We start from the raw sequence: 57,671 nt of genomic DNA on the forward strand, positions 1-57,671 counted from the left end.
GCCAATGGTACAGCACCTTATACCTTTACCTATAATATTAATGGCGGAACCAGCCAAACCATTACAACAGCTGCAGCAAGTAATATTGCAACGGTTACCGTACCGGCAAATGTTGTAGGTAGCTTTGCCTATAATCTGGTAAGCGTAAGTGATGCCAATTGCGGATTGAACCAAAGTGGAACCGCTACCATTACCGTAGCACCACTGGCCACGGCAGCCATTAGCGGTACTACAACCGTAATTGTAAATACAACTGCGCCCAACATTACTTTTACCGGTGCTAATGGTACTGCGCCATACACCTTCAGTTACAACATTAACGGCGGTACAGTGCAAACCGTAACTTCAGTTGGAAATACAGCAACAGTTGCTGTACCAACAAACGCAGCTGGCACATTCATATATAACCTGGTTAATGTTGCAGATGCAAATTGCGGTCAGGCACAAACCGGATCGGCAACCGTAATTATCCGTCCATTACCGGTAGCAACCATTGCAGGTGCAACAACAACATGTGCAACACCAGGTTCAACGGTTATCACTTTTACAGGTTCAGCCGGTACTGCACCTTACACCTTTACGTACAACATTAATGGCGGCACAAGCCAAACCATTACAACTACGGGTGCAAATACAACAGCCACTGTAAACGCACCAACCAATGTTGCAGGTACTTTTAACTATAATTTAGTAAGTGTAGCCGATGCATATGCGAATCAAAACCAAACAGGATCGGCCATTGTATTGGTTAGGGCATTAGCTACCGCAGCCATTAGTGGTACAACCGCTACGCCACAAAATGCAACAGCACCTGTAATTACCTTTACCGCAGCAAATGGTACTGCGCCTTATACCTTTACCTACAACATTAACGGAGGCGCAAACCGTACAGTTAGCTCAAACACAAATACGGCTACCATTAATGCACCTACCAATACAGTAGGCACATTTGTTTACAATTTGGTTAACATTGCAGATGTAAATTGCGGTCAGGCACAAACAGGTTCAGCAACCGTAATCATCCGTCCGTTACCTGTTGCAACTATTGCAGGTACAGCAGCAGCGTGTTTTGGCTCAGGCAATCCGGTAATCACCTTTACAGGCTCGGTAGGTACGGCACCTTATACTTTTACGTATAACATTAATGGAGGCAGCAACCGTACAGTTAGCACCAATACAACCACGGCAACCCTTAATATACCCACCAATACAGTTGGTACATTTGTTTATAATCTGGTTAGCGTAGCCGATGTTTATGCCAATCAGTTACAAAGTGGTAACGCAACAGTAACCATTAATCCTTTACCGGTTGTTTCAATTACAAGCAATAAGGGTTTTTCAATCTCTAAAGGCGATGCCATAATTTTAACGGCTACGGGCGGTATTCAATACAGCTGGACGGGTTCTGATATTTTAAGCGGCCAAAATGCGGCGGCAGTAACCATCAGGCCAAAACAAAGTGGTAATTACCGTGTAGTGGTTACAAACGCAAATGGTTGTACAAGCCAGCAAACCATCAACATTCAAATTACGGAGGACTATAAGTTAGAAGCCGGAACTGTTTTAACACCAAACGGCGATGGTATTAACGATAAATTTATCATTAAAAATATCGACTACTACCCTAACAATACCTTAAAAATATTTGATAAAGCCGGTCGTGTTTTATACACCAAACAAGGTTATAATAACGATTGGGATGGCACGCTAAATGGCAGTCCGCTTTCTGAAGGAACTTACTATTACATCCTGGATATGGGTTCGGGGCTTGGAAATTTCAAAGGGTTTATCAACATTATAAGAGACTAATTACAGAGACATGAAAGCAATTACAAAAAACATAAAGCAAGCGACTCGTGTAACAGTCTTATTTGCAACAACGATATTTTTATTTAATACAGCAAAAGCGCAAATCCTTCCATTAAATGGGCAATACTTCCAAAACAGGTACCTGGTTAATCCATCTATGGCCGGTATAAGCGAAGGTTTTAACATCAACGGAAGTTTTCGCAAACAATGGTCTAACATTCCGGGTGCTCCAATTACACAGAGCATAACTTTAGATCAGCAATTAAACAAGGTGGGCTGGGGAGTAAACATCTACAACGAAAAAGCGGGTGGAATACAGCGCACTAAAGCCGTTGGAACATTTGCCTATCACCTGCCTTTAAATAACGAAGACCAACAATTAAATTTTGGTGTTTCTTTTGGTGCAAGTCAGGATAAACTCGATTTAAGCAGCATTAGAAACAGTGATTTAAACGATCCATCAATTGCCCGTTTTAACGATCGTGGTTATTACCTGGATGGCGATTTCGGGATTTCTTATACTTCAAACGGATTAAGCATTGAAGGAGCAGTTCCAAATATGAGATCTGTTTTTAGAAAAGATGATTTGAATTACGCCGATAAACCTGTATTTTATTCGGCAGTAAGCTATAAGTTTAATTTTGGCAATGGAATAAATGGTATAAGTTTAGAGCCCAAAGGTGTGTTTAGAGGGATTAAAAATTACGATAATTTATGGGATGCAGGAGTAAATGCCACTTTTGCTAACGATAAATTATACCTAATGGCCATGTACCACAGTACAGAAAATGCAACAGTAGGTTTTGGAATGAATTACAAATCTACTTTATATTTTATGGCCTACTACAACACGGCAACCTCTGCCATAAGTGGCTATACCGATGGAGATTTCGAAATCAGCGTTAGGTTAAACCTCCGGAAGAAACCATAATTTTTTTAAAAATAAAGCGGGTTATTTGAAAGATTAACCCGCTTTTTTATTGCCTACCCACTCCTTTTTGTTATTTTTACAATTATGGCAAAACTGATCAATTTAGAGGTATTTCAAAGATTTTTTCGTTCAGGGCAAATTGGTGGTTTCCTCCTGTTAATTTGTGTTGCCATGTCTCTCTTAATTGCCAATACAGCATCTAAAGATAGTTTTGAAGCCTTTTTACAAACTAAATTAGGTTTTGGTGCCGTTAACTATTCCATTTTAGCGTGGATTAATGACGCATTAATGGCTATCTTTTTTCTTTTAGTAGGCCTGGAAATTAAACGTGAATTATTAGAAGGAGAATTATCCTCTTTAAAGAAAGCATCTTTACCTGTTATTGCCGCATTGGGCGGAATGCTTGTACCTGCCTCTATCTATTTTTTATTTAATAAAGGTACACAAAGCGCTTCGGGCTGGGGCATTCCAATGGCTACCGATATTGCCTTTGCCTTAGCCATTATAGCCATGCTGGGCAAAAGTGTACCCACAAGCTTAAAAATATTTTTGGCTGCCCTTGCTATTGTCGATGATTTGGGCGCCATTTTAGTGATCGCCATTTTTTATACCAACCAAATCCATTACGATTATTTATTAATGGCGGCAGGCATAATGCTTATCCTTGGACTGATGAATTATTTTGGGGTAAAAAACCTATTTTTCTACATCATTCCCGGTATTTTACTTTGGTATTTCATCCATCATTCGGGTATCCATGCCACTATTGCCGGCGTGTTATTGGCTTTTACCATTCCAACCAACGAAACCGATGTAGAATCGCCATTAGAGAAACTCGAACATTTTTTAACCGTTCCGGTTAACTACCTCATTATGCCCATTTTTGCGCTGGCAAATACCAATATCACCTTCCAAAAAGAAATGATTTCAGGCTTATTTTCCCCACTGGGGTTAGGAATAGTTGTGGGCCTTTTTGCAGGCAAAACCATTGGTGTAACCTTTTTTAGCTGGCTGGCCGTAAAATTTAAATTTGCCAATTTACCATCTGGTGCCGGCTGGAAACATATATTAGGCTTAGGCATGCTGGCCGGTATTGGCTTTACCATGTCTATTTTTATAGCCCTTTTATCCTATAGCGACGAATTGCACATTTTGGAAGCTAAATTTGCCATTTTAACGGCCTCAATCTTATCAGGTGTGGTTGGCTTTTTATTTTTAAAATCGGTTAAAGCTTCTCCGGTAACCGCAGTACAAACAGAGGAATAAGCCCTGCGCGTTGCTCACCAACTTAAGCATTTAAGGAAACAAAGCACGGAGTTTATGCGCAATCGCCATGGCGAGGCTGGGCAATAGCGAGCCGAAGCAATCTATTACGTTTTCACCAAATAAAAACAATAATAATTCTACTTGCAAATAAGATTGCTTCACGCCTCATCACAAACCACGCTTCTGTTCGCAATGACGAACGTTTTATAACACCAAAGTACTAAACAATCGTCTTTGCGAGGCTGGGCAAAAGCGAGCCGAAGCAATCTATTATGCCCTCAGCGCCATGCTATCCGGCATAGGATGTGATGGAAGGAGAAAACGTTAAAGCTTTAGCATCTTCCATTCAAATCACCACTGCACAAGGCAGCATCAAGCGGGTGCGTTGGAACAAAGCAAAGGCAAGAGCCTCGATGCTGCTGCAATTAAAGCTTTAACGAATTTATCCGACATCAAATCCAAGCCTTTCAGTTATGCCTTCTTTGTTGTTGTTTTTTATGGCAGGCATGCTTTCGCTACGCTCAGGTTTGTTACTTTTTCATCAAGGAAAAAGTAAGAGCCCCTCGGCGGCGATGAGCCGAGGCAAGCCTAAGCGTATGGAAAATTTATTAGGGATTAAGCAAAACAAACATTAGTACGAGAAGCATTAAGAGATCCTTCGTACCTAAACTATCAGCCGACCTTTAATATCATTGAAAAAATTGTAGAATTATACGAACGATTATTGGCGAGTGAAAGAGAAAAAGTGGAGACATTGAAAAATAAATAACTATAAAAATATAAAGCCCAATTAGTGGTGATTGGGCTTTATATTTCTATGAACTTTCATTAACCATTCATTTAGTAAAAATAGTAAACCTCGTTACCTAAATTATTACCCTAGAGTGCAAGACCTTATTCGGTACGCATTCCTCTTATACACCAACCATTCTTTTCATTGTATCAAAAAATGCTTGATAAAATGCTTCATCTTTAGCGTATAGCCGATACAAGTCGAGTTCATTTTTTCTTTGTTTAGACATCACCTCATCCAATATCTTTTTAAAGGCTAAATTAGTAGTATGGATATCTGCATTATCCACAACTTTAGACTGAAAATCGGGATGAGCCTGAATATACTTTCCTAAAGCAATAAACTTTACCCGCTGATCTTCCGGAGTAGCTTCCCAGCCTTGAAAAAAACGCTCGTTAAAACTATTGATAATTAAATCCAAAGGATCAATTTCTTCTCCACCACCCGGAACACCTCTTGGATTGGCATTTTGTGGATCAAGAATTGTTTCACTATCATCTAAACCAATCGAGGCATTTAATTTAACGCGTTCCAACCCATAGGTTGATAAATCTACTGAGTTAAGCAATTCATCTATTTGATTACTCGGATCAAGAACAATCAATTTTGGGATTAAGAACTTCAAAAACCAAAACAATTTCTCCCATTTAGCCATTTCATAATCTAAAATAGAAGCCATTTGCCCATAAATTTTAACAAACTGCTTCGCTTTAATTTTAAAATCAGCTTTTTCAGTATCCTCAAGCTCCAGAGATATATTAAACCTTTGGGCAGCAAAATCAACAATCGGGCTTAGTAATTGTGCATTTACACCATTAAAATACTTTTCTACAAAACCCTCAACCTCTACCCACTCATACACACCAACATCATCTAGCATTGCTTTAAGCTCATGCAAAACATTTACATCCGTGGCTTCACTTAATGTGGTAGAAGTATAGAAAGGATCGAATGCCTCTTTAATTTCATCTATTGAATTGAAAAAATCAAGAATAAATAAGTCTTCTGTTTTCTTGCCTAATTTATTAGCTGATCTATTTAACCTCGATAATGCCTGAACCGCCAACACCCCGGTTAATTTCTTATCCACATACATAGCGCTAAGCTTCGGCTGATCGAAACCTGTAAGGTATTTATTGGCCACAACCAAAATACGGTAATCATCTTCGTTAAATTTGTCTCTGGTATCTTTCTCCGGGAATCCGTTCAAACCATCTTCCGAATACTCTACTCCATCCATCATTTTCTTTCCAGAAAAAGCAATAGTCACTTTAAAAGGCTTTCCTTTATCAGCAAGTATCTTATTAATAGCCTGGTAATATCGAATAGCCGATTCAATGCTTTGCGTAACCACCATTGCCTTTGCTTTACCTTTCAGCTTTTTAGTATTTACAATCTTGGTTACAAAGTGATCAACCATGATTTCTGCTTTGGTAGCAATCGTCTCCGGATGTCGCTCTACAAAAGCCCGTAACTTCTTTTGTGCCTTAGTGGAGTCGAAAAGCGGATTATCCTCTATCGATTTTTCAATCTCGTAATAACTTCTGTAAGTGGTATAGTTGGCTAAAACATCTAAAATAAATTCTTCTTCAATAGCCTGTTTCATCGAATAGAGATGAAAAGGCTCAAATGATCCATCAGTTTTTTCTACACCAAATTTTTCTAAAGTATTGTTTTTAGGGGTAGCAGTAAAAGCCAAATAAGAAGCATTATCTCTCATTTTACGCCCTCGCATGGCCTCTAATATTTTATCTTGGGCATCTTCTACTTCTTCTATGGCCGAGGCGCCCATTGCCCTATTTAAGTTATCGGCTGCAGAACCACCCTGGCTGCTATGTGCTTCATCAATAATTACTGCAAAACGCTTGTCGCTTAAATCGGCTATACCATTAACAATAAACGGGAATTTTTGAATCGTGGTAATGATGATTTTCTTGCCGCTTTCTAAACTGCTTTTTAACTCTGCAGAAGTATAAGCCGGTGCAATAATATTTTTAACCTCTGAGAATTCCTTAATATTTTCTCGCAATTGTTTATCCAGCAAACGCCTATCGGTTACCACAATTACCGAATCGAAAAGCGGATTACCTTTGCCTTTGCTACCCGGTAAATCATCACTTTCCGGATAAACTTCTATCAATTGATAAGCCGCCCAGGTGATGGAGTTTGATTTACCTGAACCAGCAGAATGTTGTATTAAATAAGTTTGACCTATACCTTTTTCACTGGCATCCTTAACCAAACGCCGCACTACATCCATTTGGTGGTAGCGTGGAAAGTATAATGTTTTACTATTTAATGGATCGGTATCTTTTCCATCGAACCTAACAAAGTGCTGCAGAATATTGGCAACACTTTCTTTAGTTAATACCTCATCCCATAAATAAGTGGTTTTATGCCCGAAAGCATTTGGTGGATTACCCTTTCCATGATTGTTACCCAAGTTAAAGGGCAAAAAGAAAGTATTCGCTCCATCTAACTTAGTGGTCATGTAAACTTCATCAGTATCTACAGCAAAGTGTACCACACACCGGCCAAAGTTCAATAAGGGCTGCGTAATATCTCGCTTAAACTTATATTGACTTTGCCCATGTACTTTAGCATTCTGCCCTGTCCAATGGTTCTTTAACTCCATAGTAGAAAATGGAATACCATTAATAAACAGTACCATATCTATTTCATCTAATGGATTTGCTTGCGAATAGCGCAATTGCCTCGTTACACTAAACTCATTAGCTTTAAAATTTTGTTTTACCTTTTCGCCACTGCTGGTTAAAGGCAAAACATAAAACAGATCGAAATGGGCATCATCTACATCTAAACCTTTTCTAAAGATTCTCAAAATGCCATACTTCTTCACTAAACGATCAAAACGCTCCAGAATCTTTAACTTCCAATCACCCTGTTTTTGTAGTTTGGCTAATTCCTCGGCTTGTGTAGCTTCCAAAAAATGCCAGAAACGTACCTCATCAATAGCAAATTTTGCGTTAAAATCTTTCGTATTGCCAATGTAATAATGCTTAGCCGATCTATATAGACTGTTGGGTTCATTAACCTGTGCAAAATTCTGACCATTTTCTCTTAGTTCTTCTAAGTTAATACCAGCAAGATGTTTTTCAATAGCAGATTCTAAGGCTTGTTCGTTAGTTTGTGAAGGCATTCGTTATATTATTTGTGTAATAATGACAAAATTTTAATTCAACTTATTTAAATTCTTTCCATTCAAAGTCCAACTTTCAAAGATCAGCTCCAGTAATAATGACTGCCTTTTTTCAATCGCCTTTTTATCCCAAACATCAAATTTAAATTCGTAATCTGATTTAAATTTATTAAGTGCGGTGTGAGCGCCAATTTGAAAGTCTTTGTCAATTAATTTAGTAGAAATAATATCCGAGTTAGCATACTCAGATTGCTTTTTATCAAACCAGCCATTTATCATATCGTTAAAATTATTAACTGCTTGGTTAATCATTCCTTCAAGTAAGGTTGTGTTACCAAACCTGTAAACATAATTTTGATACTCGGATCTATCAACAAATTCAACTGGAATAATATCATTTTTAGGTGTCTGTGGCAATATATGTTCTATTTGCAAACCACCAATAAAATCATTCCCTTGCAGTGGCAAATTACATTTAGAACGAATTGTATTTTCTATTTTCCCAAGAATATATCTCTCTCTATAAGTGGGACTATAATGTCCATGGGTTATTGTTGAAAATCTATTCTTAAAATCAGCTAACCTTTCGGTTACATAGGGTATAAGTTCCTCCTCAACTACTAGTTTTATCTCATCAATAGTTTTTCTTCCTCTTAATTTCCCTGCCCATTTAGTAAAGTTATTCTCATTATACTTTGCTTGTATACTTAATGTAATCGAATAAAAAAAGAAGCTCTCTAATTGCTTGGCTAAAAACTCAATCACATCTATTGGTGCATACTCATCTAGAGCTAAAAGTAAAATCAAATGCTGGCGAGAACGATACTTATTTACAAAACCAATATTGGTTACACAAGGGTATTGACCACCATCTTTTACCAATTCTGTTGCTATCACTAAATCAGAATAGCGTTTTGCCATTTTATTTAATTCACTGGCTACTCTAACCGGATTTTTTTCATATTGCAAGGCAGATTTTCCTTCTGGAGAAATAAACCATTTATATATTTCATCTTCTCGAATGATCTGATTGTGGTAACGGGCAATCACAAAATATCTTAAGAAGCGTAGTGGGTTTCCATCTTCTCTACAATTCTGCAAATGAATAATAATTTCTTTCCAAATATTTTTAATCTTCTGAAAATCATCTTCATTAGCTTGACTGAACAGCAGGTTTTTCACCAAATCCATGGCATTTAATCCTGAACCTCTCTGGTTAATAGTTTCGAATATTTTTAAAGCACTACTTAGATTTTCTGATTTAATAACTACTAATTCTATTTGTGTTAAAAAATAACTTACATAATGTAATAATGTATCTATGCTTCCGATCAACAAGTTTTGAGCATATTGTTTTACTTTTTGATGTGCTGACTCCATTTTTAATATAGATGGCGTTTTCATCTCTTCAAAAGATTCATTTTCAATAAGCTTTATTAAATACCCCCTACTTTCCTCATATTGTAAATCAAGTCTTATTGTTTTTTTCTTTGACTTTAAATCGAACGAAAACAATAATGCCTCGATAGATTTTAAATATTCTTCTCCTACGTAATCCAATTCATCTTTAACAGACTTTAATAAATCTCTAAAAGCAATAAGCGACAAAATAATTGTGGTTAATCGTTGTTGTCCATCTATTACATCAAACTTATTTTCATTTTCTACAATGATGATGGAACCGATAAAATAACTTGCTTGCTTATCACTTACTGGATTATACTCATTTTCTATATCTATTAAAAACTGTTCCACCTGATCATCCGCTTTCCAAACATATTCACGTTGATAATCCGGAACTACAAAATAATAGTCTTTTAACTCTACAATGCTTTTAACGTCAGCTTTAACTTGCATAATTATTTTCTAATTTAATTGTTGTTTTGATTTAAAATAAAATTCCTCATCAAATCAACAGACTCTGTCAATTGTTCGAAAGAGTATCGTGTATTATTGGTGTTCTCTGGATGATGAATTTGGTGGCGAATATATTCAGTTAATATAATCTGTTCAGGAGCTACAACTCCGCCCCGTCTAATCTTATTATAGGCAATCAAGTCCTTTCCATTTCTGTAATCTATTAATAAACCTTCGGCTTCAATAAAACCATATAATTCATTATGATATTCTTCCGTTAAATCTTTAAAGGCGATATAGTTAATTTCATTTAACGAGGGATAAGGAAGTTGATTAGGTTCAATGCTATCAATACATTTATTTCCGGCAGCATTAATTGCTACAAGTCTAATATGCTCAAAACTTAATCCCTTTACAACAGTTGAACTGTGGGTAGTCATTAATACTTGAGTATTTGGAGCTGCAGCCAACTCTCTAAATGCCTTAATTAATATTTTTTGATGATCGGTATGCTGTGAGGTTTCCGGTTCTTCAATCGCATAAATAATTGAATTTGTATCACTATTTGTTAATCTTCGTTCTGCTTCTGCTCTAAAAAAATTGAGTAATATCAATCTTTTAACACCACTGCCTCGTTTATTAATTGGAATATTTTCATCCCCACTTATGGATACCGATTTGAATACGTCATTCCATTTTAGAGCGCTTGACGCTGGAATTACTGGGTTTAATGAGGAAGCTAACTCTGGATGCATCTCTTGCAGTTTCAGCAATGTACTATCTGACACTTCTTTTAATCTTATGGACACTCTTTGAGCCACCTCGTCAAGCATAGTAGAGATTTCTGTGTCAGCTAAAATTTGTGCAACTGCTTTTTTAAGAGGATCTTGCACTTCGCTGTCATTATCGCTATTTTTTCTATCAGATTGAAATAGTATGTAAAAAGGCAAATAGGATTGTAACTTTTCCCAGATATCTTTGGTTTCACCTTTAGTTACATCTAACTCTACTTCAGCTAATGCTAATTCGTCAGCAAATTTTTCCCAAATCGCTTTACGTATTATAGCATTCGCTGTTTGGTTTTCGCACTCAATCTCAAAGTTTTTTAATGTTTTTTTCAGCTCAGCATTTTTTGCTAACAGTAAATCAGAACATTCTGCATGGGTAGGATGATTTGCCTTTATAAAAACTTTTGCTGTGCCTGCGTTAGGATATCTCTTAATGATTTCCAGATCACCATCATTATTTAGTAGATATTCTCCTGCAAGGGTAGTTTCATTACTTGTATCTATTACCACAGTTAATGGTAGATTTTGAAATGTAACAGCTATTGTGATCACATTATCCCCGCTATTTATTGCAGCTTTGTTAATATCATCTTTATCTAATTTGACGACACCTTTACCATCATTAAAAAAAACATCAAGCGCTTCCAGCACAGTCGATTTGCCCACATCATTCTTACCAACAAGTACAGTCAAATCATCGAATTGAATAAAAGTTTCATCTTTGTAGCCTCTAAAATTCTGTATTCTTAAAGATTTAATTTTCATTATGAGTTTACGTTAATTTAATTTTTGTTATTCTTTTACCCAACCCTCACCTTACCCGTTACCACACTATTAATTAAACTTGCCTTATATTCCTTTAACTTCTCTATCTCTTTTTCTTTGAGGGAAATAGCAGCATAAATTTTGTGCTCTAAATTTTCAATATTTTTAACAATAGATCTTTGTTCATTGAGTGGTGGCACTGCTATTGCTAATTGCTTTACAATATTTGTATTAAGATTTGGTTGAGTTGCACCTTGATTCATTTCATCTCTTAATCGCTCTGTTTGCGTTACAAAATAAAAATACAAAAAAAGCTTATCTATGATATCCTCTTTCAAATCTAGAAATGCTAAAACACCATCATTAATACAACCAGAAATTCCCATTATCTTTGGAACTCCTAATGTTGCACCACTATTAGTCAAAACAAAAGTGCCAGCTTCTATATATCTACTTTGTTTCTTTCCTGCTATAGTGAGATAATTTATAGGATATTTTAAATAAACTTCATTGTCCCTTGTTATATCTCCGACAGCAATCCAAGGAACATCATTTCCATTGAAATACATTGGGTGTCCTGCTGGTCTAGGTGAAGCCCCTCTGATAATTCTACTTAGCATTCCATTTTTCTTCATCTCCCAATGCTCCGGTATTTCACCAATCCATTCTACACCACTATCATTTAGCCCTACGCTTTTATCTAAACCTCGTGTTACCGCTTGGTGTATTAAAACTTGTCTACGTTCTTTTAACAAAACAATTTGTTCTTGTTTTACCCTTATGGCCTGGTCTATTTTTTCGGTTTTATCATCAAGAAACTTGGCAATAGCGCTTTGTTCTTGTTGTGGAGGTAAGATTGAAACTATTCTAAAAAAATCATCTGTATATAATCGCAATCTACTTTCTACTACACCAGAAGAATTTCGTTTGTATTCTGACTTGTACAATTCTGTTCTAAGCAAATAGTGAAAATATCTATTTGCGTCATTAGTTTTCAATCGATAAATAGAGTATGCAGGGCTTGTTATTCCATCAAAAGGAGAAAAACCTAAACTTCCATTCCATGCCAACATGATATTGCTAACCAAATCATCTTTTGATACTTTCTTGTAACCCTCAAGTGAAGAAGCGTTAGTTAACATTCCACCTTCTTCTAGCTTTTCACTTTTATTAGAAACACCAGTATATTGCGAAACTGAAAGTAAATCCTCTGAACCATCAAAACTTCGTTCATTAATTTCATTAAAAAGATATTTTAATTTCTTCACCACCCAATGCTCAGGTATATCACCCAACCATTCCACTCCTGAGTCTTTATAGGCCTTATAGGTATTTTTAATTTCAATCATCACTTAAAAATTTAAAATCTCATGTATCAAACCATCACTTTCTCTCTCTAAAGCTAATATATCAGCTGTTACTTCTGCTAAACTGCGTAATGGCTTGTGCTGGTAGAAATATTTATTAAAGCTGATTTCATAACCAATCTTAGTGGCATCTAAATTAATCCAGGCCTCGGCAACATGAGGCTGTACTTCGCGTAAAAAATAGGTATGAATGTTTTCCTTCAAAGGCACATTTTCGGTATCGCGTAAATCGCTTTCTGTTTCGTAAACTAAATATTCGTTATTTTTACCAGTAGCATAATAACCATAATCTGCTAGTTCTGCGGCTTTGCAGCCCAGTGTTAGGCAAAGTTGCGAAAGCTTTTCGCCTGTAAGCTTTTCTGTTTTCTTAATTACCTTTTCGGCATCAGCATCGTACCAGCTAACTGCATTTAGAATGGCATTCTTTTCAGACGCAGAAAGTTTTAGTTTTTTAGCCTTAACCGCTTCGTCTACTTTTTCTCGAAAAACATTAAAGTCTTGGTATTCATCTGTACCAACAGTTTTCATTAAACCTTTTGCGAGGTTTAATAAGTCAAGCTGTTTCTGCCAAACTTTGCTATCTGTAAGGCTGGCTAACTGTTTGGTGTTTAAATTCAGGTCTTCTGCATCGGCCCATTTGGCAATTTCTTTTGCAAACGGCTTTAAATCTTCATAAACCTTCTCACCATATTGCTCAAATAAACTAATCATTACATCTTTTAAATTCTTATCGAAACGTAAATCGGCTATCCGTTCTGCTGTAAATTGCGCTTTAAGGCGTTTTGGCATTTCGATGGTTACTTTATAATAACCGAAATCGTTATTGTCAAAAACTTTGCTGTTTAGACTTTCTTCACCTTTAACTTCCATTTGGTTATACACCTTAACAATATCGTTAATGTGCTGTGGTGAAAATTCGCAATTTTTATTGCCCAGGTTTTTGCGCAACTTACGGAAAGCTTGGCCAGCATCAATTAATTGCACTTTGCCTTTTCTTTTTGCGGCTTTATTGTTACTTAAAATCCAGATGTAAGTGGTAATCCCCGTATTGTAAAAAAGGTTATTGGGCAGCTGCACAATGGCATCTAACCAGTCGTTTTCTATAATATATCGGCGGATATTGCTTTCGCCACCACCTGCATCGCCAGTAAACAAACTCGAGCCATTGTGTACCGAAGCAATACGCGTACCTGCAGCGCTTTGTGTTAATGGTTTCATCTTGTTTACCATTTCCATTAAAAACAGCAATTGCCCATCGCTCGAGCGCGGTGTAGCGTCCGCGTCCTCCTCCACGCCCCAATAGTTTTTCAGTTTAATTTGAAAACGGCTATCGATAATGTCTTTACCATCTTTAATATATTTCTGCTCGCTGGCCCACGATTTACCATAAGGCGGGTTAGACAGCATAAAATCGAATGAAGTTCCTGCAAACTCATCTGTAGAAAGTGTAGAACCCACACGGATATTTTCAGGGTCGTTGCCCTTAATCATCATATCCGATTTACAAATGGCATAGGTTTCGTCGTTTATTTCCTTGCCATATAAGTAAATATCGCCTTTAGCCTTAATTTCACCTTCCTCATCTTTAATAAAATTCTGCGATTCGGTAAGCATTCCCCCACTACCACAAGCCGGATCGTAAATGGTCATTACCGGTGGCAGGGTGTTTTTTACAGGATCAAAAATTAGGTGTGTCATCAAATCAATTACCTCGCGTGGAGTAAAGTGTTCTCCTGCTTCTTCATTGTTCTCTTCGTTAAATTTACGGATCAACTCTTCAAAAACATAGCCCATACCCAGGTTAGAAAGTGCTGGCAATTTACGCCCGTTGCCATCAGTCTTTTCAAACGGCGTCAAGTTAATATTTGGTGAAGTAAACTTTTCGAGTACATCTAAAAGCACATCTTTAGCAGCCATATGGCGTATCTGGCTGGCGAGCTTAAATTTTTCGATAATCTCTTTTACATTGGGACTAAAACCGTTCAGGTATTCTTCAAAATTGCTTAGTAAAAGTTGTTGGTTGTTCGTTGCTGTATTGTACAAACGCTGCAATGTCCATTGGCTGGTGTTAAAAAAAACATAGCCAGTTACTAAAGTCAAACCTTTTTCGTCCCATTCAGTAAAGCCAGCTTCCTCGTGTTGAAAGGAAACTTCTTCCATTACAGCATCCTTAGTTGGCTCTAACAAAGTATCTAACCTGCGTAGCACAACCATGGGTAAAATTACATCACGGTATTTCCCTCTAACGTAAACATCTCTTAAACAATCATCTGCAATAGACCAGATAAAGGAAACTAATTTATTATGTACGGCTTGATTCATTTGTATTTTTGGAATATTTAAGTCCTTTAGAAAAGTTTCTAAATTAGTAAAATTAGGTGGCTCAGACTAGGCATTTTTACTAAAAAACAATTTGTAAAAATTAACAGCTAAGAAAAGAAATATTGAGCCAAACATAAATAAGTGATACTTAAATTGAACACGCCAATAGTATTCAATTCTAATGAACCACTTTTTCCAAATTGAAAGTTTAAAGTAATCTGATTTGGTTAATTGCAACATTGAATAATCGATTGGTGCGTGGTTTTCGCATCGTTTTAAAATCTTATCATAGTCGTTGCTAATTTGCAAAAGCGTATCTTTTTTATTTGGATCGTCATTATCATAAGTTTTAGCGTATCGAAGTTTGTTATACAATTCTGCAATAGCTAACGCGCAATTGTGATAACGATCAGATTTGAGCACAAAGCTCTCTGAGTTTTCCAACTGAACTGACTAAACAATAATATTAAAACGGAAAAAGCTACAGAAGCAAAACTCACTTCACTATCACTAAGCCAAATCATCCAAAATCGAAGTCCAAAAACATTTACTAAACCAACAATAATAAGGTAAGCTGATAAATAGCCCACACATTGACTGGATAACCTTTGTAAGGTTTCAGTTCTATGACTGGCAGCAAAACGGGCGCCCTTGGTGGTCCATAATTTATAATTGAGTTCAACCTCAAAATCCTTTTGTAAATAAGGTGGTATTCTGTTTTTCAGTTTGGCAATACGTTTCGCCCAGTTGCATTTTTTCCAGCTTGTAATGATTGATTTTATCACAGTAGGGATGAATTGAATGAATGAATTTCACTAAGTTAAACACCATGATTTCCATTACCATACGGGAAACCGTATTGTAAAAAACAACTCAAACTACATCCCTCTCACAAGACTTTTTAATAATACAATAAAACAAAACTAATCAAACAACTAATAAAATAGTAATAAGTCATTAATCTTTACGTTATCAAGCCAATCAACAGATTACTAACTAATTAAAACTTAAAAGCAATGAAGACACCAGACAGTGGGTTTGCCAAAAATTTAGCAAACTTCGAAAACATCATTTCCCGGGTTCAGGCATTGGGCCCGATTTACAACCCCTCACGCGAGGCCATCCAACTGGCTAACCTAACCGATAAGTTAAACCAGGCCCGGTTGGCATTAAGTAGCCTACACGAGCAAATGGCTCAGCAAAAAAATGCAATCCATTCCCGTAGTGCAGCTTTTGAGCCCTTAAAAAAGCTCAATACCAGGTTATTAAGCGCAGCGAAGGCCGTTAACATTTTACCGCAGCAAATTGAAAACCTAAGCAGTTTAAACCGAAAAGTACAAGGTGTAAAGCTAAGTAAATCGAAAACAACCGCCCCAATAGAGAGCAGTGCCAGCGCAACAGCGAGCAATAGCGCAATTACAGAAACTCCTGCTACAATTTCGAGCGCGCAACTGGGTTACGACAGTCAACTCGATAATTTCGACAAAGTAGTTAAACAACTTTCGGTTATTCCCGATTACAAGCCAAACGAAAACGAACTAAAGACCGAGCAATTACAAAGCCTTTATAACGACATGCTCACTAAGAACCACCTGGTAATAGAAGCCAATACCGCCATTAGTAGTAGCCGTTTTGCCCGCAACGAAATTATGTTTACACCCAACACCGGAATTTCAGATCTCGCATCAGGCGTTAAAAACTATGTAAAATCGCTCTTAGGTACAAGTAGTCCACAGTATCGGGAAATCAGCAAAATCCCAATTAGAACCAATATGGAATAAATCATGAAAACAATCATCCCATTTTCCCTAAAATCCTAACAGCTGCCGTATACCAATGAGCAGCTGTTTTTTATTCCAATCAATCCCTCCATTCAACTACATGCTCATTCAAGCATTCGTTATACGTTACTGTTCAATAAGGCGTTGATAAGTATCAAACTGGTTCCTTTACTGTTCAATATAGTGCCGTTACCGATAAACAAGGCTCCGTTACCCCTCAAACTGTCTCCGTTATCGTTTAATGTAACGTCGTTACTGATAAACAAAACTCCGTTCCCATCAAACCGGTATCCGTTATCATTTAATATAGCATCGTTATTAATAAACAAGGTTACGTTACCCATCAAACTGCCTCCGTTAACATTCAATATAGTGTCGTTATCAAAAAAACAAATTATCGCCCCTTCAATGTGTGTCATACTACTGGCACTCAGCTATCGGGTATAAACCCCTTCAGCAGCGGTGAGCCGAGGCAAGACTGCGCCTAAGCCAACCTATTTATTGTAAATGTGAAAGGTAACCGTTAATGCAGTTTGTGCTCCTTACGCAGAGATTCTTCGTACCTCAGGATGACATTCAGTGCCCCCTCTGCGCCACGCTATAAAGCATAGGATGTGATGGAAGGAGAAAACGTTAAAGCTTTAGCATCTTCCATTCAAATCACCAATGCACAAGCAGCATCAAGCGGGTGCGGTGGAACAAAGCAAGGGCAAGAGCCTCGATGCTGCCGCAATTAAAGCTTTAACGAATTTATCCGATATCAGATCCAAGCCTTTCAGTTATGCCTTCTTTGTTATTGTTTTTTATGGCAGGCATGCTTTCGCTACGCTCAGGTTTGTTACTTTTTCATCAAGGAAAAAGTAAGAGCCCCTCGGCGGCGATGAGCCGAGGCAAGCCTGAGCGTATGGAAAATTTATCAGGCAGTAAGCAAGACTGCTAAATACTAAGAGATCCTTCGTACCTCAGGATGACAGGAAAGGCGGAATTCTCAAGGTAACAGAAAAGGCCCAATAGTCAGGATGACAGGAAAGGCAGACAATGACGAACGCTTTATAAACCTCCAAGAACTTAGCAGGTTGTAAAACCCTAAACAAAAAAACACCAAGAACTTACGCCCTTGGTGCCTCTACGATTTAGCCGTAAAACGACTAACTCGCTATTAAGTTTGCTTCGGCGTGATCAAGCCCAACCTCGCAATGAAGAATTTCTGCAATTTACTGCCAGCCACCACCTAATGAGCGGTATAAATTAACCACGGCGGTTAACTGCTCTGTTTTAATAGATGTTAATTCAAGTTCGCTTTGTAATAAATTACTTTGTGCAGTAATTACCTCCAGGTAGTTTGCCATTCCATTTCTAAATAACAAATTGGCATTTTTCGACGCTTGCTGTAAAGTGATAGATCTTTTTTCGGCTATACTATATTGAGATTTCAATTTTTCAACCCTTGTCAATTCATCCGATACTTCGCCAACAGCATTTAAAACCGATTGACGGAACTGGATAACCGTTTTTTCTCGATCGATTTTAGCAATTTCATAATTGGCTTTTAACTGTCCACGTTGAAAAATTGGCTGTGTAATCCCACCAGAAACCATACCGAATAAAGAAGCCGGTACATTAAACCAGTTGCTGGCTTTAAAAGAATTAACCCCGCCACTGGCCGTAATCACCAAAGATGGATAAAGGCTGGCTTTTGCTACACCAACTTTTGCATTGGCTATATTTAATGCCAGCTCAGCACTTTTAATATCAGGCCTGCGGCTTAACAAAGCAGAAGGGAAACCCGAGCTTAATTGAGTAGGGATATTCATATCATCCAAACGGTTTTTTCTGCTTATGGCTTCGGGTAATTTACCGATTAAAACACTTAATGCATTTTCCTGTAAAGCTACATTTTGCTCCAGTTTAGGGATAAGCTGTGCAGCAACCAATTGTTGTGCTTCTGCCTGTTGAATGGCTAAAGAAGTTACTTGTCCGGCGGTATACTGTAAATTAATAATTCTGATGGTACTATCGTTAAGCTTTAAGTTTTTCTTAGCAATTTCAAGCTGTGCATCCATCATTAATAAATTATAATATCCCTCAGCAACATTGGCTACCAAACGGGTTTGCACTGCCTTTTTAGCTTCCTCTGTTTGTAGGTAAGCAGCTAAGGCGCCCGCTTTTTGATTGCGGATTTTACCCCAAATATCGGCTTCCCAAAATACACCCAAATTTGCACTATAATCTTCAATATGTTTGGAGCCTGTAAACTGACTGATGCTTAAGCCATTTAAACTGTTATCAGATGGGCGACTGGTATTAGCCGCTACCTGTAATTTTAATTCGGGTAAATAACCCAGTTTGGATTGTTTGAACAATACCTCTGCTGCATCAATATTTTTTAGTGCAATCTGGATATCGTAATTTTTTTGCAAGGCGGTATCAATTAGCGCCTGTACAGTTGGATCGGTGATAAAGGTTTTCAAAGGCAAATCGCCAATGCTTGAAGAATCTTTGCCGAAAGAATTTCTGAATATTTTTGGTTCTACGCCCGCAGGTGTAGCCAAATCTTTAGAAATTGAACATCCCGCCAATGTTAAAACAAAGGCCAGGATGCTTATAATATTAAACGGTTTCATGAGCAAATTCATTTTCTTTAATGTGATTTTCATTGTAAGTAACAACAACGGCAGGTTTACGCGAAATCTTTTCCTGTAAATACTGGAAGATTACAAATAATACCGGGATAATAAATAAGCCCAGAATTACACCCGATACCATACCACCGGCAGCACCTATACTAATAGAGTGGTTACCCTGTGCTGATGGACCTGTTGCAATACTCATCGGGAATAAACCAAACACAAACGCAAGTGAGGTCATAATGATTGGTCTTATCCTTAATCGGGCGGCTTCAATAGCCGAATCAACTAAGCTAAGTCCTGCCTTTCGTCGCTGCACGGCAAACTCTACAATAAGGATGGCGTTTTTAGCCAATAGTCCAATAAGCATAATCAGCGCTACCTGTACATAAATGTTATTTTCGATCCCTGTTAAACCCAATACCACAAACACACCAAATACACCTGTAGGGATAGAAAGTATTACCGCCAACGGCAAAATGTAACTCTCATACTGTGCTGATAACAGGAAGTAAACAAATACCAAACAAAGCAGGAAAATCACAGTGGATTGCCCACCTGAAGAAATTTCCTCACGTGTTTGGCCTGAGAATTCAAAAGCAAAGCCCGATGGCAGTTCTTCTTTAGCGGTTTCCTGTATCGCTTTAATTGCATCACCAGAACTGAAGCCTGGTTTAGGAATAGCGTTTACCTCAATAGAGTTAAACAGGTTATAACGCGAAGCCGTTTCCGAACCATAAACACGGGTTAATTTAACCAGTGTATTAATTGGCACACTTTCTCCAGCCTTGTTTTTAACAAACACGCGATCGATACTTGCAGGGTCAGTTCTATCGGCAACATCGGCCTGAACCACTACACGGTAGTATTTACCAAAGCGGTTAAAATCTGATGCCTGTGCAGTACCAAAAAATGTCTGCATGGTTTGTAAAATATCTTTAACACTTACCCCCAGCTGGTCTGCTTTTTCATCATTAACATCCAACTGTAACTGCGGATAATCTGCTTTATAAGAAGTAAAAGCATAAGCAATTGCCGGTTTTGCCATTAACTTTGCGATAAAGTTATTGGCTACACCACTAAATTTATCCAGCCTGCCATTTGTTTTATCCTGTAACATTACGTTCATGGCCTCAACATTACTAAAGCCCGGCACGGTTGGAAAACTGAATACAAAGAAAGTACCGGCAGATATGGCAGCCATTTTAGCCCTTACTATATTTTGTATTTCATCAATGTTCTTTACCGCACCCCTTTCGTCGTTTGGTTTTAACAATAAGAAAATCTGACCTGCTGAAGGACTGTTTGATGCGGTTAAAAAGTTATAACCGGCCAACGACATTACAAACCGTGCTGATGGCATAGCCCTTAACTCAGCTTCAGCTTGTTTTAACATTTTATTGGTATTGGCTAATGAAGTTCCTGATGGACTGGCAACAGCAATAGCCACAAAACCCTGATCCTCGGTAGGAATAAAACCTGTTTTTGTTCTGCTTACTAAGAAAACGGTAACAATAACAATTAAAGCAAGCCCACCCATGCTAATCCATTTATTACGGATAAGCACTTTTAAGCCGCTAATATAGCGGTTGGTTAAATAATTAAACCCACCATTAAAGCCTGCATAAAATTTTTCTACAAAACCTTTTTTAGGTGCTTTATGGCCATCAGCATGTTTATTCTTTAAAAATAAGGCCGCCAGCGCAGGGCTTAAAGTTAAGGCGTTAACAGCTGATATAATAATGGCGATAGCCATGGTTAAAGCAAACTGTTTGTAAAATATACCTGTTGAGCCAGTCATAAAACCCACTGGTAAAAATACCGCCGCCATTACCAGCGTAATTGATATAATTGCCCCGGTAATTTCACTCATCGCCTGGGTAGTTGCCTCTTTTGGCGTAAGCGTAGGATCTTCCTCCATTTTGGCATGCACCGCCTCTACCACCACAATGGCATCATCTACCACAATACCTATGGCCAATACCAGTGCAAACAAGGTTAAAAGGTTTACAGAGAACCCAAACAACTGCATAAAAAAGAAAGTACCAATAATAGCCACCGGTACCGCAATGGCCGGGATTAAGGTAGATCTGAAATCTTGCAAGAATATAAATACAACGATAAATACGAGTAAAAAGGCTTCTACAAGGGTATGTTCAACCTGGTTGATGGATTCATCAAGATCGGTTTTGGTACGGTAGAACTGATTGTATTTAATACCGGCGGGGAAATCTTTTGATAGCTTTTCCATCAGTTTGTCAATCGAAATCTGGATTTCGTTGGCATTAGACCCTGATAATTGGATTACACCAATGGTAATCCCATCATGCCCGTTTAAGCGGTTAACACTACTATAGCTATAAGCACCTAATTCAACACGTGCCACATCTTTTAAGCGTAATATAGAACCATCTGAATTTGAACGGATGGCAATATTTTGATATTCCTCTGGTTTAGTAAGCTTGCCTTTGTATTTAATTACATATTCAAATGCCTCATTACTTCTTTCTCCAACCCTGCCTGGTGCCGCTTCCAGGTTTTTATCCTGAATAGCCGTGATTACTTCATTGGGTGTAATTTTATAAGTGGCCAATTGACTTGGATTTAACCAAATGCGCATCGAGTAATCTTTAATACCACCAAATACACTGGCAGAGCCTACACCCGAAATCCTTTTTAATTCGGGGATGATGTTGATCTGTGCATAGTTATTTACAAAAACAGCATCGTATTTTTTTGGATCTTCTGAGTAAATCCCTATGGCACCAATAAAACTGTTTTGCTGTTTAGTAGTGGTTATACCATATTGCACCACCTCTGCAGGTAATTGGCTTGTGGCTTGCGAAACACGGTTTTGCACATTCACAGCCGCCTGATCGGGGTTGGTACCTTGTTGAAAGTAAACGGTAACCGCCAGGGTACCATCGTTACTTGCAGTGGAGGTCATGTATGTCATGTTTTCCACTCCATTAATTGCCTCTTCCAATGATGGCGTTACCGAACGTAAAATGGTTTCGGCATTAGCGCCCGGGTACACAGCAGTTACCAATACCGACGGAGGTGCGATATTTGGAAAGCGCTCTAAGGGCAACTTTGTTAAGCCAAGTATACCAACTATTACCAATAATATGGAAATAACAGTCGAAAGTACCGGCCTTTCTATAAATTTCTGAAACATGACTTTTTAAATTTTATTGTTGTCTTATTTTTTTGTTTTTACAGCAGCTACCTTATCTGCTACCTTTTGAGGCTGAATAACCATGCCTTCCTGTAATTTATCAATGCCGCTTAACACCAGCTGGTCGCCAGCTTTTACGCCGTCTTTAACCAAATAATTTTCGCCGGATTTACCAACAATTGTTATGGCTCGTTTTTTCACCTTGCTGCTGTCGCCTACGGTAAATACAAATACTTTATCCTGCATCTCAATCGTAGCAGATCCAGGTATCATTAAAGCATCTTTGTGCTCAAGGCTTAAACGAATTCTTCCGGTATTGCCTGATCTTAATAAACCAGCGGGATTAGGAAAAGTAGCTCTTAATGTAATGGCACCAGTATTTTTGTCAAACTGACCGTCGATGATATCAATTTTACCGGTTTTAGTATATTCAGTGTTATCTGCTAAAAGAAGCGTTACTTCAGGTAGTTGTTTGATTTTATCTTTAAGTGTTTGGCCCGGATACTGTGCTTTAAAATTCACGAAATCCTTTTCGCCTAAGGAGAAATAAACATGCACTTCGTGCACATCCGATAATTGGGTTAAAGCTTCAACATCTGATGGATTAACCAAACTGCCGCGTTTCTTAGCCAGCCTCCCAATATAACCGCTTACTGGTGCTTTAATTAAAGTATACCCTAAATTAATTGAGGCAGTAGAAACATTTGCTTTAGCTTGTTCTACATTAGCTTTGGCAGCCTGTGCACTGGCCTTGGCCGATTTTAATTGAAAATCAGAGATTACTTTATTCTGAACCAAAGCCGTTAAACGCTCTACTTCTAAATTGGAATTTACAACTGCAGCCTCTGCCGAGTGTTGCGCAGCTATTGCATTGTTATAAGCAGCACGATATGGTTGCTCGTTAATTTTAAAGATTGGCTGACCGGCGCTAACCAAAGCACCTTCATCAACAAAAACTTTATCAAGTGTTCCGCTAACCTGCGGACGAACTTCAACATTATCTGTACCTTCTATTGAGGCCGGATAATCCTGATAGGTTGTTTGATTACCAGAAACAATACTGGCTACCGGTAAGGACGGCGGTGGTGGAGCAGCTGCAGATTGCTCCTGTTTTGATGAACAGCCAGCAAATATAATCGATAAAAGGAAAATTGCAGGAATTGCTATTACACTATTAAACTGTTTAACAGCGTTAAATGATGAAAGCAAGCGATGTAGAGATTTCATATGATTAAAAATTATTAGGATTTAATGGTGTAAAAACTATTTAACACTGTTAAATAGAGGGGTAAAAAAAAATTAACTATTAATAGATAATGTAATGCCTTTAATGGCATCTTTTAAAATTTGTTGGTTCATTTCATTATTTGTTCTTCCGTTAGGGCGAACAAGATTAATGGAAATTAAACCATGTATGATAGACCAATAGGTATAATATTTCATGCAAATATCATCTTCATCAACCGGCTTTTTCACAAAAAGTGTTTCAATTACATCACCTAACAGTGTAGCAACCACTTCAGCTTCGGGCAAGCTTTTTTGCATTTCGCAACAGCTCATATCTACGCCGTACATCAGTTTGTAAAACTCTTTATGTTCAAAGGCAAAATTCCAGTAGGCTACCCACATTGTTTCCATCTGTGTCTCCGGATCTTCGTGTTTTGCTTTGGCAGCCCTAATGTCTTTAGCTAAAATTAAATAGCCTCTTCTGGTTAATTCAAGTAAGATACCTTCTTTATTGGCGAAATATTCGTAAATAATTGGGGCAGTATATTCAATTTGATCGGCAATTTTACGCATACTCAAAGCCTGCCAACCCTCTGTTTGAACAATGTTCAAGGCTGCATCCAGAATTTTTGTCCTGGTTTCATCTTTTAAACGTAGTATTCTTTCTTTGCTTCCCATTTGGAATTTCGATGTGATAAATAATCTAACACCGTTAAGCAAATGTATAACCAATTTCAGAAACCACAATCATTCAATTGTCAAATAGAATTTCGCAAGCATAAAAAGCTCGTTTAGATTATTTAAAAGCACATTATCCGACAAATATTTTTTACAAGAATTTTATTTCGTAAAAAAATATAACCTGACAGGGAGACATTTTTAATTTGAAAAGCACTGACAGCAGCTTTTTTGAAATACCTGCCCTGCTCTTTATTACAAATCCTCATACCGGTGAAGAACCGCCACTGTGGGTTTTCCATTCCGGTCAGGTTTTGCTGGGTTGGGTTGGTGCAGCTATTTTTAACCGCGGACTGCGCAGAGAAAAGGCAAAAGGTGGCACCAAGCTGGACGCTTATTTTTTCAGCACCTGAGACACTTAAGATAAAAATTAGAAAAGAGCCGTGAAATCAATTCCATCTTCCATTTAACATCTTCTATTTCCATCTATTAGCAGGTATCTCACCAACCAAAATCCAGATCATCATCACAAGACACAGCCTACTCGTTTCCGTACCAAGCTGTGCCTCATAATGATTTTTTTTAACTATTCCAGATAAAAGGTGCCTGCTTTACAAACGCTTTGCTTTCTAACTGCTCAATAATAAACAACGCCAAATTAGAGGCATTAATCTGATCACCGTTGCAGTTCAGCAAATTTGCAGCGATTTTTGTGGTTTCAGTCGTTTGGGTAATGAGCGGTAAACGCACCAATGTCCAATCGAGCTTACTTCCAGTCAGCATGTCATATTCTTTTTGCCGGTTGGCTGTCGAAATGGGATAATGCTCATACATCCATTTTGTGGCAAACTGCGTTTTAGCATCCTTTTCATCAAACGGGGTGTCTACGTTAATCCCCGTTATAACCAGATAACGTTTCAAGCCCAATGTTTCCATTACCGTAATAATATTGGCTGTTCCTTGCGTAAAAATTGTTTTTTCGCTGGCAGGATTCCCCATACCCAAAGCGCTTATTACAATATCACATCCATTGATTAAGGTATATACAGCCTCAGCATCCCCCACATCGCCAGGTACTATTGTTAACAAAGCATGAGAAACAGTTAAATTTTGGGAATTTCTGACCAGCGCTTTTACCTGGTAGTTTTGGGTTAAAAGTGTATTTAAAATATAGGCCCCAGCTTTTCCTGTGGCACCGATTAAAGCAATTTTTAAATTTTGCATGTTGTTCTTTATAAAAATTAGATAATAACAGTTTAACCCTGTCTATACGATCGATAAACGGGATAGCAGTATGATACTGCGCGAATTATATTTTATAAAGAGATTTTAATAGCACTAATTTATGCAAATGATTTTTAATATCAAATTTTGCATTAAAAACAGCCGCGAACTTGAAAAACAAGCCCAGGTAATTTAAACCCGATTGAATGGATGCTCCCGATTTTTCATCGGAGCAGAAAGGAAAGCGGGACTATCGAAACCGATTAGCAGGGTTAGTGCTTTCCAAAAAAATAACATGTAAATATTGCGAGTCATGAAAAGAACCTTAAGGTACAAGCCATTTAACTCTTTATCATAAGATTGCTTCGTGCCTCGCAATGACGAGATCACTTAATTAAATCCATTGAAAGTAACATTAAATAAATCTACACGGTCTGTAAGGACACATGCTATTAAACAGCAACTTTTAGATAAACCGTCATTTCGACCGCAGTGGAGAAATCTTTTCAATATGCTAAAAAGATTTCTCCATTATGCTCCCGATGAAAAATCGGAACAAGTTGCGCTTCAGTCGAAATGAAAGTTTATTTCTTAGGTGCCTAAGGTGGTAAAAAAGTCACCTTAATTTTTAAACTTTTTCATAAAACCACTTACACTTTCCTCCAGGTTACCATCAGCAATGGCCTTAACGAAAGCAGTACCTATAATAGCCCCATTGGCATAAGAACAAGCCTTATCGAAAGTTTGCTTATCGCTGATCCCGAAACCAATCATGGTTGGATTTTTAAGGTTCATTTCTTTTATCCGGCTAAAATAAGCTTCTGTAGTATTGCCAACCTCTAAATTTTTGCCTGTAGTGGCCGACGATGAAAGCAGATAAATGAAACCATTGGTTAAACCATCAATTTTACGGATACGCTCTTCTGCCGTTTGTGGTGTAATTAAAAAGATGTTGCTTAAATCATGTTGTTCGAAGCATTCTTTATAAAATTCTTCATACTCAACCATGGGCAAATCGGGCACAATGCAACCATCTACGCCTAATTCGGCACAAGCTTTACAAAAATTCTCTACACCAAACTGCAAAACCGGATTTACGTATCCCATTAATAAAACAGGAATAGTTACGTTTTTACGCAATTCTTTAAGTTGTTCGAAAAGGACTTTAAGGGTCATTCCCTGATCTAAAGATTGTTTGCTACTGGCCTGAATTACTGGCCCATCGGCAACAGGATCAGAGTAAGGGAAACCGATTTCGAGCATATCTGCGCCTGATTTTTCAAGTGCTTCTGCAATTTTTATGGTATCACCGGTATTTGGATAACCAGCGGTATAATAAATTGACAATATATCTTTCTTCGTTTCGAAGAGTTGTTTAATTCTGTTCATTTCTTTACATGTTGCGTCATTGCGAGGCACGAAGCAATCCTACAACGTTTGCAAGGATTTAAATAGCCAAAGCATTAAGATTGCTTCGTGCCTCGCAATGACGGTTTTACTAAAGTTTAAAATATTTAATATAAGTATCCAAATCCTTGTCGCCACGGCCCGAAAGACAAACCACTACATTTTCGCCACCTTTAAATTCCATTTTTTCTAAGTAAGCCAATGCATGTGCACTTTCAATTGCCGGAATAATACCTTCCAGCTGTGTACAAAGCAAGCCAGCCTGTAAACTTTCGTCATCGGTAATGGAAACGTACTGCCCGCGGCCAGTTTTAAACAAGTGTGCATGCTGTGGACCAATGCCCGGATAATCCAAACCTGCAGAAACGGAATGCGGTTCTACCACTTGTCCATCTTCGGTTTGCATTAAAATGCTTCTGCTGCCATGTAAAACCCCTTCTTTACCTAAATAGGTTGTTGCCGCAGAAAAACCACTCGAAACACCTTTACCTGCAGCCTCAACAGCAATCAGTTTTACGTTTTCATCGTCCATGAAGTGATAAAACATACCCATTGCATTACTTCCGCCACCCACACAAGCTAAAACATAATCGGGCTGGTCGTTTCCTGTTTGTTCTAAAAGTTGCTTTTTAGTTTCTTCAGAAATAATGGATTGAAAAATTGCCACCATATCCGGATAAGGATGTGGCCCTACAACTGACCCGATAATATAATGGGTATCAACCGGGTTATTAATCCAATCGCGCATGGCTTCGTTAGTTGCATCTTTTAAGGTTTTACTCCCCGAACTTGCCGGCACCACCTTAGCGCCCAACATTTTCATTCGTGCAACATTTGGCGCCTGCCTTTCAATATCAACCTCGCCCATGTAAATTACACATTCCAAATTGCGTAAAGCACAAACCGTAGCCGTGGCTACTCCGTGTTGACCAGCGCCGGTTTCGGCAATAATCCTTTTTTTGCCCAATTTTTCGGCCAATAAAATTTGCCCGATAGTATTGTTGATTTTATGTGCACCCGTATGATTTAAATCTTCCCTTTTAAGAAAAATATTGGCGCCAAATTTCTCCGAATATCTTTTAGCAAGATACAATGGCGAAGGACGGCCAACGTAATCTTTCAGTAACTGATGAAATTCTTTTTGAAAATCAGCATCATCAATAATTTTTAAATAATTCTGACGCAATTCTTCTACGTTTGGATAAAGCATTTCGGGAATGTATGCGCCCCCAAAATCTCCATAATATCCTTTTTCGTTTACTTTGTATTTCATATCTGTAAATTTTGTCATGATGAAGATGTGTTGAACAGCTGCAACTTTGCATCGATAGCTAATCTTTCGTTCCTCAACCTAACCGTCTATCTTGTCATTTCTTTAATAAATTCTTTAATCTTTTCCACATCCTTTAAACCGGGTTCAATTTCAAACCTGCTGTTAATATCTAAAGCATATAAGCGCTCATCGTTTATATTTTTTATGGATGAGGCATGTTCCAGGTCAATTCCCCCGCTTAAAAAGTAGGGTTTACTTCCTTTATACTGATCTAAAAGACGCCAACTAAAAGTTTTTCCTGATCCGCCATGTGCCTGGGTTCTGGTATCAAATAAAAAGTAATCTACAGCATTTGCATAAGGTTCTACCAGTGTAAAGTCGAAATCTTCATCAACACCAAAAGCTTTTATTACTTCCAATCCATTAAATGCTGTACGCAAATCATTGCAATACTCAACACCCTCACTTCCATGCAATTGCACAGCCTTTAATTTGTAGGAGGCCACTTTTTGTTTTACCTTTTCAATATCTTCATCTACAAATACGCCTGTTGTTTTAATTTCAGCAGGAATGTATTTTATTAATTCGGCAGAAACATCGCTAATAAAGCGTGGCGACTTTTGATAAAAAATAAAACCCATATAATCAGGTTGTAGCTCAGCAACTGCTGCAATATTAGCTGCCAGGCGCATTCCGCAAACTTTTAATTTTAACACGCCAATAAACTTTTAAAACTATTTAAAGCTTTTTTACTGATCAGAGATTCTTCTGCTTCATAAAAACAATCAGCGAAAGATGCTTCTGGTTTAATTGTTCTTATAGCCACTGCTGAGTTGCATAAAACCACGTTGGTTTGCGCATCGGTAGCTTCTCCGTTTAAAACATCCATAAATATTTTGGCGGAGGATTCTACTGTATCCCCTCCTTTAATTTCGTTAACATTGAGCTTTTGAAAACCCATATCGTTCAGCGTTAAAATATTTTCGCCTTTATTGGTAAAGGTTTTCACATCACAGGTTAAAGAAACCTCGTCATAGCCTTCGAGGGCATGGACAATGGTATAATTTTTATCTGTATCCTGGTACAGGTATGCGTATAAACGAGCCAGTTCCAAACTAAAAACACCCACCATTTGATATTTTGGATGCCCTGGATTAACCATTGGACCAAGCATATTAAAAAATGTTTTTACACCTAATTCTTTACGGATGGGTGCTACAATTTTCATTGCAGGGTTAAATAATGGTGCATGTAAAAAACATATTCCGGCAACATCAAGGTTACGTTTTAAAATGCTTTCATCATTAGTGAAAGTATAACCCAGGTATTCCATTACGTTTGAAGAACCACAACCCGACGAAACCCCATAGTTACCGTGTTTAGCTACATGATGCCCTACACCAGCCACTACAAAAGAGGATAAGGTAGAAATATTAAAGGTATCTTTTCCATCGCCGCCTGTACCACAAAGATCGATTAGTTCATAACCTGAAAGGTTGGCTTTAACACACATATCAAGCATTGCATCACGAAAGCCCTGCAATTCCTGAACGGTAATGTTGCGCATGGCATAAGCCGTAATAAAAGCAGCAATTTGCGAAGCATTGAATTGCCCCTCGGAAATAGAAACTAAAATATTACGGGCTTCTTCCCTGCTAAAACTTTTATTTTCGAATAAGTGGTTTAATATTTTTTTCATGTTCTGTATTCATTTTATAGCGTCATTCTGAACTGGTTTCAGAATCTGATTTGAAAGATGCTGAATTAAATTCAGCACGACGATCTTAAAAAAAGTGCATAAAAAAAGGATTGCTTTTTGGGCAATCCTTCTCATTTTGTTAAATAATATTTTTTAAAAAATACACAATGGAATTTGCCTAACGAATTTCGTTATGCCACCACCAATTGTTATTTAAGTTTTTAATTATCATGTTTGTATATTGACAAATATTCACATTGTTTTTAATATTTCCAAAATCTTTATACTAATTTATGTCTTTTTTTAAAAGAAAAGTACACTTTAATGATGATTTGGGCTTTAGCTCAAATCCTGTTACCAAGAACGAGCGAATGCTTAATCCTGACGGATCGGCAAATATTATGCGTACTGGCTTGCCATGGTTTAAATTTGACGATACTTACACCCGACTGGTTACCATGAGCTGGAGGCGTTTTTTTTTCGTAATCTTAATTGCCTACCTTGTAGTAAACACCATTTTTGCCGTTTTATATAATGTAGTCGGGATTAAAAACCTGGATGGAGCCAATGGCGTAACGCTCAGAGATCAGTTTTTTGATGCTTTTTTCTTTTCTGCCCAAACCATTTCTACCGTTGGTTATGGTCATATCTCTCCTCAGGGTTTTATGACGAGCTGCCTTGCTGCTTTTGAAAGTATGCTGGGTTTACTGGCGTTTGCTTTGGCAACAGGTTTATTATATGGACGTTTCAGCAGGCCGACTTCGAAGGTAAGTTTCAGTAAAAAAATGGTAATTGCTCCTTATGAAAATGGAAAAGGTTTAATGTGCAGACTGGTAAACTTAAGACGAAACCAATTAATTGAAGTAGAAGCTGAAATGGTAATGTCTTACAATGAAACCGTTGATGGCAAAAGTATCAGAAGGTTTTATCCGCTGGGTTTGGAGCGAAAGAAGGTGGGTATTTTATCATTAAACTGGACATTGGTGCATGCCATAACGGAAGAAAGTCCATTTTATAATAAAACTGCTGAAGAATTAAAACTTGCTGAAGTAGAAGTATTTTTAATTATTAAAGCTTTTGATGATACTTTTTCACAAAGTATCCATACCCGCACCAGCTATCAGGATGAGGAGATTGAAATAGATGCAAAATTTATAAAAATGTACGACCACAATGAGGAGGGCAAACTGGTTTTAGACTACAGTAAACTCGATGAAATTGAATTATTAAATGAGTAGAAGACTTTATTTTGTGGTTGAAATAAATTTCACGATATCCTTGTACAAGTCGTTGCCACCAAAAATCATCTGACTGATCATTGGCACATGACTTTTGCCTTTAATTTCTTTAATTTCTACAGGAACATGATTGGCTTTTAATTTTTCGTATAACCTTGGGGTTTGAATTTTAATTGCTCCATAAGTTTTACTTCCATAAAAAAGTAAATGCGGATTGGTAATGTTATTGGCATAGTTTAAAGGTGAAGCAATTTTCCAGGTTTCGGGTTTATTGGTAAAGGTTCTTAAAAAATCGTAGTAGTAATCGTCTTTTTCTGCTTCAGTTAAATACTGATAAATATCTAAGCCAAAAGGGTCATTTAATATCATTCCTTTTACCGGATTTTTTATCCCTGCTTTTTTGAAATACTGCGGATCGGCATTAACAAGTTCGCCTAAGTGCGCACCAGCAGAATGCCCCATTACAAATATTTTATCTGCACTGGCCTGGTAGCCATTAATATTTTCTTTAACCCATTTAATGGCTAAAGCGCAATCCTCTGCCATTTTTTCGTACCCTGCATTTGGCGCTAAAGGATAATTAATAATAACGGTCACTATCCCTTTCCGTGCAAAATTTCTACCCAGCCACCAATAGGTCTCTTTTTTACCGCTACTCCACGATCCGCCATGGATAAATACCAGAACCGGTTTATCCTGAATGCCATCATTTTTATAATAAACATTCAGTGTATTAGCTTCTGCGTTGTTACCCGCATAGTTAATATTTTTAACGGCTTTAACCTGTGCAGAAGAAATTAGGGTTTGAAAAAGGAACATTATAAAAATGGAAGCTTTGAACATATAAATTTTTATTCTCTAACAAGGAAATAAACGAAATTGTTCGGAAAATAGATTTTGAAAATCATCATTTATGCTCTTTGATGTGGATATTCACAGTTTTTCAAAACTATGAAGATTGCTTCACGCCTCCTCACTTGTCCCATGCTTCAGTTCGCAATGACGAAAGTGAAAATCTAACTTTTGATTAGTGTTATCACCAATCAAAGCAAATTAACTGATAAATTTTGAAAATCATCATTTATACTCCATTAGCTATTGAAAAAGGTACTTTTTTTTCAAAACTATGAAGATTGCTTCACGCCTCCTCACTTGTCCCATGCTTCAGTTCGCAATGACGAAAGAAAAAAGCCTGAAGGTGAGTTACTAAGCTTTAATTAATGGGTTTTTCTCCTTTGCAAACAGATCAAATACTTTTTTATCAACAAATGCAGGGAAAAGCTTATTCATCCAAACGGCCAATTTACCTTGCCCTGTCATTACTAAAGTACGTTTACGTTGCTCAATACCATTGGCAATATTACTGGCGACTTCCTCTGCAGTCATCATTTTGCCTTCTTCCATACTGGTTTCTCCGTGTGCTTCGCCATCTTTAGATAATGCTGCAACACGAATATTTGAAGTTGTAAATCCCGGGCAGGCTAATAATACATTTACGCCTGTTTTAAGCAATTCGGTTCTCAAAGATTCCATAAATCCGTTCATGGCGAACTTAGAAGCTGAATAACCCGTTCGACCAGGCAAACCTCGAAAACCTGCAATAGATGAAACGCCTACCAACGTTCCTTTGGTTTTTAAAATTTCTGGCAATGCATACTTTGTACAGTATACTGTTCCCCAGAAGTTTACATCCATCAGGTTTTTTAAAACCGACAGATCAAGATCGTTAAAAAGTGCCCGCATTGATAATCCGGCATTATTTACCAAAATATCAATTTTATTAAAGGAAACCATGGTTTGTTTAACAATCAATTCACAATCGGCTTCTTTACTTACATCGGCCTGTACAGCAACGGCTCTGATGTTATATTTCTTCTCTAAATTGGCCGTAATTTCGCAAAGGGTAACGTATTGGCGCGCAGCTAAAACTAAATTGGCTCCTCGTTTTGCAAATTCTTCAGCACAAGCTTTACCAATTCCGCTCGAAGCGCCTGTAATAATGATCACTTTATCTTTCAAGTTCATCTTAAAACTTAATGTGTGTATGTTTAATTAATGATGTAATGGTTTTTTGTGCAATTGATTATTTCATCATTGCTGTTTCATAAGGCACTCGCGTAATAATGGAACGTCCAAGTGTAATTTCATCAGTATATTCCAGCTCTCCACCAAAGGCAATTCCTCTTGCAATTGTGGTAACAGGAACATTAAACTCCTTTAGTCTTTTATACAGGTAAAATAGCGTGGTATCGCCTTCCATGTTCGGGCTTAAAGCTAAAATAATTTCTTTAATACCACCCGCTGCAACCCTTTGCACTAATGTATCTATATACAAATCGGATGGCCCTACCCCGTCCATAGGCGATATTAAACCACCTAAAACATGATAAACACCAAAATATTGAGCCGTATTTTCAATCGCCATTACATCTCGGGTATCTTCTACCACACAAATGGTTTCCTTATCTCTCTTATATGAAGTACAAATTTCACAAACCGCATGATCAGAAATGTTATGGCAAATGCTACAATGCTTAATTTGTTGTTTGAGCCTGATTAAACTGTTGCCAAATACTTCTACTTCGGCAGTTTCCTGGTTAAGTAAATGTAAAACCAAACGCAGGGCTGTTTTCTGCCCAACACCTGGTAACTTAGAGAATTCGTTTACTGCATCTTCAAGCAGTTTGGAAGAGAAATTCATTTTACAAAAATAGGTAAAAAGGAGGAATATTATAGGATTACATCTACGGGATTGAAAACCATTAAACCAGAAAGATCGTCAAACTTTAGCTTTTTGTAGTTCTGCTTTCTATCGCCTGTAAGATTCGGAATTTATTTTTCTACCGGGAAAGATCAATCTTAAAAATCTATATATTGATTATAAAAATCGTTTTTACTACATTTAGCCGCTAAAAACAAATTTATGTCCCCAACCATCCTGTTATGTTTTCTTCTGGGCTATTTTCTGGTCCTGATTGTAATTTCTTTTGCTACTTCAAAAAATTCGTCAGACAATGCTACATTTTTTATTGCCAACCGAAATTCTAAGTGGTATTTAGTTGCTTTCGGGATGATTGGAACAGCACTTTCTGGTGTAACATTTATTTCGGTACCTGGAGAGGTTGGTGCACCGGGCGGTAATCAGTTTCAATACTTTCAATTTGTTTTAGGCAATGCAGTAGGCTTTATTATTATTGCAACTGTTCTTTTACCGCTTTATTACCGGATGAATTTGACATCCATTTACGGGTATATAGAAAAACGACTGGGACACTACAGTTATAAAACTGCTGCCTCTATCTTCCTTTTAAGCCGTACATTAGGATCTGCCACGCGTTTATACCTCGTTGTTATTGTTTTACAACGTTTTATATTTGACAACTATGGTATCCCTTTTTGGCTAACCGTATTAATTTCACTGGCTCTAATTTGGTCTTACACGTTTAAAGGTGGATTAAAAACCATCATCATTACCGATACGTTACAAACATTTTTTTTAGTGCTCTCGGTTTTTTTAACAATCTATTTTATATGCAACAGCTTAAATTTCAGTATTCCACAAGCTTTTGAAACAATAAAAGACAGCAGTTATTCTAAAATATTTTTCTGGGATGATTTTTTAACCAACAAGTTTTATTTCAGTAAACAGTTTATAGGCGGTATTTTTGTAACCATTGCCATGACGGGTTTAGATCAGGATTTGATGCAAAAAAACCTGAGTATGAAAACCATCAAAGAAGCACAAAAAAACATGTTTACCTTTACCGGTGTATTTATTGTTTTAAATGTTTTCTTTTTAAGTGTAGGTGCACTATTATACATCTTCGCAAGTAAAAATGGAATCGATATTCCATTAGATCATATTACAAATAAACCCAGAACAGATTTACTGTTTCCTGAAATTGCCCTGAACAACCTGGGTGCCTTACCTGCAATTATTTTTATGCTGGGCTTAACCGCAGCAACATTTGCAACAACCGATTCGGCCTTAACTGCACTTACCACATCATTCTGTGTAGATTTTTTAGGCATGGATAAGAAAGAAAATCTTGATGCACATAATGCCGTTAAAAAACGTCATGCGGTACACATCGGGTTTTCCATTTTAATGTTTTTGGTAATCATTGTAATTAATGTTTTAAACAGTTCCTCGGTGGTGAGCTTAATTTTTCAAATTGCATCTTACACCTACGGACCGCTATTGGGCTTGTACAGTTTTGGATTATTTGTAAAAAAACGCGGATTACATGATAAATTAGTTCCAATTGTATGTTTATTTTCCCCATTTTTATGTTACTTGCTTGCAACTTACTCAAAAGAGCTATTGGGTGGTTACACATTTAGTGTGGAATTGATTTTAATTAATGGCCTGATTACATTTTTAGGCCTGTTACTGATCAGTAAAAAAACAGATCAACAAACTAAGTTTTAATAATAATAAAGAGTTTTTATATGACGAGTGAAGAAAAAATAAGAAGTGCTTTTGAAAATAAAGATTGGCAGGAGATTAAAGTAACAGATAGCTGGCAGATTTTTAAAATCATGGCAGAATTTGTGGATGGTTTTGAAAAGTTAGCTAAAATTGGTCCATGCGTTACCATTTACGGATCGGCGCGTACAGCAGAAACAAATAGATACTACCAGTTGGCAGAGCAATGTGGTAAGCTCTTAACCGATCGTGGCTATGGTGTTATCACAGGTGGCGGTCCCGGCATTATGGAAGCTGGTAATAAAGGTGCACATACAAATGGTGGTAAATCAGTTGGTTTAAACATCGAATTACCTTTTGAACAATTCCACAATAAATATATTGACCACAATAAATTACTGGAATTTGATTATTTCTTTGTTCGTAAAGTAATGTTTATGAAATATAGCCAGGGTTTTGTGGTATTACCTGGAGGATTTGGTACTATGGATGAACTTTTTGAGGCTTTAACTCTAATTCAAACTGGTAAAATTGCCCGCTTCCCGATTGTGTTATTGGGTAAAGATTACTGGGGTGGTTTAATTGACTGGATTAAAAATACCATGTTGCTTAAAGAGCATAACATCCACGAAGAAGATTTAAATTTATTCCGCTTGGTTGATACAGCCGAAGAAGCAGCTGAGCACATTTTCCGTTTCTACGATAAGTATGTATTGAAACCGAATTTTTAAATCAATAAGGAACATAAAATTGACAAAAGCATCTGCAAAACAGATGCTTTTTCTTTTAAAAAGATTTAGATGTAACTTTTAAATATATTTGCGGTCTTAAAAGAAACCCTTTACGTGTGGAGCAGATATTAAATTGGAGAAAAGGTCTATTTGACAGCAATTATCAGGTATATAAAGATGGGTTACTGAAATTTTCACTAAGCTTCAGTTCATGGAAAAATACGGCCATTGCAACCTCAAAAGATGGGGTTTATCTTTTAAAAACGAATGGCATCCTGGCTTCAGAAACCCGAATACTAAATAATAAAAACGAGGCAGTTGCAGTAATTACATACGACTTACTTGGTTTTAAAGCTAAAATTGTATTAAACACCGGCGAACAGTTTAACTGGAGTTATCAAAACAGCTGGTTAAGCAGGTGGTCAGTTAATAATCATGTGGATAAGCAGGTTATTTTCAGTTCATCTTCAGGAAACGGGATGATTAGCAGCAATGTTGACGATGATATTTTATTGATTGCCGGCCTTTTTGCCAGAGAATACTACACCAGAATGCTCATTCTCTTTATTGTAATTCTTTTTATCTTAGTAATCATTCGTTAATACGATGTATTAGAATAATTAGCTTAAAATTTCCTGGATTTTTTCTGTTGGCCTTGCAATAATTGCTTTATTGCCTGAAACAATTATTGGTCTTTCAATTAAAATGGGATTTTGTACCATAACATCAATCCATTCAGCATCGCTTAAATTTTTCCCTTTATAATTTTCAGTATAAACAGACTCGCGTTTTCTAACCAATTCAAAAGGTTTAATACCTAATTTATCTATAATTGAGACTAACTCATCAACTGTTGGGGGCTGTTGCAAGTAATTAATCAATTCAAAATCTTTCCCGCTATCATTTAAAATAGCAAGTGCAGAACGGCTTTTGCTGCATTTACTGTTATGGTAAATTTTAATCATATTTCTATTAATTACAAACCACTAACACCACCGCTCACAACGAGTTTCATGGCTTCGGCAGCGCTCATTTTTAAATCGGTTACCTTACTTCTGTTTACAAAACAAAGCTGTCCGGCAAATGAATAGGAAAGTGGGAAATAAACGGCTACCTCATCTGGTAATTCCAGTTTCTTCAAGTCGTTTTGTGTTAAAAAGCCGATCTTTTTTAAGCCGCCCTCTACTTCTACCAGCACAGGGTGATTAAACTTTTTCTCATCGCCAACAAACGCCTCTGTTAAATCTTTTATAGATGAATAGATGAAATTAAGCAGCGGCAGGCGGTGCATAATCTTCTGGAACCAGTTGTACATCGGTTCGGTAACAAAATTGGTTACGAAAATACCGGCAATAAGAATAATACTAATCACGGTCAGCAATCCTAAACCCGGAATATTCCGGCTGGCTCCTGTTCTGGGATCAACACCTAAAATATTATTAACGTTTAACCAGCTATCCACCGTAGTAACTGCCCAAATTACGATAAAAACACTAAGGGCTATAGGTACAACAATTAACAAACCTTTAATCAGGTAATTTAAAATGGCTCTCCCTATTCTATTCATAGCGCAAATTTACTTTATTTTTGCCACAGATAAACATTCAATATCCTTAACGGGTATTTTGATTTAAATGGCGCTGTAATGCAACAGGTAATTATTCGTAAAAATAAACCCTTTTTACCCTTTGAGAAATATTTGTTAAAATTTCATATGGAATGGTATTAACCTCTTCTGCAAGTTGCATAATGGTATGCTCGCCATTGAATACGATGGCCTCATCGCCAGGTTTAACATCAAGATCAGTAACATCAAGCATGGTCATGTCCATGCAAATAGAGCCAATTGTTGGCACTAAATAGCCATTCAAAAGCATTTTACCTGTTCCATTACCAAAAGCCCGGCTATAGCCATCTGCATAGCCAATTTTTACGGTTGCTATTCTACCACCCTTTTTCATTATACCTTTACGACTGTATCCAACGGTTTCTCCAGCTTCAAGCTGTTTGACTTGTGTAATGGTGGTTTTTAAAACCATTACAGTTTGTAAACCTCGATTTTGATAAAGACCAGAATCAAAGCCATATAAACCTATTCCCAGGCGTACCATATCCATTTGTGCATCGGGCCAACGGGTTATACCAGAGGTGTTAGAAATATGAAATAAAGGTTTATACCCTAAAGCATCAGCAATTTGATTGGCAATGGGATTAAACTTATCAATTTGAGTTTGCGTAAAACCATCGTGTTCAGCCGCATCGCTGGCAACCAAATGAGAAAATATGCTTTGAACTTTAATTTTAGCATTGTCTTTCAATAAACCAAGTAAAGTTTCAACTTCTGGCCGATCAAAACCCAACCGGTGCATTCCGCTATCTATTTTAATGTGCACCGGGTAATTAAATTCATAATCAGAAAGTGCATTTAAAAAACTCTTCAGAATTTCTACACTATAAATCTCTGGCTCCAGGTTATTTTTTATAATGGCTTCAAAAGCAGATTCTTCGGGGCTCATAACCATAATGGGCAAGGTAATACCTGCCTTACGCAAAGCAAGGCCTTCATCCGCATAGGCTACAGCAAGATAATCTACCTTATGAAATTGAAGTAAGTTAGCAATTTCAAAACTTCCGCTTCCATAAGAAAATGCTTTAACCATCGCCATTATTTTTACCCCGGGTGCAAGTTTAGACCGATAAAACTGCAAATTGCCAACCATAGCGTTTAAATCAATTTCTAAAACCGTATCGTGTATTTTTTGGGTAAGCAGTTTACTGATTTTACCAAACTCAAAACGCCTTGACCCCTTTACCAATATTGTTTCATGATTGAACACCAAACCCGGAAAAGCCTCTATAAAATCGTTTGTGGTATCAAAAAATTGTGTTTCAAATTTAAAAAGGTTCGCAAATTTTGCAATGCGTGTACCTATTCCAATTAATCGGCTTACTTTTTTCTGCGCCAGTAAATCGGCTATTTCAGTGTATAAATCAAGATCTTCTTTACCTGTTTCGAACAACTCAGATAAGATAACCGTTTTTTTAGGGTGTTGATTTTGCTGATTTAAAAAATCAAGTGCAATGGCCAAAGAGGAAATATCGGCACTGTAAGAATCATCAATAACAGAACATTGGTTTATTCCGTTTTTAAGTTCTAATCGCATACTTACATGGCTTAATTTTTCAAGGCGTAAATCTGCCTGCTCCGGTGTATAACCTAAAGCCAGTAAAGTTGCCCAGCAAATCATACCATTTTCTATAGAAGCCTTATCTTTAAAAGGCAACATACATTCTATCTCCCTGTTCTGATATATTGCCCGTAAATAACAGTTTCCTTCAATTGGTTCAACGGCAATAATCTGTAAATCGGCAACCTGTTTGCTACTCCAGCTAAATTGCTTTTTACCTGGTAAATCTTTGATGTTAATCTCATTAGTATATTCAGGTGAGTAAATAAAAAGATCTGAATTTCTAAATAGTTTTAACTTCTCCGTCAGTTTTTCTTTTTTTGAAGAAAAACCTTCGGCATGTGCCTCTCCTATGGTGGTTAAAATCCCAATTTCGGGCTGAATAATTCCGGCAATATTTTCCATTTCATTTACGGCCGAAATTCCGGCTTCGAAAATACCGAGATCATTCCGGGCATCTATTTGCCATACAGAAAGTGGAACTCCGATTTGCGAATTATAGCTTTTAGGACTTCGTACAATATTAAAATCGGTCGCCAAAAGCTGATACAACCATTCTTTAACAATGGTTTTACCATTACTCCCCGTAATCCCAATCGTTTTGAGGTGGAAGTGGTTGCGGTGATATTTTACCAAGGTTTGCAACGCTTCCAAAACATCATTTACAATGATGAAATTGCAATCGGGGTAAACTGAAATATATTTAGAGTCGCTGATTACGAAATTGCGGATATCTTTTTGGTAGGCATCCTTTATAAATTCATGCCCATTTCTGTGTGAAGCCAAAGCAAAAAACAAAGAATTTTCTGGCACTAAAACGGAGCGGCTATCTATTACCAAAAATTGAATAATCGACTGTTCATCAACTAATTTAGATTGGGCTTTTAAAATTTCGGCAATTTTTGAAACGGTATATATAGGGTTCAGCATCTTTTTAAATAGAGAAAAATACAGTAATCGTTTTTATTTTTACGAATTTCAGTAATTAATTATGAAAATCGGAAAACAAGAGGCAGTATTTTTAGATAAAAAGCAGGCCCTGGCAAAAGCCGAAAGTTTTTGTGCTTATCAGGAACGTTCGCAAAAAGAAGTAAGAGGAAAATTATTAGACTGGGGCATGCGCGGCGATGAACTGGAAGAAATTATTTCAGAACTTATTGTTGCCAATTTTTTAAATGAAGAACGCTTTGCCTTACAATATGCTGCCGGAAAGTTTAACATTAAAAATTGGGGGCGTATAAAAATTAAACAGGGCTTAAAGTTAAAAGGCGTTCCGGATAAAATTTTACAAAAAGCAATTTATAGCCTGGATGAAGATGATTATTTACAAACCTTGGAAAATTTAGCGCACAAAAAAGCAGCCGTACTAAACGAAAATGATCCATTTAAACGAAAATTTAAGCTGATAAACTACCTGCAGGGAAAAGGTTTCGAAAGTGAATTAATTTTTCTTACCCTGAAAGACAGCAATTTAAAGTAAATGTTATTTTTTTTGTTAAAAATCTCTTGACAGAATTATAAATCTGCCTATATTTGCATCACCAAAACGAAACACATATACTTGTTTTGTAAAAGCGAAAGTAGCTCAGTTGGTAGAGCACGACCTTGCCAAGGTCGGGGTCGCGAGTTCGAATCTCGTCTTTCGCTCTAAAAGCCTTCTTTAATGAGGGCTTTTAATTTTAAAAGGTTAATCACCTGCTCGGGTGGTGGAACTGGTAGACACGCAGGACTTAAAATCCTGTGCACCTAAAATGCGTGCGGGTTCGATTCCCGCCCCGAGTACTTACAAAAAATCGAACTAAAGCCTTGATGAAAATTGAGGCTTTTTTGCATTAAACCCTCTTCCTTATACTGCCAGCTAAATAAGCAACCAATACCAAAAGTTGCGGAAGTATTATTAAAAGAGATCGCATTGTATATTACTGCTTTCCGTTGTAGTAAACGACAGTATAAAAAATTAGGCTCCTTCAGATTCAATTATATTGAACTTATTAGTAAATCAAAGGAATCGAACCACCTGCAAAAATTGGTAGCCGTTTTTTATATGAGTTGCTATTTCTCGGAATGCTTTACAGATGGTGCACTTTCACTGAAACGCATATAAAACAGAATTTTTATCCAAATTTTACTCAAAAGAAAGTGTTTCTTCGTTTTGTATTAGATGCTACCACTCTATTTCTCCCTCTTTGTCAAAATATTTCCCTGTCGAACCGCTATTGTCAATGGTAGCATATTTCACAATTATCTCTGCGGCTTGTTCTACTGTTTGTGTGCCCTGAAATTTATTCAAATCGGTTGATGTGTAACCTGGTGCAATGGCATTTATTTTAAAGTTTGTATCTTTAAATTCATTGGCCAACATAATTGTAAAAGCATTTAAAGCTGCCTTGGAGGAGCTATAAATATCATAAACACCGCTTTTTGTTTGGCCTTCGCTATGAAGCGATAATGAAGCTTGTCCACTGGAAATGCTTACAATTCGAGGTTCGTCAGATTTTTTTAGTAATTCAAGAAATTCTTGAGTTGTTTGTACAGTGCCAAAAAAATTAGTGTCATAAACTTTTCGTAAGTTTTCTATATTGCACTGAGAGAAGTTTTGAGGTTTTTCACCTGCAATACCTGCATTGTTGATTAAAACATCCAGTTTCTTTATTTTTCTTTCTAATTCTTGCCTTGCGGACGTTATAGAATTGATGTTGGTTACATCTATTTCAATGTTTTCAACATTTTCAATACCTAATGTTCTCAATTTATTTACTGCTTCAACTCCATTTGTATTGTCACGACTTCCGATATAAACATAATAATCAAGTTTTGCCAGTTGTTTAGCGGTTTCATAACCAATTCCTTTGTTGGCTCCTGTTATTAAAACTGTTTTCATTTCTTATAAATTTATGATGCACAGGTTTGCAATAATCTTAGAATAAATCGAATCAGAATGCCTTTTGCTGTGTTCAAAAGATATTTATCAAAACATTAATAGTGCCAAACACCGCCATCCACAACCTTTGAGAGTCGCATTATTATTTTCACAATATAGCGCCTTTAAATTAAATCCGAATTTTTATAAAAAGAATAAAATACATACTTAATTCGGAAGTGAGATTTTCCTCTTCTTCTATAAGAAAAGGAATTCAGTTTTGTGAAATATCTTTTATCTTTGACATAATAAGGGATAAGGATTGTACTGCCTTGAATCAATTGTTTTGAGTATTGCAGCCTTTAATTTGTAAATAGGTATGAGATCCTATTTAAGGTTTTACAAAATGTGCGTCACTCGTTCGCCTTTCAAGAAATTGAACAGAAAACTACGTTATAAAGGTATTGAAGACACAGGTGAGACTTCCGCCCCGAATACTCGCAAAAAATCGAACTGAAGCCTTGAAAAAATCAAAGCTTATTTATTTTACAGTTAAAACGATACCTGAATAAATGCTTCTGTAATCTTAACTTTCGACAATCCTTATTTTCCACTTAAATATTAACAATAGATAAATAAAACGCTGTTAATCCGTTATTTGATGTTATATTGGTTGTAATCATATTCTTCCTCTATGTCAATAAAACGTAGTTCCAGGTTTCGACTCAGAAAAATTAAAAAATTCCTTAGCCTTTTAGGTCCTGGGCTCACCACCGGTGCCGCAGATGATGATCCTTCGGGAATAGCGACTTATTCTCAAACCGGAGCTCAATTTGGCTATGGGCAATTGTGGACAGCTCTTTATATGCTACCATTTATGACAGCAGTACAGGAAGCTTGCGCAAGGATTGGTTTAGTTACCGGTAAAGGCATTGCTGCTGTGGTAAAAGAGCATTATAACCGCAAAATACTTTATGCGGTTGTAGGTATTGTTGTGGTGGCAAATACCATAAATATTGGGGCTGATATTGGCGCCATGGCTGCTGCCGCCCAACTTCTTGTTCCGGTACATTTTGTAGTGCTCACCCTTTTTTTCGCAATAACCATTTTACTGCTCGAAATTTTTACCAACTATAAAGTTTATTCAAGAATCCTGAAATGGCTTGCCCTGGCTTTGCTGGCCTACCCTATTACCGCATTTATTATAGATCAGCCGTGGCCAACTGTATTAAGGGCAACGGTTGTACCGCATTTCGAATTTTCCTTTAGTTTTTTATTCATCATAACAGGTGTATTTGGAACAACAATTACACCTTACATGTTCTTCTGGCAGGCCTCGCAAGAGGTTGAAGAAGAAAAAATCAAAGGTTTATTTCGAAATGGGAAACCCCGAATTGGCTGGCCGCACATCAGAGCCATGCGTAAGGACAACAACGTTGGAATGATTATTTCAGAATTTACCACCTGGTGTATACTTCTTGTTGGCGCTACCGTATTGCACAATAGCGGGGTAACGGATGTAAAAAGTGCGGCAGATGCGGCTAAAGCCCTTGAACCGCTGGTACATTCTTTTCCTGATTCAGGACTTCTGGCCAAGATAATTTTTTCAGTCGGAATTATCGGATTAGGCCTTTTAGCTGTACCAGTATTATCCGCTTCTGCTGCCTATGCCGTTGCAGAGGCTTTTGACTGGGACGCCAGCTTTAACCTTAAGTTTAAAAAAGCACATGGCTTTTACACGGTCATCATTGTATCTACACTCATTGGTCTCACCATTAATTTCCTCGGTATAGATCCTGTAAAAGCTTTGGTTTACACGGCTGTGTTAAATGGTGTAGCTGCCGTTCCCTTGTTATTTCTTATTGTAAGAATTTCTGCAAGTGAAAAGATTATGGGAGAATTTAAAAGCGGGTGGCTTTCAAAAACTTTGCTTTGGGCTACGTTTTTTGTTATGGGCGCAGCAGCAGTGGCGTTATTCTTCACACTTTAAAATACCCAGCTTAATTAACTTATTGCATCACGGCCCTATAAATTAAAACATTATAATATATTTGATTGGAATATTCTAACTAAAATATCATGAAAACACTGGTCATTTCTGGTGGTGGAAGCAAAGGTGCTTTCGCCGGCGGAATAGCTGAATACCTTATTAAAGATAGCCATAAAGAATATGACCTTTTTGTAGGAAGTTCAACAGGAAGCCTTCTTATACCTTTTTTGGCTATAGGCGATATTGAACGCATTAAGAAATTGTATACGACCATAACACAATCAGATATATTTACGGTATGCCCCTTCATTGTAAAATATAAAGACGGGAAGATTAAACTTCGCATGAACCATTTTGGGATTATCATGCAATTTTTAAAAAAACAAAAAACCCTTGGAGACAGTGGTAATTTAAGAAAACTGATTAAAGAAAATTTCACAAAAAAAGACTATCAACAAATTAAAATACTAAAAAAAGAGGTGATTGTTACAGTCGCTAACTTAACCACACAAATGATAGAATATAAATCCTCTAATGATTATGAATATGAGGATTTCTGTGATTGGATGTGGGCATCGTGCAATTTAGCGCCATTAATGAGCTTATATCAAAAAGATGGATTTGATTACGCAGACGGTGGATTTGGAAATCTTATCCCGGTGCAGGAAGCAATTATTAAAGGTTCTACAGAAATTGACACCATTGTTTTGAGGCAAGAAAAAGCAGAATATAACAATCCTCCGCTGCAAAATGCCATTGAAGTATTTGCCCGCACCAGCGATTTTATGCTAAATCAAATTGCAAACGATGACCTGATAATTTCTAAACTGGAAACAGCCAGCAAAAATGTGAAAATCAGTTTTTATTTTATAAACAGACTGCTTACCACCCATTCGTTTGTTTTTAATAAGCAAGAGATGACAAGCTGGTGGCAGGAAGGTTATGACCTATTTAAGAAAAAAGAATGCACCACGCACTTTCTTGAAATAAAACCAGATTAAAAATTTTAGAATAATATATTTCAATTTCCTTTAAAGTTTAAGTCTCTATAAATAAGCCGATAGGACTCCGAATTACATTTTTATTGAAATAATTATAAATTTATTTTTGAATCTGTAATTTATATTTCTATATTTGCAACCCCAAAGGAAACAAGCTTTATTCATTTAAAGTACCTGCGAAAGTAGCTCAGTTGGTAGAGCACGACCTTGCCAAGGTCGGGGTCGCGAGTTCGAATCTCGTCTTTCGCTCTAAAAGTTTTTCTTAATTGAAAGCTTTTAAACTGGTCACCTTCCGAATAAAATCGGAACAAAGCCTGCTCGGGTGGTGGAACTGGTAGACACGCAGGACTTAAAATCCTGTGCACCTAAAATGCGTGCGGGTTCGATTCCCGCCCCGAGTACTTACAAAAATCGAACGGAAAGCCTTGATGAAAATCAAGGCTTTTTTTGATCAAAAACTTTTTCATGCAACGAATTTCCCGATAAAAAAGTCTTATGGTAAGATGTAATTGTTAGCACTTGCTTTTAGCTTATCTCAAACTTCTTTGCTTTAACGTTTTGAAATTCGTTTTGATGTATTCAAGCTCATGAATGGCCTGGATAACTTCTTTTCCATTTCGATCTATAAAACCATATCCTCCACTAATATTCCTTACCAAAGCAAGATCCGTATCATACGTTCCAAATTTCTCAATTTTAGTATAAATTGGTAGCACAACAGCTTTTCCCTTTCTGTCTATAAAGCCGTAAGTTCCACTATTGGTTTTAACCATTGCCCAATCTTTATTGTATTTGTTGTAGGCATAAACCTTTTCATAACCTTTTTGTGCAAATGAATACGCACTGACAATCAAGAATAAAACGAGTAGTAAGTTTTTTTTCATTTTGTTAAGATTTAAAATTGCCTGCTTAAACAATGGTTCCGATAGCAGGTTACAAATAATTTATGTGCATTACACTCGTAAATTTAATGAAATAAACTTCAGATTAAATAACGACTATAGTATGCCTCAAAAAATAAAAGGTATCTTCACCGAAATTATGGGTTACGCAAAAGAAAGAGGGAAACTGGAAAAGTTATCCGAAAATATCAATGGTTTAGATCTTTATAACGAAAAAAATCTAGCCATTCTAAATGACAGTTATGAAAAGTATTCTCACTCGGTTAGAATATTAAAAAACAAAGTGCCTGATTTATTTGGAGCGCTTTACGAAAATGAGCTTCAGGACATTAAAAAAGGCAGAAAATTACTTAAAGAAAGTGAAACGGACGAATTACGCCAACAAAACTTTCTTCAATATAAAAGCTTGATACAAATTGCTTTGGAAAAAACAATCCAGGTTACAAAAGATTCTTTGTAGAACATTTATTCAGAAGAACATAAAAGCCATTCGAAATGAATGGCTTTTATGTTTATCAATTATACTTTACAGTAACCCACGTTTTTTAAGCATTGGCTTAATATCAGGATTATGTCCACGGAAATTATAAAACATTTTACCCAAATCCTCGGTATTTCCTTTGGATAGAATCAGATCGCGAAAACGTTGTCCGTTAGCCCTGTTTAAACCACCATTTTCTTCAAACCAGGAATAAGCGTCGTTCTCCAGCATCGATGTCCAGCTATAGGCATAATAACCTGCAGCATAACCATTGCTCCAGATGTGCAGAAAATAACTCGAACGATAACGAGGCGGCACATAAGACAAATTCAGGTGTGTTTTCTTTAGCGCATCGGCTTCAAACTTGTCTACATCCTGTAAAGGTGCATTTGGAGGAAGAGTATGCCATTGTAAATCCAATTCTGAAGCCGCCAAAGCTTCTGTAAAAGCATACCCTTCGTTAAACGAGCCTGCTTTTTTAATTTTATCTAAAAGTGCCTGTGGCATTACAGCTCCGGTTTGATAATGAACAGCGTAATTTTTTAATACCTGGGGATCTGATGCCCAGTGTTCGTTAAACTGTGAAGGAAACTCTACGTAATCGCGTGCAACATTGGTACCCGATAAGCTTGGGAATTTCTGATTGGCAAAAAGACCATGCAAGCCATGTCCGAACTCATGAAACATGGTTGTAACATCATCAAAACTAATTAGGGCTGGCTTACCTTTTTCAGGTTTATCAAAATTACAGACATTATAAATTACAGGCTTAGTCCCAAATAATTTGGATTGCGTTACCAGGTTGTCCATCCAGGCACCACCATCTTTATTATCTCTTTTAAAATAATCGCAATAAAATAAACCAATCTGGCTTCCATCCTTATCAAAAACATCAAATACGCGAACATCTTCCTGGTAAACAGGTAAATCTTTACGTTCTTTAAAGGTGATGCCATAAAGCTGGGTTGCCGCATAAAATACGCCGTTCGTCAGTACCTTATTCAATTCGAAATAAGGCTTTACTTCATTCTCATCTAAATTATATTTTGCTTTACGAACCTGCTCTGCATAAAAATTCCAATCCCAGGGTTCAACTTTAAAACCACCCTTCTGCTGATCGATTACGGCCTGAATATCCGCAGCCTCCCCTTTTGCCTTTGCTGTAGCAGCAGGAACAATTTTACTAAAGAATGCTTCTACAGCTTCGGGTGTTTTAGCCATTTGATTTTGCAGTTTCCAGGCCGCATAATTTTTAAAACCCAAAAGCTGGGCCTGCAGTGCCCGAATTTGTGCAATTCGGGAAATTATTTTGCGCGTATCATTCGCATCGCCCTTTTCTGCACGATTCCACGATGATTCAAAAAGTTTTTGGCGGGCGGCCCGATCGGCCATAGTTTGCAATTCGGGTTGTTGAGTTGTGTTTCTTAACCCTTTACCCGCAGCTTGCAATTGAGTTGTAAATTTAGCACTTAAAGAAGCTTCTTCTTTATTAAGTTCTTTCAATTTTTCTTTATCCGCATCATTCAGTTTTGCACCGGCCAGTTCAAACTTTTGCTGGTAATACTCCAACAACCTTTCCGATTCTGAATCCAGTTTCAAGTCAGCCCGTTTTTGATAAACCGCTTCTACCCTTTTAAATAATTTTGTATTTAAATAAATAGCATCACTATTAGCCGTTAACTTTGGCGCCTCCTCCTCTTTTACCTTCTGCAATTCAGGGTTTGTATTGGCTCCTGTTAATAATGAAAACACCATATTAACGCGGCTAAGAAGCTGGCCACTTTTTTCTATCGCAACTATTGTATTTTCAAAAGTAGGCCCTTCCGTATTATCTGCAATCTTCTGTATTTCTGCCATTTGCTGTTTCATTCCTTCTTCCAGGGCAGGTTTAAAATCAGAATTTTTGATTTTATCAAAAGCAGGCGCATGGAAAGGCAGCTTACTCTCCGCATAAAAAGGATTAGAGCTTGAAAATGATTCAGTGCTGTCACTTGCGTTTTTATTATTGCAGGCACTCATAATTGCCAGCAATGCCAACATGGGCATATAAGATTTTTTTTTCATCCTGGTTAAATTGATTTATGTAATAATACCAAATTGATATGAAAAATGGTTCAAAGTATAAAATTAGTTGTTTTGAATGGGTTTGATTATTCAGTCAAATTATTCCGCTGAAGAATACCAATAAAATGATGTTTCTTTTTAAAATGGTGTTTAGTATTTCTAAATTATGAAAATTGTTAGATTTTTAATAAAGCCTGAACATGATGTTTTCATGAATTAATCGTTAATCCTTAAATAAACATTGCAAATGATGACAAATCATCTATATTTAAACCAATTATCATTCTAAAATCATCCCAACGTAACATTTCTGCATTATTTGATTTTCATAAGTATTGATTTGAACTGAATACTTTGATTATGCCTGCTTGTAATAAATTTGCCGTGTAATTTCCACACTATGCCCCGCAAATTTTTACTTTATTCAGTCTTTGGATTACTTTTTTTTAATGCTTTAACTGCAAATGCTCAAAAACTAAGCCTTAAAGAAGCCGTGAACACAGCTTTGAACAATTACGGCACCATTAAAGCAAAAAAAAATTACGCAGATGCATCAAAATCTGGCGTTCAGCAAGCCAAAAGGGAGTACTTACCCAATTTAGTTTTAAGTGCCCAACAAGATTACGGAACTATAAACGGGCAAAATGGTCCTTCATATGGATTTGGCGGTTTTGGTACAGCATCTTCTGGTCCGGCATTAGATAAACAAAATTGGAACGCAGCTTTCGGAGCCTTGTACTTAGCCAATGTAAACTGGGATTTTTTCACTTTTGGAAGAGCAAAACAGAAAATAAAAGTGGCTGAGGCTGCGTATAAAAGAGATCAAAATGATTTAGAACAGGAAAAATTCCAACAGGAAATCAGGGTTTCAGCAGCTTATTTAAATCTTTTGGCCGCACAACGTTTAACCAAATCGCAACAAAAGAATTTGGAAAGGGCCATTACTTTTAAAAATACGGCCGTAATCAGGGCTAAAAATGGATTAATTGCGGGTGTAGATTCCTCATTTGCTAAAGCTGAGGTTTCCAATGCTAAAATTGCCTTAACCAAATCACAGGATCTGGAACAGGAGCAAGCCAATCGGTTGGGTATTTTAATGGGTTTAACTGCTACTGATTACACACTTGATACTGCATCCATCAGCAGAATTCCGGTTGATATGCTTAACGATACAACTGTTAAAACTAATCACCCCATTTTAAAATATTATCAAAACAGAATTGATGTAAGTACCGAACAGCTGGGTTACTACCGCAGACTATATTACCCAAGTTTTTCTTTGTTTGGCGTTATGCAGGAACGCGGATCGGGCTTTAAATCAGATTACGGACTAAATCAAAATGCTTATAGCAGTAATTATGCGGATGGGATTAATCCGGTTCGTGGAAACTATTTGATTGGAATAGGAATGAGCTGGAACATTGCAAGCCTTTTAAAAAATTCGCCGCAAGTTAAGGCACAACATTACATTACCGAGGGCTTAAAGAACGAATATGAACTGGCAGACCAGCAATTAAAGGCACAACTTGCGCTGGCAGATGCCAAACTTAAAAATGCACTGAGCAATTATAATGAAGCACCAATACAGGTTAAAGCTGCATCAGATGCTTACCTGCAAAAAAGCACTTTATACAAAAATGGATTAACCACATTGGTTGACCTTACACAGGCACTTTTTACTTTAAACCGAGCAGAAACTGACCGCGATATTGCTTACACCAACGTTTGGCAGGCCTTATTACTCAAATCTGCCGCTTTAGGCAATTACGACTTATTTATCAACGAATTTTAATCAGGCTACCTATAAATGAACTTAATACGTTTCGCACTTCGCAAACCCATTTCCATCTTAGTTTTAGTTGCAGGGTTATTCTTTTTCGGAATTGGGGCAATCAACCAGATAAAAGTTGATATTCTTCCTCAAATGAATTTGCCTGTAATTTACATAGCACACCCATTTGGAGGTTATACTCCAAGCCAAATGGAAGCTTATTTTGGCAAACAATATGTTAATATTTTACTATTCGCCAACGGTATAAAGAGCATAGAAACCAAGAATACGCAGGGGTTAATGCTTATGAAGTTAACCTATTATGAAGGTACAAATATGGCACAGGCTGCCTCAGAGTTGAGTGCGCTTTCAAACAGGGCACAGGCTATTTTTCCACCCGGCTCACAACCACCATTTATCATTCGTTTTGATGCTTCATCTCTCCCGATTGGTCAGTTGGTATTAAGCAGTCCCATTAGAACCAATAACGAATTGCAAGACATGGCCAATACCTATGTCCGCTCCTCTTTTACGGCTATTCCGGGTTTACTTGCTCCAGCCCCATTTGGGGGGAGTCCTCGTACAATCGAAATTAATGTAGATCCCACCCTGTTAAGGTCTCATAACCTCACGGTAGACCAGGTGGTGGAAGCCATTCGGTTAAACAATCAAACTGCACCTTCGGGAAATGTTAGAATTGGCGATAAAAATTACATCACACCAACCAATTATACCATTAAAAAAATCAAGGATTTTGAATCTATTCCTTTATTTAAAGGTGCTGTACAAAACTTACAGCTTCGTGATGTGGCAACGGTTAAAGATGGAGCAGATTTAACAGCAGGCTATGCATTAATTAATGGCAAACGTTCTGTTTATTTAAGTATTGCAAAATCAGGTGATGCTTCTACCTGGGATGTGGTAAAAAACCTCAAAGCTAATCTTCCAAACATTCAAAATACCTTACCCGAAGATGTTAAGTTATCTTATGAGTTTGACCAGTCGGTTTATGTTATTAATGCGGTAAAAAGTTTAATCAGCGAGGGGGCCATTGGTGCTATTTTAACGGGTTTAATGGTGCTGTTGTTTTTGGGTGATAAACGGGCGGCCTTAATTGTAATCTTAACCATACCAACTTCTATTATTGCAGGTGTTTTATTTTTAAAGCTTTTCGGCCAAACCATAAACATCATGTCGTTAAGCGGTTTAGCACTTGCCATTGGTATTTTGGTTGATGAATCTACTGTTACAATAGAAAACATTCACCAGCATTTTGATATGGGTAAACCAAAGGCACTTGCCATATGGGATGCCTGTAAGGAAATTGCCTTTCCAAAATTACTGATCTTATTCTGTATTCTGGCCGTATTTGCGCCCGCATTTACCATGACAGGAATTCCAGGAGCTTTATTTTTGCCCTTGGCCCTGGCCATTGGTTTTTCCATGATTGTTTCCTTCTTCCTCTCACAAACTTTTGTACCGATCATGGCAAATTGGTTAATGGTGGCTCATCCAAAGAAGGGCACCAAACACCATCCGGGAATTACGCAGGACGAGGCTGATTTTGCCGCAACGGGAATCGCTATTGAAACCGAACAGGATACACTGAACCAAAAGAAAATATTGGTTGAGCGCGAAGACTTCAGTGGTGATGGAAAGATTTCGTTTTTTGATAAATTCAGGAATCGTTTTATGCGTTTCTTAGATCGGATTTTACCTTACCGAAAACCTGTAGTTTTACTTTACCTGGTGGTAATTATTGGTTGTGCTGCTTTATTGCTTGCCAATATTGGAAGAGATGTATTACCAAAGGTAAATTCAAGCCAGTTTCAGCTTCGCCTTAGGGCACCTGATGGAACCCGTTTGGAACGCACAGAAGAAAAAGCAAATAAAGTACTCGCCGAACTTAAAAATATGGTTGGTGCTGATCATTTAGCCATATCTTCAGTATACGTTGGCCAGCATCCGGCATTATTCTCGGTTAACCCCATCTATTTATTCATGGGCGGCCCGCATGAGGCTGTTTTCCAGGTGAGTTTAAAAGATTACCATGTGGACATGGATGAGTTTAAAGATAAGTTCAGGGCCAGGATTAAAGAATTAATGCCTGAAGTAAAACTTTCTTTTGAACCTATAGAATTAACAGAAAAAGTATTAAGCCAGGGCTCGCCTACCCCGGTTGAAGTGAGGATTACCGGGAAAAACAAAAAGCAGAATGAACAGTATGCCAATAAAATACTATCAGAGCTTAAGGAAATACCATATATGCGCGATGTTCAAATTGCACAACCTATTAAATATCCTTCATTAAATATTAATATAGATCGAACACGGGCAGCACAACTTGGGGTTGACATGAACGATATTGCGAAATCGCTTGTGGCTTCTACCTCGTCATCCCGTTACACCGATAAAAATGTTTGGCTGGATGAAAAAATAGGCCTTACTTATAACGTACAGGTACAGGTTCCTTTAAACCAGATGAACAGCAAAGAAGATATTGGCGAAATCCCTGTTCTCAGAAATACAGCTCGCCCGGTATTAAGCGATGTAGCCACCATTGAGCCTGACACGACCTATGGAGAAAACGATAATCTTGGAGCTACTCCATATTTATCAGTAACGGCAAACCTTTACCATACCGATTTGGGTACAGCGACTAAAGATGTAAGCAAAGCCATTAAAAAGGTTGGCGAATTGCCGAGGGGCTTAATTATTACTCCAATTGGTTTAAGTAAGGTTTTAACAGAAACACTGGGTAGTTTGCAATCGGGTTTACTTGTGGCTATTGTTGTAATATTTTTAATGCTTTCAGCAAACTTTCAGTCCTTTAAAGTACCATTGGTTATTTTAGCAACAGTACCTGCGGTTGTTTTAGGTTCGCTCCTATTGCTTACCCTCACAGGTTCTACCTTAAACCTTCAATCGTACATGGGCATAATTATGTCTGTTGGAGTTTCAATTGCCAATGCGGTATTGTTAATTACCAATGCCGAGCATTTACGAAAGCATAATGGCAATGCTTTAGAATCGGCCAGAGAGGCTGCTGCTTTAAGGCTGCGCCCGATTATAATGACCAGTGTGGCCATGGTTATGGGAATGTTGCCCATGGCTATTGGACATGGTGAGGGTGGCGACCAGGTTTCTCCATTGGGAAGAGCCGTAATTGGCGGATTAATTGCATCAACCTTTGCGGTGTTAATTATTCTTCCATTGGTTTTTGCATGGGTGCAGGGAAAAGTTTCAACTGATTCCATTTCTCTTGATCCGGAAGACAAAGAAAGTACACATTACATTAAAGGTTTAGAAGAAAACGAATAAACGATCATTACAAATGAAAACAAACATATTTTCAAGCACATTATTGGGCACAGGTTTAGTGGTGTTAACGGCAATGTATGGCTGTGGCAGTGCTGAAACCAAAGCTGAACCGGCAAAAGAAAAGAAAGCCACCATTTCTACATTCGATTTAAAAAAGGATAAACTTTCTACTTCATTAAACCTGCCCGGCGAATTAATTGCCTTGCAACAGGTTGATTTGTATGCCAAGGTTAGCAGCTTTGTTAAATCACTTAAAGTCGACATTGGCTCTAACGTAACCCAGGGACAATTATTAATGACTTTAGAAGCCCCTGAAATGACTTCTCAACTCGCAGCGGCACAATCTAAATTAAAATCACAGGAAGCCATTTACACCGCAAGCAAAGCCAATTACAACCGCCTGTACGAAACCAGCAAAACACCCGGAACTATTTCAACCAACGATTTAGATCAGGCTACAGCCAGAAAAAATTCTGATCTTGCGCAGTTTGAAGCCGCAAAAGCATCTTACAAGGAGGTGGCAACTATTCAAAATTATTTAGAAATAAGGGCTCCTTTTAATGGAATTATCTCGGCAAGAAATGTAAACTTAGGCGCTTATGTAGGGCCTTCGGGTAAAGGCTCTGAATTGCCGTTATTTACTTTACAAGATCAGCGTAATTTACGTTTGGCTGTTTCTATTCCTGAAATCTATACGGGATATTTAAAGAGCGGAGATGAAGTAACATTTACCGTTAAATCTTTACCAAATCAGGTTTTTAAAGCAAAGGTTAAGCGCATGTCGGGTGCATTAGACCTTCGTTTACGTTCGGAACGCGTAGAAATGGATGTGCCAAATTTGAACAAAACCTTATTACCGGGCATGGTTACAGAAATAAATATTCCATTGCCAGCCAATGCAAGTACTTTTATCGTATCTAAAAAAGCGTTATTAGATACCAGTGAAGGTTTGTTTGTGTTAAAAGTAGTAAATAACAAAGTAGAAAAAGTTGCCATTAAAAAAGGCAGGGGAACGGAAGATAAAGTTGAAATTTTTGGCAACCTTAACGAAGGCGATAAATTAGTTACAGAACCTACCGAAGAAATGCATGATGGAATGGCGATTAAATCTTAATTTTATACATTTGGATAGATATAGCACCTTTAGGCATAAGAAAGTATCGCCCTGAATTTTGTTCCAGATCTTTATAGCAAGTTAGATGTTGAAATAAATTCGGCAGGAAACCGCCTTTGGTGAAACGCTTTATTAGAATTAGAACCATAATTAATTATAGCCACCTATTATTAACAGCAAGACTATGTTAACCAAGCATCAGGAATTGTATACCGTAAACAAGAGCGAATCTTTAGAAGATTTTTATAACCGGTTAAAAATTAACCGTCCTGAAATGGTTATACCCAGTTTAAATATGGTTAACGATATGGGGCATTTTAATGTATTTAAGCGGTCTACTTATTGCTCACTTACCCCATCGCCTTATAACCGCAGGGATTTTTACAAAATTTCACTGATTATCGGTTCTGGCATTTTGCATTATCCTGATAAAAGTATTGAGGTAAATGGCCGCGCACTGTTGTTTACCAATCCAAACATTCCGTATGCGTGGGAAGGTACTTCGGAAAAACAAGCTGGCTATTTTTGTTTATTTACAGATAATTTTATTCATAACCGCAACGAAAGCCTGAGGGAATCTCTATTATACCGCATTAACGATTACCCGATTATTGAAATTAATGATGAGCAGGAAAAGTGTTTAAGTGCTCTTTTTTCTAAAATGATGCAGGAAATGGATGGAGAGTACGTGCATAAATATGATTTATTGCGGAATTATGTACAGCTGGTTGCGCACGAAGCATTAAAAATCCTGCCTTCGGGCAATGCCTCAAAACCAAGTACTGCTGCCGTACGCCTAACCTCTTTATTTATAGAGTTGTTGGAAAGACAGTTCCCCATTGGTTCTACAGACCATACTTTGGAGCTGAAAACAGCACACGATTTTGCCTGTAAACTTTCAGTACATGTAAACCACTTAAACCATGCCGTAAAGGAAGTTACAGGCAAAACAACTTCTGAACATATATCGAAACGTATTGCCACTGAAGCGATTGCTTTATTAAAACATACCGAATGGAACATTGCCCAGATTGCTTATTGCCTGGGCTTTGAGTATCCAGCCAATTTCAATATCTTTTTTAAGAAACAGATGCAATGCACACCAAGATTTTTTAGAAAATAGTTGAGAATTGACAATAAATTGCCACAGCAATACGGAAGAAGTCACAAGTACTGCTGTAACATTTAACTTTTCAATAACCATGCTGCTGAAAGTTAACTAAACCCGGTTGAAGCGGCAGCCCCGCCTTTTTTTGGCGGGCTATAGCAGAAAACGGGTGCATCATTAAAAAAAGCTACGGGTTTTGCTTTTCTAAATTTGATTAGAAGTTCTTTCTTTATAATGAAAATGTAATCCCTGCATTCCAACCCAGCCAGCCTTGCGCACCATTATCAAAATTATGATGCTTACCTGGCGCAATTTCTTGCTTATAATTTTTACCAGCGCCACCCATTGGCATATTGCTTTTATAATACGAATAAGCCGGACCTGCAAAAAGAGCCCATTCTTTTAAAATATTTGCCTGGAAATGGGCCTGGAATCTATACAGATTATTAACATAATCAGAACTACCTACATATAAAGATTGTATGGTGCCCTCAACCGCTACAGAATACCTTTTATTTAAAACAAAATCGTGGCCCAGGCCAAAACCAAAGCTGATAACCTTAGCTGTATCAGAAAAATTCTTCCCTGCAATAAACAAGCTATACAAATTGGCATTACCCGTTTTAAAAGAGATATTGGTATTCGTTACCTCATTGGTGTATATGTTGATTTTCTTATAGCCGTTATTGAATAAATTAATTAAGCCAATACTTACCCCTGATGAGGAATCGGCCAGATTAACAATCCCCAGTTGAAAGCCATCCATTTTTTTAGCATAATTAACCAAGCCTGCCATTTGAGCTCCTCTTAAACGCCCGGAGTTGGTGTTAACAGCGCCCGAAACCTGAAAGCCGCTTGTATTTTTGCTTACATTAACTAAACCCGCCAACTGTACACCTTTAAGATCTTTTCCTGCCACATTGCCTACTCCGGCTACCTGTACCCCCCTAACTTTGCCTTTTACACGATTGTATATTCCTCCGGTATGCACACCATCCATATTGATGTTCACATCGTTGTATACACCTGCAAGCTGAACACCTTTTACCGACCCGCCAACAACATTAAATAAGCCAGCCATTTGAAACTTCTTAATATCACCTTTATTTAAATTAAAGGCTCCTGCTAATTCTATCCCGTCTGTTCCGGCCGTGTAGCCGCCCAATAAGTTTAAAGAAACTTTATTAACCACGCTTGAACTCATGCTACCATGCGAGCTTAATCCAGGCGTAAATGAAGCCTGAAAAGGAGTTTGCGCTAAGAAGGTAGGAATATTTAAATTCTGGACCCGTTGCTTTGACGAGAGCAAAAACTTCCATAA

Annotated in this window: 46 protein-coding genes and 4 tRNA genes (2 of these 50 cut by a window edge); 23 read left to right on the plus strand and 27 right to left on the minus strand. The window is 37.4% G+C overall.

The genetic code is table 11. The annotated features are described in order from the left end of the window. From R2Q77_RS14175 to R2Q77_RS14190, 4 genes are all read left to right on the plus strand, one after another. Positions 1 to 1,809 carry the 3' portion of a lamin tail domain-containing protein gene (locus tag R2Q77_RS14175; protein ID WP_316804386.1) on the plus strand. 5,067 nt of this gene lie to the left of the window's left edge, so 1,809 of the gene's 6,876 nt are visible here — the last part of the coding sequence; its start codon lies beyond the left edge, outside the window; its stop codon occupies positions 1,807 to 1,809. A 10-nt stretch (positions 1,810 to 1,819) separates the two neighbouring features. Beyond that, positions 1,820 to 2,740: a type IX secretion system membrane protein PorP/SprF gene (locus R2Q77_RS14180; RefSeq protein ID WP_316804387.1), complete on the plus strand. Its 921-nt coding sequence runs from the start codon at positions 1,820 to 1,822 to the stop codon at positions 2,738 to 2,740. 84 nt (positions 2,741 to 2,824) lie between these two features. Then, positions 2,825 to 4,006: a Na+/H+ antiporter NhaA gene (gene nhaA, locus R2Q77_RS14185; protein ID WP_316804388.1), complete on the plus strand. Its 1,182-nt coding sequence runs from the start codon at positions 2,825 to 2,827 to the stop codon at positions 4,004 to 4,006. 308 nt (positions 4,007 to 4,314) lie between these two features. Continuing rightward, positions 4,315 to 4,443, plus strand: coding sequence for a hypothetical protein (locus tag R2Q77_RS14190; RefSeq protein WP_316804389.1), 129 nt, complete (start codon positions 4,315 to 4,317; stop codon positions 4,441 to 4,443). A gap of 477 nt (positions 4,444 to 4,920) precedes the next feature. On the opposite strand, the gene R2Q77_RS14195 is transcribed toward R2Q77_RS14190, so the two are convergent. From R2Q77_RS14195 to R2Q77_RS14220, 7 genes are all read right to left on the minus strand, one after another. Then, positions 4,921 to 7,959, minus strand: coding sequence for a type I restriction endonuclease subunit R (locus R2Q77_RS14195; protein WP_316804390.1), 3,039 nt, complete (start codon positions 7,957 to 7,959; stop codon positions 4,921 to 4,923). Positions 7,960 to 7,992: 33 nt separating this feature from the next. Continuing rightward, positions 7,993 to 9,816: a DUF262 domain-containing HNH endonuclease family protein gene (locus R2Q77_RS14200; RefSeq protein WP_316804391.1), complete on the minus strand. Its 1,824-nt coding sequence runs from the start codon at positions 9,814 to 9,816 to the stop codon at positions 7,993 to 7,995. Between the two features lie 14 nt (positions 9,817 to 9,830). Continuing rightward, positions 9,831 to 11,369 carry an ATP-binding protein gene (locus tag R2Q77_RS14205; protein WP_316804392.1) on the minus strand — a complete coding sequence of 513 codons (1,539 nt, stop codon included), beginning with the start codon at positions 11,367 to 11,369 and terminating at the stop codon, positions 9,831 to 9,833. Positions 11,370 to 11,404: 35 nt separating this feature from the next. Beyond that, on the minus strand, positions 11,405 to 12,718 hold the full coding sequence (locus R2Q77_RS14210; protein WP_316804393.1) for a restriction endonuclease subunit S: 1,314 nt from the start codon (positions 12,716 to 12,718) through the stop codon (positions 11,405 to 11,407). Between the two features lie 3 nt (positions 12,719 to 12,721). Further along, positions 12,722 to 15,058, minus strand: a complete 2,337-nt coding sequence (locus tag R2Q77_RS14215; RefSeq protein WP_316804394.1) for a class I SAM-dependent DNA methyltransferase — start codon at positions 15,056 to 15,058, stop codon at positions 12,722 to 12,724. A gap of 66 nt (positions 15,059 to 15,124) precedes the next feature. Beyond that, on the minus strand, positions 15,125 to 15,481 hold the full coding sequence (locus tag R2Q77_RS21050; RefSeq protein WP_410479288.1) for an SLATT domain-containing protein: 357 nt from the start codon (positions 15,479 to 15,481) through the stop codon (positions 15,125 to 15,127). Continuing rightward, entirely contained in the window at positions 15,445 to 15,843 is a 399-nt protein-coding gene (locus R2Q77_RS14220; RefSeq protein WP_316804395.1) for a hypothetical protein, read from the minus strand. The genes R2Q77_RS21050 and R2Q77_RS14220 overlap by 37 nt, the downstream gene beginning before the upstream one ends. Positions 15,844 to 16,074: 231 nt before the next feature. On the opposite strand from R2Q77_RS14220, the gene R2Q77_RS14225 reads away from it, so the two are divergent. Beyond that, on the plus strand, positions 16,075 to 16,839 hold the full coding sequence (locus R2Q77_RS14225; RefSeq protein WP_316804396.1) for a hypothetical protein: 765 nt from the start codon (positions 16,075 to 16,077) through the stop codon (positions 16,837 to 16,839). A 119-nt stretch (positions 16,840 to 16,958) separates the two neighbouring features. Here R2Q77_RS14225 and R2Q77_RS14230 read toward each other — a convergent pair whose 3' ends face one another. Further along, a complete protein-coding gene (locus R2Q77_RS14230; protein ID WP_316804397.1) occupies positions 16,959 to 17,258 on the minus strand; it encodes a hypothetical protein in 300 nt (99 codons plus the stop codon). 247 nt (positions 17,259 to 17,505) lie between these two features. Here R2Q77_RS14230 and R2Q77_RS14235 point away from each other — a divergent pair, with 247 nt between their 5' ends. Next, positions 17,506 to 17,703 (plus strand): hypothetical protein, encoded by a 198-nt coding sequence (locus R2Q77_RS14235; protein WP_316804398.1) that lies wholly within the window; start codon positions 17,506 to 17,508, stop codon positions 17,701 to 17,703. Between the two features lie 350 nt (positions 17,704 to 18,053). Here R2Q77_RS14235 and R2Q77_RS14240 read toward each other — a convergent pair whose 3' ends face one another. From R2Q77_RS14240 to R2Q77_RS14255, 4 genes are all read right to left on the minus strand, one after another. Continuing rightward, entirely contained in the window at positions 18,054 to 19,463 is a 1,410-nt protein-coding gene (locus tag R2Q77_RS14240; protein ID WP_316804399.1) for a TolC family protein, read from the minus strand. Next, positions 19,450 to 22,644 carry an efflux RND transporter permease subunit gene (locus tag R2Q77_RS14245; RefSeq protein WP_316804400.1) on the minus strand — a complete coding sequence of 1,065 codons (3,195 nt, stop codon included), beginning with the start codon at positions 22,642 to 22,644 and terminating at the stop codon, positions 19,450 to 19,452. Before R2Q77_RS14245 ends, R2Q77_RS14240 begins: the two co-directional genes overlap by 14 nt. A 24-nt stretch (positions 22,645 to 22,668) precedes the next feature. Next, the gene (locus R2Q77_RS14250) at positions 22,669 to 23,871 is read right to left on the minus strand and encodes an efflux RND transporter periplasmic adaptor subunit (protein ID WP_316804401.1); all 1,203 of its coding nucleotides are present in this window, start codon (positions 23,869 to 23,871) and stop codon (positions 22,669 to 22,671) included. Positions 23,872 to 23,943: 72 nt separating this feature from the next. Continuing rightward, a complete protein-coding gene (locus tag R2Q77_RS14255; RefSeq protein ID WP_316804402.1) occupies positions 23,944 to 24,549 on the minus strand; it encodes a TetR/AcrR family transcriptional regulator in 606 nt (201 codons plus the stop codon). Between the two features lie 206 nt (positions 24,550 to 24,755). Between R2Q77_RS14255 and R2Q77_RS14260 the strand changes: the two genes are divergently transcribed. Continuing rightward, positions 24,756 to 24,962, plus strand: a complete 207-nt coding sequence (locus R2Q77_RS14260) for a hypothetical protein (RefSeq protein WP_316804403.1) — start codon at positions 24,756 to 24,758, stop codon at positions 24,960 to 24,962. 169 nt (positions 24,963 to 25,131) lie between these two features. Here the strand turns inward: R2Q77_RS14260 and R2Q77_RS14265 are convergent, their stop codons facing one another. From R2Q77_RS14265 to trpD, 5 genes are all read right to left on the minus strand, one after another. Next, complete coding sequence (locus tag R2Q77_RS14265; protein ID WP_316804404.1) at positions 25,132 to 25,773, minus strand: NAD(P)-dependent oxidoreductase; 642 nt, start codon at positions 25,771 to 25,773, stop codon at positions 25,132 to 25,134. 621 nt (positions 25,774 to 26,394) lie between these two features. Next, positions 26,395 to 27,162, minus strand: coding sequence for a tryptophan synthase subunit alpha (gene trpA, locus R2Q77_RS14270; RefSeq protein WP_316804405.1), 768 nt, complete (start codon positions 27,160 to 27,162; stop codon positions 26,395 to 26,397). A 109-nt stretch (positions 27,163 to 27,271) separates the two neighbouring features. Next, positions 27,272 to 28,453 (minus strand): tryptophan synthase subunit beta, encoded by a 1,182-nt coding sequence (gene trpB / locus R2Q77_RS14275; protein ID WP_316804406.1) that lies wholly within the window; start codon positions 28,451 to 28,453, stop codon positions 27,272 to 27,274. Between the two features lie 86 nt (positions 28,454 to 28,539). After that, positions 28,540 to 29,169: a phosphoribosylanthranilate isomerase gene (locus tag R2Q77_RS14280; RefSeq protein ID WP_316804407.1), complete on the minus strand. Its 630-nt coding sequence runs from the start codon at positions 29,167 to 29,169 to the stop codon at positions 28,540 to 28,542. Continuing rightward, positions 29,163 to 30,152, minus strand: coding sequence for an anthranilate phosphoribosyltransferase (gene trpD, locus R2Q77_RS14285; RefSeq protein ID WP_316804408.1), 990 nt, complete (start codon positions 30,150 to 30,152; stop codon positions 29,163 to 29,165). Before trpD ends, R2Q77_RS14280 begins: the two co-directional genes overlap by 7 nt. Before the next feature lie 293 nt (positions 30,153 to 30,445). Between trpD and R2Q77_RS14290 the strand changes: the two genes are divergently transcribed. Then, entirely contained in the window at positions 30,446 to 31,390 is a 945-nt protein-coding gene (locus R2Q77_RS14290; protein WP_316804409.1) for an ion channel, read from the plus strand. Positions 31,391 to 31,396: 6 nt separating this feature from the next. Here R2Q77_RS14290 and R2Q77_RS14295 read toward each other — a convergent pair whose 3' ends face one another. The 3 genes from R2Q77_RS14295 to recR form a co-directional block, all read right to left on the minus strand. Further along, the gene (locus R2Q77_RS14295) at positions 31,397 to 32,209 is read right to left on the minus strand and encodes an alpha/beta hydrolase (protein ID WP_316804410.1); all 813 of its coding nucleotides are present in this window, start codon (positions 32,207 to 32,209) and stop codon (positions 31,397 to 31,399) included. A 387-nt stretch (positions 32,210 to 32,596) separates the two neighbouring features. After that, a complete protein-coding gene (locus R2Q77_RS14300; protein WP_316804411.1) occupies positions 32,597 to 33,415 on the minus strand; it encodes an SDR family oxidoreductase in 819 nt (272 codons plus the stop codon). A gap of 58 nt (positions 33,416 to 33,473) precedes the next feature. Continuing rightward, positions 33,474 to 34,091, minus strand: coding sequence for a recombination mediator RecR (gene recR / locus R2Q77_RS14305; RefSeq protein ID WP_316804412.1), 618 nt, complete (start codon positions 34,089 to 34,091; stop codon positions 33,474 to 33,476). A 222-nt stretch (positions 34,092 to 34,313) separates the two neighbouring features. Here recR and R2Q77_RS14310 point away from each other — a divergent pair, with 222 nt between their 5' ends. The 3 genes from R2Q77_RS14310 (at position 34,314) to R2Q77_RS14320 (ending at position 37,152) form a co-directional block, all read left to right on the plus strand. Continuing rightward, on the plus strand, positions 34,314 to 35,822 hold the full coding sequence (locus tag R2Q77_RS14310; protein ID WP_316804413.1) for a sodium:solute symporter: 1,509 nt from the start codon (positions 34,314 to 34,316) through the stop codon (positions 35,820 to 35,822). Positions 35,823 to 35,842: 20 nt separating this feature from the next. Beyond that, the gene (locus R2Q77_RS14315; RefSeq protein ID WP_269427313.1) at positions 35,843 to 36,550 is read left to right on the plus strand and encodes a TIGR00730 family Rossman fold protein; all 708 of its coding nucleotides are present in this window, start codon (positions 35,843 to 35,845) and stop codon (positions 36,548 to 36,550) included. Positions 36,551 to 36,666: 116 nt separating this feature from the next. Further along, positions 36,667 to 37,152 carry a hypothetical protein gene (locus tag R2Q77_RS14320; RefSeq protein WP_316804414.1) on the plus strand — a complete coding sequence of 162 codons (486 nt, stop codon included), beginning with the start codon at positions 36,667 to 36,669 and terminating at the stop codon, positions 37,150 to 37,152. 18 nt (positions 37,153 to 37,170) lie between these two features. Here R2Q77_RS14320 and arsC read toward each other — a convergent pair whose 3' ends face one another. From arsC to R2Q77_RS14335, 3 genes are all read right to left on the minus strand, one after another. After that, positions 37,171 to 37,515: an arsenate reductase (glutaredoxin) gene (gene arsC, locus R2Q77_RS14325; protein WP_316804415.1), complete on the minus strand. Its 345-nt coding sequence runs from the start codon at positions 37,513 to 37,515 to the stop codon at positions 37,171 to 37,173. Positions 37,516 to 37,526: 11 nt separating this feature from the next. After that, positions 37,527 to 38,117 (minus strand): DUF502 domain-containing protein, encoded by a 591-nt coding sequence (locus R2Q77_RS14330; protein ID WP_316804416.1) that lies wholly within the window; start codon positions 38,115 to 38,117, stop codon positions 37,527 to 37,529. Positions 38,118 to 38,208: 91 nt separating this feature from the next. Then, complete coding sequence (locus R2Q77_RS14335) at positions 38,209 to 40,668, minus strand: bifunctional UDP-N-acetylmuramoyl-tripeptide:D-alanyl-D-alanine ligase/alanine racemase (RefSeq protein WP_316804417.1); 2,460 nt, start codon at positions 40,666 to 40,668, stop codon at positions 38,209 to 38,211. Between the two features lie 61 nt (positions 40,669 to 40,729). On the opposite strand from R2Q77_RS14335, the gene R2Q77_RS14340 reads away from it, so the two are divergent. The 3 genes from R2Q77_RS14340 (at position 40,730) to R2Q77_RS14350 (ending at position 41,520) form a co-directional block, all read left to right on the plus strand. Then, entirely contained in the window at positions 40,730 to 41,218 is a 489-nt protein-coding gene (locus tag R2Q77_RS14340; protein ID WP_316804418.1) for a regulatory protein RecX, read from the plus strand. Positions 41,219 to 41,312: 94 nt separating this feature from the next. Beyond that, positions 41,313 to 41,385: transfer RNA gene (locus R2Q77_RS14345), tRNA-Gly, on the plus strand. A 50-nt stretch (positions 41,386 to 41,435) separates the two neighbouring features. After that, positions 41,436 to 41,520, plus strand: a tRNA-Leu gene (locus R2Q77_RS14350). A gap of 382 nt (positions 41,521 to 41,902) precedes the next feature. Here the strand turns inward: R2Q77_RS14350 and R2Q77_RS14355 are convergent. After that, a complete protein-coding gene (locus R2Q77_RS14355; RefSeq protein WP_316804419.1) occupies positions 41,903 to 42,619 on the minus strand; it encodes an SDR family oxidoreductase in 717 nt (238 codons plus the stop codon). Positions 42,620 to 43,292: 673 nt separating this feature from the next. Here R2Q77_RS14355 and R2Q77_RS14360 point away from each other — a divergent pair. The 4 genes from R2Q77_RS14360 (at position 43,293) to R2Q77_RS14375 (ending at position 45,990) form a co-directional block, all read left to right on the plus strand. Beyond that, a complete protein-coding gene (locus R2Q77_RS14360; protein WP_316804420.1) occupies positions 43,293 to 44,588 on the plus strand; it encodes a divalent metal cation transporter in 1,296 nt (431 codons plus the stop codon). An 89-nt stretch (positions 44,589 to 44,677) separates the two neighbouring features. Beyond that, positions 44,678 to 45,589: a patatin-like phospholipase family protein gene (locus R2Q77_RS14365; protein ID WP_316804421.1), complete on the plus strand. Its 912-nt coding sequence runs from the start codon at positions 44,678 to 44,680 to the stop codon at positions 45,587 to 45,589. Positions 45,590 to 45,765: 176 nt separating this feature from the next. Continuing rightward, a tRNA-Gly gene (locus tag R2Q77_RS14370) sits at positions 45,766 to 45,838 on the plus strand. A gap of 67 nt (positions 45,839 to 45,905) precedes the next feature. Then, positions 45,906 to 45,990, plus strand: a tRNA-Leu gene (locus tag R2Q77_RS14375). Positions 45,991 to 46,119: 129 nt separating this feature from the next. Here R2Q77_RS14375 and R2Q77_RS14380 read toward each other — a convergent pair. Beyond that, the gene (locus tag R2Q77_RS14380; protein ID WP_316804422.1) at positions 46,120 to 46,473 is read right to left on the minus strand and encodes a WG repeat-containing protein; all 354 of its coding nucleotides are present in this window, start codon (positions 46,471 to 46,473) and stop codon (positions 46,120 to 46,122) included. A 121-nt stretch (positions 46,474 to 46,594) separates the two neighbouring features. Here R2Q77_RS14380 and R2Q77_RS14385 point away from each other — a divergent pair, with 121 nt between their 5' ends. After that, positions 46,595 to 46,951, plus strand: coding sequence for a hypothetical protein (locus R2Q77_RS14385; RefSeq protein ID WP_316804423.1), 357 nt, complete (start codon positions 46,595 to 46,597; stop codon positions 46,949 to 46,951). Between the two features lie 66 nt (positions 46,952 to 47,017). Here R2Q77_RS14385 and R2Q77_RS14390 read toward each other — a convergent pair whose 3' ends face one another. Beyond that, complete coding sequence (locus R2Q77_RS14390) at positions 47,018 to 49,036, minus strand: M3 family metallopeptidase (RefSeq protein WP_316804424.1); 2,019 nt, start codon at positions 49,034 to 49,036, stop codon at positions 47,018 to 47,020. A 400-nt stretch (positions 49,037 to 49,436) separates the two neighbouring features. Between R2Q77_RS14390 and R2Q77_RS14395 the strand changes: the two genes are divergently transcribed. From R2Q77_RS14395 to R2Q77_RS14410, 4 genes are all read left to right on the plus strand, one after another. Next, complete coding sequence (locus R2Q77_RS14395; RefSeq protein ID WP_316804425.1) at positions 49,437 to 50,828, plus strand: TolC family protein; 1,392 nt, start codon at positions 49,437 to 49,439, stop codon at positions 50,826 to 50,828. A 15-nt stretch (positions 50,829 to 50,843) separates the two neighbouring features. After that, positions 50,844 to 54,128, plus strand: coding sequence for an efflux RND transporter permease subunit (locus R2Q77_RS14400; protein ID WP_316804426.1), 3,285 nt, complete (start codon positions 50,844 to 50,846; stop codon positions 54,126 to 54,128). Between the two features lie 13 nt (positions 54,129 to 54,141). Continuing rightward, positions 54,142 to 55,242 carry an efflux RND transporter periplasmic adaptor subunit gene (locus R2Q77_RS14405; RefSeq protein WP_316804427.1) on the plus strand — a complete coding sequence of 367 codons (1,101 nt, stop codon included), beginning with the start codon at positions 54,142 to 54,144 and terminating at the stop codon, positions 55,240 to 55,242. A gap of 184 nt (positions 55,243 to 55,426) precedes the next feature. Next, a complete protein-coding gene (locus tag R2Q77_RS14410) occupies positions 55,427 to 56,365 on the plus strand; it encodes a helix-turn-helix domain-containing protein (RefSeq protein ID WP_316804428.1) in 939 nt (312 codons plus the stop codon). A 214-nt stretch (positions 56,366 to 56,579) separates the two neighbouring features. On the opposite strand, the gene R2Q77_RS14415 is transcribed toward R2Q77_RS14410, so the two are convergent. Beyond that, positions 56,580 to 57,671, minus strand: the 3' portion of a protein-coding gene (locus tag R2Q77_RS14415; RefSeq protein ID WP_316804429.1) for a hypothetical protein. It continues 648 nt past the right edge of the window; the window shows 1,092 of its 1,740 coding nt (coding positions 649-1,740); its start codon lies off the right edge, out of view; it ends in the stop codon at positions 56,580 to 56,582.

The organism is Pedobacter nototheniae (assembly GCF_032678625.1).
Taxonomy (GTDB): Bacteria; Bacteroidota; Bacteroidia; order Sphingobacteriales; family Sphingobacteriaceae; genus Pedobacter; species Pedobacter nototheniae_A.

Coding starts and splice junctions, on each gene's coding strand:
- R2Q77_RS14310 (WP_316804413.1), top strand. CDS start 34,314: ATGTCCCCAACCATCCTGTTATGTTTTCTTCTGGGCTATTTTCTGGTC.
- R2Q77_RS14235 (WP_316804398.1), top strand. CDS start 17,506: ATGCACAAGCAGCATCAAGCGGGTGCGGTGGAACAAAGCAAGGGCAAG.
- R2Q77_RS14215 (WP_316804394.1), bottom strand. CDS start 15,058: ATGAATCAAGCCGTACATAATAAATTAGTTTCCTTTATCTGGTCTATT.
- R2Q77_RS14400 (WP_316804426.1), top strand. CDS start 50,844: ATGAACTTAATACGTTTCGCACTTCGCAAACCCATTTCCATCTTAGTT.
- R2Q77_RS14200 (WP_316804391.1), bottom strand. CDS start 9,816: ATGCAAGTTAAAGCTGACGTTAAAAGCATTGTAGAGTTAAAAGACTAT.
- R2Q77_RS14195 (WP_316804390.1), bottom strand. CDS start 7,959: ATGCCTTCACAAACTAACGAACAAGCCTTAGAATCTGCTATTGAAAAA.
- trpA (WP_316804405.1), bottom strand. CDS start 27,162: ATGAACAGAATTAAACAACTCTTCGAAACGAAGAAAGATATATTGTCA.
- R2Q77_RS14230 (WP_316804397.1), bottom strand. CDS start 17,258: ATGACACACATTGAAGGGGCGATAATTTGTTTTTTTGATAACGACACT.
- R2Q77_RS14250 (WP_316804401.1), bottom strand. CDS start 23,871: ATGAAATCTCTACATCGCTTGCTTTCATCATTTAACGCTGTTAAACAG.
- trpD (WP_316804408.1), bottom strand. CDS start 30,152: ATGAAAAAAATATTAAACCACTTATTCGAAAATAAAAGTTTTAGCAGG.
- R2Q77_RS14395 (WP_316804425.1), top strand. CDS start 49,437: ATGCCCCGCAAATTTTTACTTTATTCAGTCTTTGGATTACTTTTTTTT.
- R2Q77_RS14225 (WP_316804396.1), top strand. CDS start 16,075: ATGAAGACACCAGACAGTGGGTTTGCCAAAAATTTAGCAAACTTCGAA.
- R2Q77_RS14245 (WP_316804400.1), bottom strand. CDS start 22,644: ATGTTTCAGAAATTTATAGAAAGGCCGGTACTTTCGACTGTTATTTCC.
- R2Q77_RS14210 (WP_316804393.1), bottom strand. CDS start 12,718: ATGATTGAAATTAAAAATACCTATAAGGCCTATAAAGACTCAGGAGTG.
- R2Q77_RS14265 (WP_316804404.1), bottom strand. CDS start 25,773: ATGCAAAATTTAAAAATTGCTTTAATCGGTGCCACAGGAAAAGCTGGG.
- R2Q77_RS14295 (WP_316804410.1), bottom strand. CDS start 32,209: ATGTTCCTTTTTCAAACCCTAATTTCTTCTGCACAGGTTAAAGCCGTT.
- R2Q77_RS14360 (WP_316804420.1), top strand. CDS start 43,293: ATGTCAATAAAACGTAGTTCCAGGTTTCGACTCAGAAAAATTAAAAAA.
- R2Q77_RS14340 (WP_316804418.1), top strand. CDS start 40,730: ATGAAAATCGGAAAACAAGAGGCAGTATTTTTAGATAAAAAGCAGGCC.
- R2Q77_RS14365 (WP_316804421.1), top strand. CDS start 44,678: ATGAAAACACTGGTCATTTCTGGTGGTGGAAGCAAAGGTGCTTTCGCC.
- R2Q77_RS14300 (WP_316804411.1), bottom strand. CDS start 33,415: ATGAACTTGAAAGATAAAGTGATCATTATTACAGGCGCTTCGAGCGGA.
- arsC (WP_316804415.1), bottom strand. CDS start 37,515: ATGATTAAAATTTACCATAACAGTAAATGCAGCAAAAGCCGTTCTGCA.
- R2Q77_RS14255 (WP_316804402.1), bottom strand. CDS start 24,549: ATGGGAAGCAAAGAAAGAATACTACGTTTAAAAGATGAAACCAGGACA.
- R2Q77_RS14290 (WP_316804409.1), top strand. CDS start 30,446: ATGTCTTTTTTTAAAAGAAAAGTACACTTTAATGATGATTTGGGCTTT.
- trpB (WP_316804406.1), bottom strand. CDS start 28,453: ATGAAATACAAAGTAAACGAAAAAGGATATTATGGAGATTTTGGGGGC.
- R2Q77_RS14190 (WP_316804389.1), top strand. CDS start 4,315: ATGGAAGGAGAAAACGTTAAAGCTTTAGCATCTTCCATTCAAATCACC.
- nhaA (WP_316804388.1), top strand. CDS start 2,825: ATGGCAAAACTGATCAATTTAGAGGTATTTCAAAGATTTTTTCGTTCA.
- R2Q77_RS14315 (WP_269427313.1), top strand. CDS start 35,843: ATGACGAGTGAAGAAAAAATAAGAAGTGCTTTTGAAAATAAAGATTGG.
- R2Q77_RS14410 (WP_316804428.1), top strand. CDS start 55,427: ATGTTAACCAAGCATCAGGAATTGTATACCGTAAACAAGAGCGAATCT.
- R2Q77_RS14180 (WP_316804387.1), top strand. CDS start 1,820: ATGAAAGCAATTACAAAAAACATAAAGCAAGCGACTCGTGTAACAGTC.
- R2Q77_RS14330 (WP_316804416.1), bottom strand. CDS start 38,117: ATGAATAGAATAGGGAGAGCCATTTTAAATTACCTGATTAAAGGTTTG.
- R2Q77_RS14205 (WP_316804392.1), bottom strand. CDS start 11,369: ATGAAAATTAAATCTTTAAGAATACAGAATTTTAGAGGCTACAAAGAT.
- R2Q77_RS14355 (WP_316804419.1), bottom strand. CDS start 42,619: ATGAAAACAGTTTTAATAACAGGAGCCAACAAAGGAATTGGTTATGAA.
- R2Q77_RS14390 (WP_316804424.1), bottom strand. CDS start 49,036: ATGAAAAAAAAATCTTATATGCCCATGTTGGCATTGCTGGCAATTATG.
- R2Q77_RS14240 (WP_316804399.1), bottom strand. CDS start 19,463: ATGAAACCGTTTAATATTATAAGCATCCTGGCCTTTGTTTTAACATTG.
- R2Q77_RS14380 (WP_316804422.1), bottom strand. CDS start 46,473: ATGAAAAAAAACTTACTACTCGTTTTATTCTTGATTGTCAGTGCGTAT.
- recR (WP_316804412.1), bottom strand. CDS start 34,091: ATGAATTTCTCTTCCAAACTGCTTGAAGATGCAGTAAACGAATTCTCT.
- R2Q77_RS14335 (WP_316804417.1), bottom strand. CDS start 40,668: ATGCTGAACCCTATATATACCGTTTCAAAAATTGCCGAAATTTTAAAA.
- R2Q77_RS14405 (WP_316804427.1), top strand. CDS start 54,142: ATGAAAACAAACATATTTTCAAGCACATTATTGGGCACAGGTTTAGTG.
- R2Q77_RS14385 (WP_316804423.1), top strand. CDS start 46,595: ATGCCTCAAAAAATAAAAGGTATCTTCACCGAAATTATGGGTTACGCA.